Raw genomic sequence first — 56,489 nt, 5'->3', positions numbered from 1 at the left:
GGAGCAACATCTGGCAGGCGGCAGGCAGCCTGTCGTCGCTGCCGCTCACGCTGGGGGCGGTGCAGGCCTCGCTGCCGCCCGTCACGGTCATCGCGGCCAGCGTGTCGGGCCCGGTGCTGGTGAACCTGGTCAACACCGGGTGGACGTACGTCCGGCAGATGCCGGAGATCGGGCCCCGGATCGGTGCCGTCGACCCCCGGCTCGCCCGGGAGCTGCTGCGACTGAGCGGGCTGTTCTTCGTCCTGACCATCGTCTGGTCGCTGGGGATGAACGCGGACAGTCTGGTCGTCGCGCACGCGCTGGGCCTGGAGGCCGTCACCGCGTACGCGGTACCCGCCCGACTGTTCACTCTGCTCGGGTTCCTCGTCATCCTGGTGAACCTTCCGCTCTGGTCCGCCAACGGCGACGCGCTGGCCCAGGGCCATCTGGACTGGGTCAGGCGGATCACCCGGTGGATGACGCTGATCTCCGCGCTCACGTTGCTGCTTCCGGCCGCTGTCCTGCTGATCGCGGGCGACCGTCTGCTGGCGGCCTGGCTGCCGGTTCCGCTGGGCGGGGACCGCTGGCTGCTCGGCGGTCTCGCGCTGTGGATGGTGCTGCTCGCGGCCACCTCGCCGATCGCCATGGTGCAGAACGCCGCCGGTGTCGTCCGTCCGCAGCTGCTGGGCGTGTCGCTGTACCTGGTGCTGTCGGTGCTCGCGAAGTGGTACGGCGCCACGCGGTACGGGATCGCCGCCGTGCCGTACGCGTCGGCGGTCAGTTACGTGCTGACCGTGCTCCCGTTCACCTGGTACGGATACCGGCGGGTGCTGACGACGCATTCGCCGAAAGCGTCCTCGGCCGACCTGGATCCGGAACGCGATTCGCATTCACGGGTACGGGAGGGGCTGCCGGGATAGCGACGGGGGAACGATTCCCGGAATGTTTTCCGGGTTCTCGAAGGTTCCTATCGGACCGAACTGACTGGACTATGGTTGGCGAGCTATGAACAGACACTCAGTGATGGCGCGGCTACGCACGTTGGCGCCGGGAGTCCCGCGTACCCGTGGTGAGGCGCTGGCGTCCCTGCACCTCCTGGCGACCCTGCGGGCCCAGGGATGGCAGCGGTCGATGAGCGGCGGGGCGCCCGTCGATGCGAGCGGTGAGCCGCAGCCGTGGCTGACCTATCCGGCGGTGGACTGGCTCGAGCGGGCGCTGACCCCGAGCGTCCGGGTCTTCGAGTACGGCGCCGGCTCGTCGACCTCCTGGTTCGCCCGGACAGGCCGGGTCAAGGAGATCGTTTCCGTCGAGCACGACCCCGGGTGGTTCGCCCGACTGCCGCAGCCGACGAACGGGAGGATCAGTTACGTTCCGTGCGAGGGCACGTGGTGGGAAACGGACGAGCGGGCGCCGTACGTGCGGGCCGTCGCCGACGGAGCGCCCTGGGACGTGATCGTCATCGACGGTATGGCCCGGAACACGTGTGCCCGGATCGCCGCCAACCACCTCTCCCCGGCCGGCATGGTGGTCCTCGACGACACCGACAACGTCGCGTCGCTACCGGCGCAGGTCGAATTGACCAACCGGGGTCTCGGCCGACTGGACTTCTGGGGATTCAAGCCCGGAATCGGCACCCGGCTCTGCACGTCGGTGTTCGGCCGGGACATCAACGCCTGGCTACCCAGGTGACCCGGCGCGGAGCCTGGGTCGCCCAGGTCGGCCCGTTCCTCTTTCCCTGGGGGCAGCCCGGTTCCCGGCGGGTCTACGGCGTGGCCAGGTCCCTGGCCGCCGCCGGATACGACGTGGTGGTGGCCAGCGGCGAGGACGGGCCGGCGACGCCGACCCGGCTCGACGAGGTCGACGGGCCCGGGTCCGTCCGCTACCTCGGGCTGGGCGAGATTCCGTCGGCCGGGGCCGGTCGGCTCACCCGGTCCGTGCAGTGGTTCCTGCGCTGGGGACAGCGGACGGCCCACTGGCTGGACGCCCAGCCGACGTTGCCGTCACACGTCGTGGTCGCCGGCGGCGACGCGCCGTACATGGTGCACCTGCGGCGGTGGTGCCGCCGCAACCGGATCCCGTTGATCGCCGACGTCGTCGACTGGTACAGCCCGCAGCAGCTCCGGGGCGGTGTCCTCGGCCCCCCGCACCTCAGCGCCCAGGCGGCGTTGCGCTACTACTATCCCCGGTGCGACGGCATCATCGCGGTGAGCTCCTTCCTGGAACGGCACTACCGCAGCCGGGGGAGTCGGGTCCTGCGCGTGCCGCCGACCCTCGACGTCCAGAACCTGACCGTGCACCCCACCGGGGCCGGCACCGGCGGGCCCGATCTCACCCTGGTCTACGCGGGCACGCCGGGCCGGAAGGACCTGATCATCGAGATGATCCGCGCGGTGGACCGGCTGGACCGGGAGGGCGCCAGGATCGAACTGCGGATCTACGGTCCGTCGCCGCAACAGGTACGGGCCCTGCTCGGCGGTGAGCCACCGCCCGGCATCGTGCGGTCGCTGGGGCGGCTGCCGCAGCAGGACATCCCGCGCGCGTTGCAGGAAGCGGACTTCAGCGTGCTGCTGCGCCGGCCGGAGCGGGCCAACCAGGCGGGATTTCCGACGAAGTTCTGTGAGAGCCTCGCCAACGGGACGCCGGTGATCGCCAACCTCACCAGCGACCTGGGTGGCTACCTGGTCGACGGTCGGGAGGGACTCGTCTGCGCCGACCACTCGGTGGCCGGGCTCGGCGAGACGCTCCGGACGGCGTTGCGGCTGACCACCGCGCAGCGGCGGCAGATGCGCGAGGCCGCGCGGCGGCGGGCGCTCGACTCGTTCGACTTCCGGGCGTACGCGGAGCCGCTCGGCACGTTCCTCGACACGGTCCGGCTCTGACCGTTACCGGTGCAGCCGCTCGGATCGTGCCCCGGCGCCCACCGTCGCGTCCCGCAGTGCGTGGTAGAAGGCGTCCCGCCGCCGCGCCAGCGGCTCGTCGCCGAAGTCGGCGGCCCGGCCGAGGTTGCGGGCCGATGCGGCCGCCATCCGGGCCGGATCGGTCAGGAACTGCCGGATCGATCCGGCGAGGCCCGCCGGGTCGTCCGGCGGCACGAGATCGTCCGGCGGCAGCAACTCGGGTATGCCGCCCACCGCCGTGCCGACGGCGGGCAGCCCCCGGGCCATCGCCTCGATGAGCGCCTTCGGCAGGCCCTCCGTCCGAGAGGGCATGACGAACAGGTCCGCCTCGTCGAGCCGGCGCCGTACCTCGGCACCGGCCGGCAGTGCGCCGGTCAGCACCACCCGGTCCGCCACGCCCAGCCGCTCGGCGATCCGTTCGAGCCGGGGGCGGCACCGGCCCTCGCCGACGTGCACGAGCCGTAGCGGAAGTCCGGTCGCCACGAGCCGGGCGAGCGCCTCGACGAGGGTGTCGACGCCCTTGTACATCTGCTCCAGCGTGCCGACCGACACCAGCGTGTGGGCCTGCCGCCCGGGATCGGGCCGGCGCGGTCCCTCCCGGTACGCCTCGGCGGGAAGTTCGATGCTCGAGTAGGCCGCCGTGACCGCCCCGGTCCGGGCCGGGTAGCGGGCCTGGAGGTATCGCTCGGTGACGTAGGCCGCCGCCACCGCGGTGCGGCACTGGTGCCGCAGCCGTTCCGTCTCCCGCCGGCGCAGCAGCGGGCGCAGCGGATGCCGGATCACGCCCGGGGCGAACACGTCGTACGGGTCACCCACGACCTCGACCGCGTAGGGCAGTCCCGCGCGTTCGCGCGAGGCCGCCAGCAGCGAGCCGAGTGGGGACGGCACCCGCAGCACGACGGCGTCACCGTCGTCCGCCGCCCCACGCACCGCCCGGACGACCGCCGCCCGGCGCACCAGATACTGTGCCGGCCCGACGTAACAGGGCACCGGCCACACCTCGACCCCGGGGCCGTCCACCCGCTTCGCGCCGTCGTCGTGGCGGGGGACGTCGGCCACCCGGGCGAGGACCCGGACCCGGTCGAAGGCCGACAGGTATCGGGTGAAGAAATGGTACGCCGGTCCACCCCGGCTCCAGATCGCCCCGTCCGGGGAACGGCTGAACCGTGCCTCGACGGTCACCACCACTCTGGTCCCGGAATATTGAGAAGCGTTCACTTCGCAGAGCCTCCACATCCGTTCCGAGGCGGGCCGGGACGCAATTATCGCCATAGGACTAAATCAGATTAGGGATGGCCTTTGGCCGTAACGGCGGATGTTCCGCCAATTCTGCGTGTCTTTCGTCTTGTCACCTCGTTGACCCCGATGTTGTTGACGAACGGGAGTACGGATGACCTTCCTGCCCGCCGGCCGCCGCGTGCTGATCACCGGAGGCACCGGTTCCTTCGGTCGGACCATGGCACGCCGGCTGCTGCACCAGGACGTGGGCGAGGTCCGGATACTCAGCCGCGACGAGGCCAAACAGGACGCCATGCGTCGCACCATCGGTGACGACCGGGTGCGTTACCACGTAGGCGACGTACGGGACTACGACACGGTGCTGCGGGCGACCCGCGAGGTGGACTTCGTGTTCCACGCCGCGGCGCTCAAGCAGGTGCCGTCCTGCGAGTTCTTCCCGCTCGAGGCGGTCCGGACGAACGTCCTCGGCAGCGCCAACGTGGTCGAGGCGGCCGACCGCAACGGGGTCAGCTCGGTGGTCGTACTCAGCACCGACAAGGCGGTCTATCCGGTCAACGCGATGGGGATGAGCAAGGCGTTGATGGAGAAGGTGGCCCAGGCCCACGCCCGCAACAACCCGCGCAGCCGTACCACGGTGTCGTGCGTGCGGTACGGCAACGTCATGTACTCGCGCGGATCGGTGATCCCGCTCTTCGTGGAGCAGATCAAGGCGGGCCGGGCGCTGACCGTCACCAACCCGGCCATGACCCGGTTCCTGATGTCGCTGACCGACTCGGTGGAACTCGTCGAGCACGCGTTCTCGCACGCCCGGCCGGGGGACGTGTTCATCCGCAAGGCGAGCGCCTGCACCCTCGGCGATCTGGCCGCCGCGCTCTGCCAGTTGTTCGACGCGCCCGCCAAGCTCGACGTGATCGGGGTGCGGCACGGCGAGAAGCTGGACGAGACGCTGGCCAGTCGTGAGGAGTTGGCCCAGGCCGAGGACTTCGGCGAGTTCTTCCGGGTGCCGGTCGACGCCCGCGACCTCAACTACGCCCTCTACGTCTCCGAGGGCGATCCGAGCACGGACACCGTCGACTTCAACTCGGCCAACGCGCCGCGGTTGGACGTACCGGAGATCGTCGCGCTGTTGCGTACCCTGCCCGAGATCCGCGCGGAGTTGGCCCTGCGCGAACCGGTGCTGATCGCATGAATCTCGCCCTCACCGGCGCCGGCGGCTTCCTCGGCTGGCACGTACGCGTGCTGGTCCGGGCGCTGGGCTGGCCCGACCCGACGGTGCTGACCCGGGCCGACCTGGCCGATCCGGCCGTGCTGGCGGCGAAGCTCGACGGCGTCGGCCGGCTGCTCCACCTGGCCGGCGTCAACCGGGGCGACCCGGCCGACGTGGCCGCCGGGAACGTGGAGATGGCCGCGGCGCTCGCCCGGGGCCTGCGCCGGTGCGCCCAGCCGCCGCCGACGGTCGTCTTCGCCAACTCCACCCAGGCCGGAAACGGCACCCCGTACGGCGACTCGAAGGCGGTGGCGGCGGCCACCCTGGCCACCGCGACGGAGCGGGGCGCGCACTTCGTCGACCTCCGGCTGCCCAACCTGTACGGCGAGCACGGGCGGCCGCACTACAACTCCGTCGTCGCGACCTTCTGCCGGGTGCTCGCGCAGGGCGGTGACCCCGAGGTACGGGACGACCGGGAACTGGATCTCGTGCACGCGGGCGACGCCGCGGCGCTGCTGGTCGACGCGCCCGCCGAGGGCGCCTGGGACAGCACGATGCCGGGCCTGCGGATCGGCGTACGGGCCCTCGCGGAGCGGCTCGGCGACTTCGCGGCGACGTACCGCAGGGGTGAGATCCCGGCGCTGGGGGACCGGCACGACGTCCGACTCTTCAACACCTACCGGTCGCACTGCTTCCCGGAACACGCTCCGCTGCCGCTGCCCCGGCACGCCGACCAGCGCGGCGAACTGGTCGAGGTGGTCAAGACGCACGGCGGCGCCGGCCAGACCTTCTGCTCCAGCAGCCGTCCCGGAGTCACCCGGGGCGAGCACTTCCATCTGGCCAAGGTGGAACGCTTCGCGGTGCTGCGCGGCACCGCCGAGATCAGCCTGCGTCGGGTCGGCCACGCCGAGGTGACCCGGTTCGCGGTCAGCGGCGACGAGCCGGTCGTGGTGGACATGCCGACGATGTGGGCACACCACATCACCAACACCGGTCCGGACGAACTCCTCACCCTCTTCTGGGCCAACGAGATCTTCGATCCGGCCCGTCCGGACACCTATCCGGAGCCGGTGGACGGCGGGGCCCGGGTACCGGCGGTGGTGGGATGAGCGGCTCCGCCGCGACCCGGGTGATGACCGTGGTCGGCACCCGACCGGAGATCATCCGGCTGTCCCGGGTGCTCGACCGGCTGGACCGCACCCTGGACCACGTGCTCGTGCACACCGGGCAGAACTGGGACCGGACCCTGTCGGACGTGTTCTTCACCGAACTGCGGCTGCGGAAGCCGGACCGTTTCCTCCGGGTCGACACGTCGTCGCTGGGCCGGGTCCTCGGCGGCGTGCTGATCGGCATGGAGGAGGCGATCAACGAACTGCGGCCGGACGCGCTGCTGGTGCTGGGCGACACGAACAGCTGCATCGCCGCGTTGATGGCCCGGCGGATGCGGATTCCCGTCTACCACATGGAGGCCGGCAACCGGTGCTTCGACCTCAACGTGCCGGAGGAGACGAACCGGCGGCTGGTGGACCACGTCGCCGACTTCAACCTGGTCTACACCGAGCACGCCCGGCGTAACCTGCTCGCCGAGGGGCTGCATCCGAGGCGGATCCTGCACACCGGCTCGCCGATGCGGGAGGTGCTGGAGCACTACCGTACGGACATCGCCGGCTCGTCGATCCTCGAGCAGCTCGAACTGCGGCCGGACCGCTACTTCGTGGTGAGCGCCCACCGCGAGGAGAACGTCGACGACCCGGGCCGGCTCCGGCGCCTGCTGGACTGTCTCCGCGCGGTACGCGACACCTGGCAGCTGCCGGTGCTGGTCTCCACCCACCCGCGTACCCGCAAACGCCTGGAGGCGTCGACCGCCGACGCCACCACCCTGGACGGGGTCGCGTTCCACGAGCCGTTCGGGCTCTTCGACTACGTACACCTCCAGATGGGTGCCCGCTGCACGCTTTCGGACAGCGGCACGATCAGCGAGGAGTCGGCCATCCTCGGCTTTCCGGCGGTGACCCTGCGGGAGTCGATCGAGCGTCCCGAGGCGCTGGACTCCGGCGGAATCATCATGACCGGGCTGGATCCCGCCGGGGTGGTCGAGGCGGTCTCGGTCGCGGTCGACCAGGTCCGCGCCGAGGGCGTGCCGTGTCCGGTGGACTACCGCGTTCCGGACACCTCCCGCCGGGTCGTCGACTTCATCCTCTCCACGGTCCGTCGTCACCACGACTGGGCCGGCATCCGGCGATGAGGCCGGTGGGACGTTCAATGGCGACAGATCGGACGACGACATGCACGTGGTGATAATGGCCGGCGGCAAGGGCACCCGGCTGCGGCCGTACACGACCGCCCTGCCGAAGCCGCTGGTTCCGATCGGTGACAGCCACGCCATCCTGGAGATCGTCCTGCACCAGCTGGCGGCGCAGGGGTTCGCCGACGTCACCCTGGCGATCAACCACATGGGCTCGCTGATCCGCGCCTTCGTCGGTGACGGCTCGCGGTTCGGCCTCCGGGTGGACTACGTCGAGGAGCGCGTCCCGCTCTCGACCATCGGACCGCTGTTCGGTCTCCGGGACCGGCTGCCGGAGCATTTCCTGGTGATGAACGGGGACGTCCTCACCGACCTCAACTACGCGGACCTGCTGCACACCCACGCCGCCTCGGGCGCCCCGCTGACCGTCGCGACCTGCCACCGCACGGTCAACGTCGACTTCGGCGTGCTGTCGGTCGAGGACGGCAGGATCGTCAGCTTCAGCGAGAAACCCAACCTCGACTACCAGGTCAGCATGGGCGTCTACGGGCTCTCCGCGCGCACCATCGCCGCGTACCCGGAGGGGTTGGCGTTCGGGTTCGACCAGCTGATGCTGGAGCTGCTCGGCCGGGGCGAGTTGCCGGCCAGCTACGACTTCACCGGCTACTGGCTGGACATCGGCCGCCCCGAGGACTACGACGAGGCCAACCGCAGGTTCGACGCGCTGAAGCCGATCCTGTTGCCGAGCCCGGTACCGGAGCCGGTATGACCGAGCGGAGTGAGGACGTCGGCCAGCCCAGGGTGCTGCTGTTCGGCGCGTCCGGATTCATCGGCGGCCACGTCCGCCGGACGCTCGGATCGGTGGCCGCGCTGCGCTGCCCGCGACGCGACGAGTTCGACCTGGTCCGGTGCGAGGTCGACGAGCTGGGTGCGCTGCTGCGCGCGGAACGCCCCGACGTGGTGGTCAACTGCACCGGTCGGCTGGCGGGCGGCACTCACGACCTGGTCCGGGCGAACACCGGGGTCACGGCAAAGCTCGTCGACGCGGTGGCGAAGGAGGCCCCCGACGCCCGACTGGTCCGGTTGGGGTCGGCGGCCGAGTACGGTCCCGTGCCACCCGGGCACGCGGTGACCGAGAGCGATCCGGCCGCGCCGATCAGCGGGTACGGCGTGAGCCAACTCGCCGCGACCCGGCTGGTCGAACTCGCCGCCGCGGCCGGTCGGGTCGACGGGGTCGTGCTGCGGGTGTTCAACCCGATCGGTCCCGGCACGCCGGAGGAGACCCTGCTCGGCCGGGCCGCCGCACTGCTGCGTCAGCCACCGGTCCCGGGCGGTGCCGCCGGAGACCTCTCGTTGGGCTCGCTCGCGGCGTACCGGGACTTCGTGGACGTCCGCGACGTGGCGTCCGCGGTCGCCGCCGCGGCCCTGGCCGGGACGCTGGCCGAGCGGGTGTTCAACGTCGCCAGCGGCCGCGCCGTGTCGGCGCGGGAGGCGGTACGGCTGGTCGCCGAGACGGCCGGGTTCGCCGGGAAGATCCGTGAGGATCGGCCGGCACCGGAACGGTCGGCGGACGTCGGGTGGATGTGCGGCGACATCCGTCGCGCCGGTCGGCTGCTCGGCTGGACGCCCTCGTACGACCTGGAGGGGTCGGTCAAGGCGATCTGGTCGGGTGGGCTCGACTAGGTCCACCGGCCACTGCCCTCGGGTCGAACCGCCAGAACCGGCCCGACCGGCGCTCCGTCGACGGGGCACCGGCCGAGGGAGTCTACTTCGCAAGGAGGCAGGAGTTTGTACCGGAAGATAGGCGTCGTCGGGCTCGGCTATGTCGGCCTGACCCTGGCCGCCTCGTTGGCCCGCAAGGGCTACCAGGTGTTCGGGGTCGACGCGCAGCCGCAGGTACTGGAGTCGTTGCGCGAAGGCCGGGTGCACATCTTCGAGCCCGGCATCGCCAAGGTGTTCGCGGAGCACATCGGACGGTCCCTGCGGGTCGGCACGGAGCTGCCCCCGGACGTCGATGTCGCGGTGCTCTGCGTGTCCACGCCCGTGGACGACCAGGCACACCGGCCCAACCTGGGTAACCTGGCGGCCGCCGCCGAGCAGGTGGCGCGGTGGTGCGGACCGGAGACCCTGGTGGTGGTCCGCAGCACGGTGCCGGTCGGAACGAGCCGTGCGGTGGTGCTGCCGCCGCTTCTCGCGGCCTGGGATCGGGCCCGGCTGGTGATGGCGCCGGAGCGGACCATCCAGGGGCAGGCGCTGCGCGAACTGGTCGAGCTGCCCCAGGTGGTCGGTGGGCTGGACGAGCCGAGCCGGGAGGCGGGACTGGCGTTCTTCGGCGGGCTGGCCACCCAGGTGGTACCGGTCTCCAGTTTGGAGGCGGCCGAGCTGGTCAAGCTGGCGAACAACTGCCACACCGACCTGATCTACTCGTTCGGCAACGAGCTGGCGCTGATCGCCGAGCGGCACCGGCTCGACCCGTTGGAGGTCATCGGCGCGGCGAACCTGGACTACCCCCGGCCGGACCTGAGCCGGCCCGGGTACGTCGGTGGCGGCTGCCTCTCCAAGGACCCGTACCTGATGATCGACAGCGCCGGCGGCCCGGGACCGTTCCTCGTCGGCGCGGCCCGGCGGCTCAACGAGTACCTGCCGGTGCACGTCGCCACCCGGGTCGTGGAACTGATCCGGCACGAGCGCGGCACGACCGTCGGTGCCCGGCTGGCCGTACTGGGGTGGGCCTACAAGGGCTGGCCGCCGACCGACGACATGCGGGGCACCCCGATCGCGGCGATGATGACCGTGTTCCGCGAGGCGGGGCTGGTGGTGCTCGGCCACGACCCGATGGTCTCCGACGACGTGGTCCGGGACCACGGCGGCGAGCCGACCAGCCTCGACAAGGCGTTCGCCGAGGCCGACGCCGTACTGGTGATCAACGATCATCCCGACTACCGGGCGATCGAGATCGGGTCCGTGCTCGGCGCCCGGCGGCCGGCGCTGATCTACGACTCGTGGCGGATCCTCGACGAACCGGCGATCAGGGCCGCCGGCATCCGCTACGCCGGCATCGGCTACCTGCCGGAACCGCACGGCGCCGACCGGCCGCAGCGGGACCTCTCGGAGGGCCGGGTCTGATGCGGGCACTCGTCCTCGGCGGCGCCGGCTTCATCGGCAGGCATCTCGCCGACCGACTGGTCGCCGACGGGCACCGGGTGACCGTCGTCGACGACTTCTCCCGGGGCCGGGACGACCGGCAACTGGCCGCGCTGCGCCAGCACCCGGCGGTGGACGTCCGCTCCGCCGACCTGACCAGCCTCGATTCCTGGGCCGCGCTGCCCCGGGGGTGGGACCAGATCTACCTGCTGGCCGCGGTCGTCGGCGTCCGCAACGTCGAGGCCGACCCGGCCCGGGTGGTCCGGGTCAACACCCTCACCGCGCTGCACCTGCTGGACTGGATCGCGCCCGGCGAGCGGGTGTTCTTCAGCTCCACCAGCGAGGTGTACGCCGGCGGGGTGGACGCCGGCATCGTGCCGGTGCCGACCGCCGAGGACGTACCCGTGATGGTCACCGACGTGACCTCGCCCCGGTTCGCGTACGCGATCAGCAAGCTCCTCGGCGAGGCGGCCTTCGTGCACGCCGCACGGGCGAAGGGCTGTCCGGCGGTCATCGGGCGGTTCCACAACGTCTACGGCCCACGGATGGGTACCGACCACGTCGTTCCGGAACTGGCCATGCGCGCGCTGGGCGGCGAGGACCCGTTCCGGGTGTGGGGCTTCGACCAGTACCGGGCGTTCTGCTACGTGGACGACGCGGTCGAGGCGATGCTCCGGCTGATGGACTGTCCCGACGCGGCGGGTCGGATCGTCCACATCGGAAACGACACGGCCCACACGAGCATCGGCGAGTTGGCTGGCCTGGTGCTGCGGATCGCCGGGGTGAGTCCGGTGGTACAGCCGTTGCCGGCGCCCCGGGGCTCGGTGAACCGGCGCTGTCCCGACCTCGGCCTGCTCCGCCGGCTGACCGGGTTCGAGCCGACGGTGTCGCTGGAGGAGGGGGTGCGGCGCACCTTCGACTGGTACCGGGAGTGGCAGGCGTCCACCGACCGCCCGTCCGTCGGCGCCCCGGTCACCGGCACACCTGCCGGAGGCGCTCCGGTGGTCGGCGTCCATCGACGGGATCCCTGAGGCGGTCACGCCACCTCGGCCCCGGAACCCTGCCGCCGTAGTGGCAGCGGGAACCGGGGCCGAACCCGTAGCGGATCCGGGGCCGAGCCGTAGCCGGTCGAGTGCGGGACGTGCCCGGCCCCGAGGGTCAGTGCCGGGGCGGGTCCGGTAGCGGCCAGGCGTCGGGCGCGGCCGTCGGGCGGGTCCGGGCCGCCGTGGCGCTCTCGGTCGTCTGTCCGGGACGGGCCGCCCTGCCGATCGACCGGCCCTGCCGTGCCAGCCACACCACCGCGGCGACCGGGAGGACGTACTTGAGCAGGAACCACGTGTTGTTGTCGAGGTCGGCGGTGGGTAGGAACGCGCACACGAGTGCCATCGGCGCGAGCAGCTTCGCGGTGAGCGACCGCTGCTGTCGCGCCCGCGCGTAGTACCTCCGGCCGAACCGTACGAACATGCCCAGGAAGGCGAAGGAGAGCACCCCGCCGGCCGGGCCGAAGTTCATGATGGCCTCTCCGGCGAGGCCGTAGACCCGGCTCGACCGCAGCCCCGACTCGTACGCCCCAGGGCCGAAGAGCAGGTCGGTGCCGGCCGCGACCTTGTCCGGGGGACGCTCGGGCAGGACCACGCCGGGTACGAGGAACGAGACGTCACCGAGATAGGTGACTCCGTACGCGAGTTCCGTGTTGCCCCGAAGTTGCCGGTCGAGTACCAGGGCCTGGATGTCCGCCCGGGAGAGATCTCCCAACAGCAGCGAGGGCACGTCCCGGCCGGTCTCCGACGATATGTCCCCGACACTGCGGGTACCCCGGGCGGCGTCGAGCACCTCCAGCCCGGCGGACTTGTAGAGGCCGTACGTGTAGATGAAGAGGCCGAGCACCAGGAGGAAGATGAACAGCGCCTTTCTGGAGACCCGGACGACGAGGAGGTGGATGAGGGTCAGGCCGATCAGGATGGGCCAGATCGTGTTGCTCCGACTACCCCGCAGTCCGCCCACGAAGAACTGCATCAGCGCCAGGCCGACCAGCAGGAGGAGGATCGCCGACCGGTGCCCGGCGAGCCAGCTCCGCCACCGCACGACGACGAGCGCGAAGACGATCATCGGGAAGGCCTCGCCGAGGATGAGGAGCCAACCCAGCCCGGTCAGCTCGACCCGGTCCGACTCGCCGGTCATCGTGCTCAGGTATCCGGAGATTCCGCCGAACATCGCGACCTCGCCGCAGAAGGCCAGCACGCTCACGAACACCGCGGCAAGGCCGAACCGGTAGAAGGCCCGCTCGTCGAACCGGGAGGCCCGGCGGGACCGGGGCTGCGGCCGGTCCCGGAAACCCAGCACGACCCGGTAGAGGCAGAGGCCGAGCACGTTCAGCAGGGCCATGGTGCCGAGGGCGGCCCGCCAGTCCGGCGGCCCGACGAGGAAGCGGGGCCAGTGGTCGAGCATGACGTTGAGGACCGGCGCCAGGTAGAAGAAGTGCATGCCCAGCAGCCCGAGGATCGCCTGCGGATCGAAGATGTCACGCCGCCGCCGGACCCACTCGATCGCGTCCACGCCGATCAGCACGCCACACACCGTCACCGGGATCAGGAACCAGTGTCGGAGGCGCGGATCGAGGAGCGCCAGGGCCGTGCTGACCGACGTCACCAGGAGGGCGGACATCGCCCAGCTCGCGGCCTCGGCGCCCAACCCGGGACCGATCATGGCGACCCGTACCGGTGGGGTCTCCGGAGGCGCTCCGCCGTCCGGGACCGGTTCGGCGATCGGATCGGCGGTCGGTTCGGTGGGTGGCGTGGACTCGCCCGCCGAACTGCCCACCGCTGAGTATCCGGTTCGGATCACCGCGCACCTGCCCGCCACAACGTCTTCCACTCCCGTACCGCGTGCTCCAGGACGAACGGCGATGACCGCAGGCTCCGGCTGATCTCCTGGCGCCCGGCGGCATCCGTCCGGGCCCGTACCGTCGCGGCGTCCGCCCAGCGACGCGCTCCGGCCGACAGCGGCAGCAGGGTGAGCCCGTCCAGGTGGGCGGCGAGTTCCCGCAGGCAGGGCAGGTCCGTCGCCACCACCGGGACACCGGCGGCCAGGGCCTCCAGCACCACGCCGGGCAGCCCCTCCCGCCGGGAGGGCAGCACCAGTACGTCGGCGGCGGCCAGCACCGAGGCGATCTCCTCGGTCTCGCCGGGGAGGAGAACGTGCGAGTCGTACCTGACGCCGGGACGTGTGGTGACGATGTCGTCGACGCCTCCCGGACCGACGGCGAGCAGCCTCGCGTCCGGCGACTCCACCCGGACGGCCCGGTGCACGTCGACCAGGAACGGGCGGTTCTTCGCCGAGGCGGCCCGGCCGATGTGCACCAGGACGGGCACGTCGGGCGGGAGGTTCCACCGTCGTCGCGCCGGCTCGCGCTGCCAGCCGTCGACCCGGTCGGTGGAGACGCTGTTGTAGAGCACCCGGTAGCGGGCGTCACCGGCCGGGGGAGCGGCGAGGTCGAGCGCCGCCGCGGTCACCCCGACGACGTCGGTGGCGGTGCGGCGGAGCAGTCGCCGCAGGAGTGTCCGGCGGGTCCGCTGGGTCCACGTGTCGGGTCGGCCGTCACCCTCGCTCCACATCCGCGCCACCCGCACCGGCACCCGGGCCGCCCACGCCACCAGCAGGACGGCCGCGCTGACCAGGCTGACGTGCGAGACGACGATGTCGGGCCGGAGCGCCCGCAGGCTCCGCCACAGGCGCGGCCCGAAGGACCGGGCCGGCCGGAGCGGGCACTGCCGTACCACGGCGCCGGCCGCCCGGAACTCGTCGACGAGTCGTCCCTCCCGGCCGGCGAGGGTGAGGAAGACCTGCTCGACCTCTTCGGACGGCACCGAACGGCAGATGTCCAGGGTCACCGTCTCGGCACCGCCGCGGTCCAGGCTGCCGATGACGTGCGCCACCCGGACGGCCCGGTCCGGGAACTGGCCGGTGCCGTCCCGGGCGACCTTCTCGATGACGTCGGCGACCCGGCCCGCCGAGGCCCGGTTGTCGAAGAGCCGGGCGGCGCGGAGCCGGGCCTGCTCGCCGCGCCCGGCCAGACGCCCGGCCTCGAACTCGCGGTACGCCGAGTCGAGCGCGGTGGCCAGCGCCGTCGCGTCGCCCCGGGGCACGATCCAGCCGGACGACTCGTCGACGGTCTCGGGCAGCCCCCCGGCGTCGCTGACGATGCTGGGTACGCCCATCGCGCTCGCCTCGACGGCGGCACCGTGCCCCTCGGACAGGGACGGGCTGACGCTCAGGTCGGCGGCCCGGTGGCAGGGGCGTACGTCGGCGACCGACTCGAGCCAGGTCACGCTCGGGTCCGTGTCGACGCCGAACCGGTCGACGAGTTCGCGGCGGTGTGCCTCACCGGCAGCGGTCCAGCCGCCACCGACCAGCAGCAGGTGGGCCCGGGGATGCTGGGCCCGGAAGGTCTGCCAGGCCGTGAGGAGGACGTCGTGGCCCTTGATGGCCCGTCCCTTGTGGGCCAGCCGTTTCGGCGGGTAGACGTAGGCGATCATGACAACGAGGAAGGCGTCGGAGTCGACGCCGAGGTCGGCGCGGGCCTTCGCCCGCAGCTCGTCCCGGGTGGGGTCGCCCGGGTCGCCCGACCGGACCCCGTCCGCCGGGTGGGCCACGGCGAAGTGGGCCGGGTCGACGCCGTAGGTCGCCACGGGCCGGCGCTCGGGCGGGCACCCGAGCGCGCCGTAGAGCCGTGACGTGTGTTCGGTGCCGCAGATGGTGGCGTGGTCCAGGCGCCACAGCACGCGCTCGACCGGCCGGATCAGCGGCGATTCGAGGAACAGTGGCCCGGCGACCATGTGCACCCGGCGTACCGGCAGCCCGAGGGTGCCGAACCGGGCCGCGAGCGCCGAGGCGTACAGGTGGTAGTGCAGCACGTCAGGCCGGAGCCGGCGGAGCAGCCGGCGGAGCCGCCACAACCCTCGCAGCGTCGCCACGCCCGGCCGGAACCGGAAGTCGAACGGCGATTCGAGTACGTCGAATCCGCGCCGGGTCAGCTCCGCCGTCAGCCGACCGGGCCCCGGCGGCAGTACGACGACGACCTCGTGGCCACGGCCACGCAGCTCCGCCACCTGGGGGAGGATCCACATCCCACCGCTGTTCGTCTTCAGCAGGACCGCGACGCGAAGTCGTTCCACCACTGCTGGTCCTCTCTCTTGCCCGGGCTCTTCCCGCCCTGGCGTGGACGCGCCCGGTCGGCCGGCGGGTGCCGGCGTGACCGGGTGCGGATGTCACCTCGCCGGCACTCCCTTGACCACCGCACCGGCCGGCACGTCCCGGACGACGCAGGCGCTGGCGCCGACGGTGGCGTCCGCGCCGACCCGGAGGCCCTGGAGCACCACCGCGCCGGCACCGATCAGCACGCCGGCCTGGAGTTGGCACTCCCCGGAGACCGCGGCGAGGGGATTGACCGAGACGTAGTCCGCCAGCACGCAGTCGTGCGCGACGGTCGAGTTCTGGTTCAGGTGCACGTGCCGGCCGAGGGTGACGTTGGTGGTCACCCGCGCACCCGCGAAGACGACCAGGCCATCCCCGGAGACGGTGTCCGGGCCCACCACGGCGGCGGGGTGCACCAGGCTCGCCGCCGGCAGCCCGTACCCGTCGACCCGCCGACCGACCGCGCGGCGGACCCGGGGATCTCCGAGCCCGAGTACGACGTGCGTGCCCGGCTCCGCCTCCCGCAGCCACTCGACCGTGCCGAGGTACGGCACCGCCAGGCGTTGCAGCCGCTTGTGGTTGACCTCCGAGGGGCGGTCGTCGACGAAGCCGAGCATCCGCCACCGTGGGCCGGTGCTCGCCGACGCGTTGATCGCGCGGATGATGTCGAGGGCCTCGCGGCCGTGGCCGCCGCAGCCGACGATGACGACGTCCAGGGTCATCCGGTCCGCCAGCCCGCCGCCGGCCACTGCCCTGCGGCTCCCCGGCTGCCGGTCAGGTCGCCGAGGCTGGCCGTCCGGTCGTCCGGACCGTCCGGCGCGTCGTGGTCGGCGCCGCCCTGGCCCGGTAGTTCGATGCTGCCGAGGAATTCCGGCGCGGTGGGGCTGCCCGGTGCCGTGATGCCGCGCCGGCGCAGTACGGCACCGACGGTGCTGGCGAGGATGTGCAGGTCCAGGCGGAGGCTGCGGTTGTCGACGTACCACACGTCGTGCGCGAAGCGCTCCGGAAAGGGCATCGCGTTGCGACCCCGGACCTGCGCCAGTCCGGTGATGCCGGGTCGCACCTCGTGCCGCCGCGCCTGCGCCGGGGTGTACCGGTTGAGGTAGTCGACGAGCAGCGGGCGGGGCCCCACCAGGCTCATCTCGCCCCGGACCACGTTCCAGAGCGTGGGCAACTCGTCCATGCTGGTGGCCCGGAGCCGACGGCCCAGCCCGGTCAGCCGGTCGCGGTCGGTCACCGCGCCGCGAGCGACGTCGACCGGCCGCATGGTCCGGAACTTGACCAGCTCGAACAGTTCGCCGTGCCGGCCCGGCCGGACCTGCCGGAACAGCACCGGCCGTCCCAGCGTCGCCGCGACCGCGACGGCGACGGCGAGCATGACCGGCGACGCGACGACGAGCAGCAGAATCGCCAGCACGACGTCGAGGAGGCGCTTGGTCGGGTCGTACCACCAGGTCCGGCCGACGGCGCTGATGCCCTCGCTGTGCCCGGTCACCGCCGTGCCTCCAGGAACTCCGCGGTGGCGTCGAGGACCCGCCCGATCTGCGGCTCGGTCAGGGCGGAGCCGCTGGGCAGGGTGAGTCCCTGGTCGAACAGCCGCGCGGCGGCACCGGTCAGGGCGGCCCGGGCCGCGCCGAAGACGGGTTGCAGGTGCATCGGTTTCCAGACCGGTCGGGTCTCGATCTGCCGTTCCGCGAGGTGGGCGGCGAGTTCGTCGGCCCGCCATCCGGCTCGGGCCGGGTCGACGACGACGACGGTCAGCCAGCAGTTCGCCCCGGGATCGCCGTCGCCGAGCAGGCGTACGCCGGGTGTCGCGGCGAACAGCTTGGCGTACCGCTCCCGCAGGTCGCGGCGGCGTGCCATCATCTCGTCCAACCGGCACAGTTGGGCCCGGCCGAGGGCGGCGAGCACGTTGCTGAGCCGGTAGTTGTAGCCGACGTCGGTGTGTTCGTAGTGCGGCACCGGCTGGCGGGCCTGGGTCGACAGGTAGCGGCACCGCTCGATCAGCGCGGCGTCGTCGGAGACCAGCATGCCGCCGCCGGAGGTGGTGATGATCTTGTTGCCGTTGAAGGAGAGGGCGGCGAGCCGGCCGAACGACCCGGCCGGTCGCCCCCGGTACGTCGCGCCGAGCGCCTCCGCCGCGTCCTCGACGACCGGCACCCCGGCGGCCGCGCACAGCGGAAGCAGCGTGTCGTAGTCCACACAGGCGCCGAACATGTCGACCGGGATCACGGCGGCGACCCGTTCACCGGCGGCGGTCAGCCGGCGGAGCAGGTCCGCCAGCAGTCCGACGTCGAGGTTTCCGGTGGCCGGATCGCAGTCCACGAAGACCGGTTCCGCGCCGGTGTACGCCACGGCGTTGGCCGTCGCGACGAAGGTCAGCGTGGGTACCACGACCACCTGACCGGGCCCGGCGCCGAGGGCCAGCAACGCGAGGTGCAGGGCGGCCGTTCCCGAACTCAGCGCCACCGCGTACCGGGTGCCGGCGCGCTCGGCGACCTCCTGCTCGAACGCGGCGAGGTCCGGACCGGCCGGCGCGATCCATCCGGAGCGGATCGCCCGTAGGACGTACGACTCCTCCAGCGCTCCGACGTCGGGGGGCGACAGCAGTATCTGAGCGGTCATCGGGTGGCGGCTCCGAGGATGAAAAGCCATGAAACTGGCTCAAAATGGCCTACAGGTCCTACTACCGCTCTAACGGTGCTGACCGGCGTTTTCCGACGATGTCATGGAGAATTCGGCTACGGCGCACGATGTAAGTGATATCCGCCCAGGGCGCCGGATGATCCAGCTACCCTGACGGGTTGCCCAGGCCGGCGCCGTCCGGCCTCTGCGGGTGCGATCGCGCGGGCGACCGCTCAGACCGGCGTGACCGGCAGGGTGAGGGTGAAGGCGGTGCCCGTCCCGAGTTGGCTGGTGACCTTGATCGATCCGCCGTGGTCGGTCACGATCTGCCGGACGATCGCCAGGCCCAGCCCGCTGCCACCGGTCCGTCGGCCGCGTGCCGAGTCGGCCCGCCAGAACCGGTCGAAGACGTGCGGCAGCGCGTCGGGGGCGATCCCCGAGCCGGTGTCGACGACCCGTACGACGGCGGAGTCGGCCTCGCGTTCCAGCGTGAGCGTCACCTGACCTCCCGGGCGGGTGGCGCAGAGCGCGTTTGTGATCAGGTTCCCCAGCACCTGCCGGAGCCGGTCGGGATCGGCGTACACGGCCACCGGGGTGGCGGTGACGGTCAGCGACACCCCGGCGGCGTCCGCGCTGGCCCCGTGGGCGGTGCGGCAGGTCTCCAGCAGCTCCGCCAGGTCGACGGCGGTCCGGTGGTAGGCCAGGCTCCCCGCCTCGGCCAGTGCGAGTTCCTGGAGGTCGTCGACGATCCGCTGTTGCAGGACCGCCTCCTCGTGCAGCGAGGCGAACAGCTCCGGATCGGGCGCGATCACACCGTCGGAGAGCGCCTCCAGATAACCACGCAGGTTGGCCAGCGGGGTACGCAGTTCGTGCGCGACGTCGGCGACCAGCCGGCGCTGACGCTCCTCGCCGCGTTGCAGGGAGTCGGCCATCCGGTTGAACGAGCGGGCCAGCGTGGCGAGTTCGTCGTTGCCCCGGACCGGTACCCGGCTGCTCAGGTCGCCTCGCCCGAGCCGCTGCGACGCCGTGGTGAGGATGCCGATCGGCCGCAGCACCCGGTGGCTGAGCAGGGCGGTCGCGATGATGGCCACCGCCGCCACCCCGGCCGCCGCGGCCAGCAGCGGACCCACGACGAGCCCCGGCCCGCCCTCCTCGCCGACCCCGACGATGACCCGGGCCGGCTCGGGGGCCACCTCGTCGATCCTGGCGTCGAACGCCTGGGCCAGGCAGTAGTTCATCGACTGGGAGTCCGCCGACGTGCCGCAGGCGGCCAGCTGGCTCTCGTCCGCCCGGGACGCCTGCGGGGACTCGCGCGCCCGCTCCTGACAACTCCGGACGGCCTCGGGGTTCGGGAACCTGTCCCGGGCGACGTCGTAGGTCGGCACGCCGTACGGGCCGGGTGTCTGGACGACCTCGACGCCGCTGCGGGTCAGGCAGGCCGCGTACCGTATCCCGGTCCGGTACGTGTGGAGCTGTTTCGCGGTGATCGCCACCGCGTCGCGGCCCGCACCGGACAGGTCCAGCGTCGGCCGAGGATTGACGAGCCCGACCACCGTGCCGAGGCGTCGGGTCGCCTCGTCCGGATTCGCCTCGTGATCGGTGTCCACCAGGACCCAGCCGGACTCGGAGACCAGGTGGATCCGTTGCCCGGTCTGCTCGCCCAACTGCACGACGACGTGCGCAACGCCCTCCCAGGTGCCGTGCCGGCTGCCGTACTCGGCGAGCTGCCCGGTGATCCGGTCGAGCGTCGCGCCGGGGACGGCGGACTCGTCGATCTGCCGTGAGGCCTGGCGCAGGACCAGCCAGAGGGTGGCGGCGGTCGCGCTGACCGCGACGAGCATGACCAGGGCGAGTACCCGGAACCGGAAGCTCACGCCGGCAGTTCCGCCCCGTCGGCGGTCGGCTCGGCCAGCCGGTAGCCGCGCCCGAACACGGTCTGTACGTAGCGCGGCTCGGCGGGATCGATCTCGATCTTGCGGCGCAGGTTCATCACGTGCGCGTCGACGGTGCGTTCGAGCACGTAGTGGTCGAAGCCGAAGGCCCGGTCGATGATCTGTGCCCGGGTGAACGCCCGTCCCGGCTCGCCGGCCAGCACCTCGAGGATGCCGAACTCCTTGGCGGTGAGCGTGATCAGGCGCCCGTCGATCCGTACCTCGAACCGGCCGGGGTCGACCTCCAGGTTGCCCACCCGCAGCACCGCCTGGTTACCCGCACTCAGTACGCCGGACCGGCGCAGCAGGGCGCGCACCCGGGCGGCCAGTTCCCGCGGACTGTACGGCTTGGTGAGGTAGTCGTCGGCCCCGACGTCCAGACCCAGCAGTACGTCGTCCTCGGTCGTCCGGGCGGTCAGCAGCAGGATCGGCAGGGTGGATTCGGCCCGCAGGATCCGGCAGACGTCGAGCCCGTCCACCACGGGCATCATCACGTCGAGGATCACCAGGTCGGGGCGGCGGGAACGGCACTGCTCCAGCGCCGCCCGGCCGTCGCCGACCACGAGCACGCTGTGCCCTTCCCGTTCGAGATAGACCCGGACCAGGTTGGCCTGCTTCGGGTCGTCCTCGGCGACCAGTATCCGCGCGCTCATGATTCCCCATTCTGCCTGCTCCGGGAAGGTTCGATTAGAGCCGCCGACCGGTGAAAAAGTGATGAAGGCCGGGTCGGAAAACCGTCAGACGGCTATCCGCACCCAGTGGGGACCATTCCTTCACAGCTTCCACATATCCGCGTCCCTACCGTGGTGGCATGGAAGAGCGGAGATCAATCGTGCTCGGCACGGTGGGGCGGTCCGGCGACGGCGCCCAGGCCCGGAGCCGGGCCGCGCGGCGCCGCATCCGGGAGATCCTGGCGGTGCGCCGCGCCGACGCGGCGGCCGGACTGCGGACCGGAACGCCGGACGGGTACGGCCCGGCGGCGGCGTAGCCCCGTCCCGGCGGCGGGCGAACGCAGGGGAACCTGACTAGAGTCTTCGCCGACCAGCCTGCGCCGCGCTGGTCGGGTGGAGGATTGGTGCCCGTGCTGCACCTGAGGATCATCGTGCCGACCGACCGTTCCGCGTCGGTGGTGGACATGCTCTCCGCCGACCCCGCGGTGACGCACGTCATCGTGTTGCCCGGCGCCGCCCGCACGCCTCCGGGGGACGTGGTGCTCTGCGACGTCGTCCGGGAGGGCGCGGACGACGTGCTGGCGGCGCTGCGGACGCTCGGCGTGGACAAGTCCGGCGGGATCGCCGGGGACGGGGTGGACATCACCCTCTCGGCCTCGGCGGACCGGGCCGCGCGGGCCGCCCCCGGCCTGGGTACGGACGCGGTGGTCTGGGACGAGATCGCGCAGAAGACCGGCGAGGAGACCCGGCTCTCCGTCACGTACCTGCTGCTGATCACCCTGGCCACCGTCATCGCCGGCATCGCGGTGCTGCTCGACCAGCCGATCCTGATCATCGGTGCCATGGTGGTCGGCCCGGAGTTCGGTCCGCTCGCCGCGCTGAGCGTCGCGCTGGTCCGCTGGCGGAGCCCGGTCGTCCGGCGGTCCGTCCTGGCCCTGGGGGTCGGATTCCTGACCGCGATCGCGGTGACCGTGCTCAGCACGTGGGCGCTGGACGGCGCCGGGCTGATCGACCGGTCGATGCTGCTCGCCGAGCGGCCGCTGACCGACTTCATCTGGCGGCCGGACGCGCTCTCCTGGGTGGTCGGCTTCCTGGCCGGGGTGGCCGGAATGCTGTCGGTCACCTCGAACCGGTCCGGCTCGCTGGTCGGCGTGCTGATCTCCGTCACCACCGTGCCGGCGGCGGCGAACGTGGCGGTCGCGCTCGCCTACGGCGTCTTTCCCGAGGCGGTCGGCTCCGTCGTCCAGTTGCTGATCAACCTCTGCGCGATCGTGGTCGCGGGGGTGTTGACCCTGCTGGTGCAGCGGCTGTGGTGGGAGCGGATCACCTCGCGCGGGCCGGGCGCGGTCGGCGTCGGGCGGTTCGGACTGGCACCCCGGCGCGCGGTGGTGGACGCGGAGCCGGTCGAGGCCGAGCCGGACCGTACGGCCGGGTAGCCGACCACGCACCGGCAGGTGCCACGAGCGCCGGGCGGTCGTGGCACCTGCGCGGCAGGTACCGCAGGTGCTACCGGCCGGACCCGTCGAGTCCCTTGTCCAGGCCGGCGCGGCGCAGCGCGTCGGCCAGCGCGCCGCCGCCGAAGCCGCCGCCCTGGCCGCCGCCGGAGCGTCCGCCGCCCTGGCCGCCGCCGGAGCGACCGCCCGCACCGCCGGACCGGCCGGCACCCTGGCCACCTCGTCCCTGCCGCGGCTGGCCGTCGCGCTGCTGGCCGTCCCGGGACGTCGTCCGGTCCCGGGGCTGGCGTGGCTCGGCCTCGTCCTCCAGCCGGAGGGTGAGCGAGATCCGTTTGCGCGGTACGTCCACGTCGAGCACCTTGACCCGGACCACGTCGCCGGACTTGACCACGTCACGTGGGTCCTTGACGAAGGTCCGGGACATCGCCGAGACGTGTACCAGACCGTCCTGGTGCACTCCGACGTCCACGAACGCGCCGAAGGCGGCGACGTTGGTGACCACGCCCTCCAGCAACATCCCCGGTTGCAGGTCGCCGATCTTCTCCACCCCCTCGGCGAAGGTCGCGGTCCGGAACGCCGGTCGGGGATCCCGGCCCGGCTTCTCCAGTTCCCGCAGGATGTCGGTGACGGTCGGCAGGCCGAAGGTGTCGTCGACGTACTCGGTGGGCTTGAGCGCCCGGAGCACGGTGGCCTTGCCGATCAGTGCGGAGAGGTCGCCGCCGGTGCTGGCCAGGATCCGCCGGACCACCGGGTACGCCTCGGGGTGCACGCTGGACGCGTCCAGCGGATCGTCCCCGCCCGGGATGCGCAGGAAGCCGGCGCACTGTTCGAAGGCCTTCGGGCCGAGCCGGGCGACCTCCTTGAGCGCCCGGCGGGTCCGGAACGGGCCGTTCGCGTCCCGGTGCAGCACGATGTTCTCCGCCAGGCCGGCGCCGATCCCGGAAACCCGGGTCAGCAGCGGTGCGGAGGCGGTGTTCACGTCCACTCCGACGGCGTTGACGCAGTCCTCGACCACCGCGTCGAGCGAGCGGGAGAGCTTCACCTCGGACAGGTCGTGCTGGTACTGGCCGACGCCGATCGAGCGAGGGTCGATCTTGACCAGTTCGGCGAGCGGATCCTGCAACCGGCGGGCGATCGACACCGCCCCGCGCAGCGAGACGTCCATCCCGGGCAGTTCCTGCGAGGCGTACTCGGAGGCGGAGTAGACGGAGGCGCCGGCCTCGGAAACCACGACCTTGGTCAGGTTGAGGTCGGCGTGCCGCTTGATCAGCTCGGCGGCCAGCTTGTCGGTCTCCCGGGAGGCGGTGCCGTTGCCGATCGCGACCAGGTCGACCTGGTGCGCGCGGGCCAGCCGGGCCAGCGTCTCGATCGAGGCGTCCCACTGCCGGCGCGGCTCGTGCGGATAGATCGTGTCGGTCGCCACCACCTTGCCGGTGCCGTCGACCACCGCCACCTTCACCCCGGTCCGCAGCCCCGGGTCCAGCCCCATCGTCGCCCGGGTACCGGCCGGCGCGGCGAGCAGCAGGTCACGCAGGTTGGTCGCGAAGACCCGGACCGCCTCGTCCTCCGCCGCCTGCCACAGCCGCATCCGCAGGTCGGCGCCGAGATGGATCAGGATCCGGGTACGCCAGGCCCACCGCACCGTGTCGAGCAGCCAGCGGTCGGCCGGCCGCCCCCGGTCGGCGACGTCGAATCGGGCGGCGATCTCCTGCTCGTAGCGGCTCGGGCCGACGGGTGCGTCCTCGGGGGCGGACGCCTCCTCCGGGTCCATGGTCAGGTCGAGCATGCCCTCCTTCTCGCCCCGGAACATCGCCAGGATCCGGTGCGAGGGCAGCCGGGTGTACGGCTCGGCGAAGTCGAAGTAGTCCGCGAACTTGGCGCCGGCCTCCTGCTGGCCGTCCCGTACCCGGGACACCAGCCGGCCCCGCGACCACATCCGCTCCCGGAGCGTGCCGATCAGGTCGGCATCCTCGGCGAACCGCTCGACCAGGATGGCCCGGGCGCCGTCCAGCGCGCCGGTGGCGTCGGCCACCCCGGCGTCCGGGTTGACGAAGCCGGTGGCGACGGTCCGGGGATCCTGCGACGGGTCGCCGAGCAGCGTCTCGGCCAGCGGCTCCAACCCGGCCTCCCGGGCGATCTGGGCCTTGGTCCGGCGCTTCGGCTTGTACGGCAGGTAGATGTCCTCCAGCCGGGCCTTCGAATCGGCCGCCATGATCTGCGCTTCGAGCGCCCCGTCCAGCTTGCCCTGGGTCCGGATCGACTCCAGCACCGCAGCCCGGCGCTCCTCCAGTTCCCGCAGGTAGCGCAGCCGCTCCTCCAGGGTGCGCAGCTGGGAGTCGTCGAGCGACTCGGTGACCTCCTTGCGGTAGCGGGCGATGAACGGCACGGTCGATCCGCCGTCGAGCAGCTCCACCGCGGCCCGCACCTGCCGCTCGTGTACGCCGAGTTCCTCGGCGATCCGCTGGTCCACCGAGCGCGGCTGCGCAGAGGTTGTCACGATCCTGATCCGCCTTCTCCACTGGGTTCCGCCAGCGCACTCCGCCGGAGACCGGGAAGTTCCACTGGGTGCCGGAGTGCATTCTGCCGCACCCGGCCCCGACCGCCACCCGTGCCGCCACCCGGCGGAGCCCGCTGCCGGCCGGTGGGCGTTGGCCCGGTCGCGGCCGACGGACGGTGTGCGCCCGACCGGCTGCCGGTGTGCGCCCGGCCGGCTGCCGGTGCGCGCGCGGCCGGTGGACGGTGTACGCGCGGTGGACTATGGACAACCGAGAGTGATTCGGGTTAGGTCGGCTCCGGATGATCCGCGAATCGACGAGGGACACTATGACTCTTCTGGCCGACGACCGGCCCGCCGGCTCCGGGGCGGGCGCTGCCGACGCACATCCGCTGGCCCGGCTGACCGCCGACGAGATCCGGTCCGCGCGGGCCCTGCTCGACCGGCACGGCCTGCTCAGCCCGACCACCCGGTTCGCCCTGCTGGCATTGGAGGAGCCGGCCAAGGACGTGGTGCTGGCGTACTCCGCCGGGGACGAGATCGACCGTCGGGTGCGGGCGGTACTGCTGGACGTGGCCACCGGAGTGTCCCGGACCGTGGTGGCGTCGCTGACCACTGCCACGATCGGCTCGGTGCGGGAGAACGATCCGGCCCGGGACGGCCAGCCACCGATCATGCTCGAGGAGTTCATCGCGGTCGACGAGATCGTCAAGGCCGATCCGGGATGGCGGGCGGCGATGGCCCGCCGGGGCATCACCGACCTGGACCTGATCCGGCCCTGCCCGCTCTCCGCCGGAGACTTCGACCTGCCGGGGGAGCGGGGCCGGCGGCTGCTCCGGGTGCTGTCCTTCCTGGCCCACCGGCCCGAGGACCACTGCTGGGCGCATCCGATCGACGGCGTGGTCGCGTACGTGGACCTGATCGAGCGCCGGGTCACCGAGCTGATCGACCACGAACTGCTGCCGGTGCCCGAGGAGGAGGGCAACTTCGACGATCCGGCGTACGTCGGTCCGGCGCGTACCAGCCTGAAGCCGATCGAGATCAGCCAACCGGAGGGCCCGAGCTTCTCCGTCGACGGTGACGTGGTGCGCTGGGAGAACTGGACCTTCCGGGTCGGCTTCGATCCCCGCGAGGGTCTGGTGCTGCACCAACTGGGCATCACCGACGGCGGCCGGGACCGCCCCGTGCTCTACCGGGCCTCCGTGGCCGAGATGGTGGTGCCGTACGCCGACCCGGGTCCGGTGCGGTTCTGGCAGAACTACTTCGACGCCGGCGAGTACCTGCTCGGCCACCAGGTGAACTCGCTGGTGCTGGGCTGCGACTGCCTGGGGGAGATCTACTACTTCGACGCGGTACTCGCGGACGGCGCCGGTGAGCCGCGCGAGGTGAGCAACGCGATCTGCCTGCACGAGGAGGACCACGGGGTGCTGTGGAAGCACTCCGACCTGTTCACCGACTCGGCCGAGACCCGTCGGCAGCGCCGGCTGGTGATCTCGTCCTTCGTCACGGTCGGCAACTACGACTACGGCTTCTACTGGTACCTCTACCTGGACGGCACGATCCAGTTGGAGGTCAAGGCGACCGGTGTCCTGTTCACCTCCGCGTACCGCCCCGACAGTCCGTACGCGACCGAGGTCGCTCCCGGGCTCGGTGCGCCGTACCACCAGCATCTGTTCAGTGCCCGGCTCGACATGACGGTCGACGGGGTCCGCAACGCGGTCGACGAACTCGACATCCGGGTCGTACCGGTCGGCCCGGAAAACCCGTACGGTAACGCGTTCACCCGGGTGGCGACCCGGCTGTCGTCCGAATCGGAGGGTGCCCGGAGCACGGACGCCGCGCGCGGGCGGGCGTGGCGGGTGTCGAATCCGGAGCAGGTCAACCGGCTCGGCCAGCCGGTCGGTTACCTGCTGCGGCCGGAGAGCCAGGCGGTGCTGCTGGCCGACGCCGACTCGTCCGTCGCTCGCCGCGCGGCGTTCGCGACCCGGAGCCTCTGGGTCACCCGGTACGACCCGGCGGAGCGCTACCCGGCCGGCGACCTCGTCAACCAGCATCCGGGTGGCGGCGGCCTGCCGGCCCACGTGGCGGCGGACCGGTCGATCGACGGCCAGGACATCGTGCTGTGGCACACCTTCGGCACCACCCACTTCCCCCGCCCGGAGGAGTGGCCGGTGATGCCGGTGGACCGGTGCGGCTTCACCCTGCGTCCGGACGGCTTCTTCGACCGCAATCCCACCCTGGACGTGCCGGCGAGCACCGCCACACACTGCGGGACCGCCGCCGGCGCCGACAGTCCGGGCGACTGCCACTGAGGCGTTCGGAAGGGGCCCTTCCGCCACCAGAGGCGCGGGTCATTCGTCCGGCCGTTGGGTCGGTATCCGATCCTCCGGTTCGGTGGACGCCTGGAGGGCGTCCTCTGCCGGCAGCGTGACGGTGACCGCCAGTCCACCCTCGACGTTCGGCGCCGCCGCTACCGCGCCGCCGTGTGCGTGCACGATCGACCTGACGATGGCGAGGCCCAGACCAGTGGAGGTGGAGCTTGCGGTCCGGTTCGACGCCAGCCGCTGGAACGGCTCGAACAGTCGGTCGACCTCCGTCGGGGGGATGGCGTCGCCGCTGTTGCGCACCGTGACGACCGCTTCCCCGTCGTCGAGACCGGTGACCACGTCGATCCAACCGTCCGGATGGTTGTGCCGGATCGCGTTGTCCACGAGGTTGCGCACCAGCCGGTCCAGCAGGGCCGGGTCGCCGCTGACGGGGGCGGTGCGCAGATCGGTGGTGACGACGAGGCCGATGCGCTCCACTTCGGAGTCCGCCTCGCCCAGCGCGGTGGCCGCCGCGACCCCGAGGTCGTGTGGCTCCCGGGCGGTGACGCCCTCGCTGCGGGCCAGCGCCAGCAGGCCGTCCAGCAGTCGTTCGGCCCGGGCGGTCGCGGTGAGCGCGCGGTGCGCCATGGCCTCCCACTGCGTGGTGGTGCTGTGCCGCTTGGCCAGCAGCACCTCGGCGCCGGTACGCACGATCGCGAGCGGCGTACGCAGCTCGTGCGAGGCGTCGGCGACGAACCTCCGCTGGCTGTTGAAGGAGGCTTCCAGCCTGGCCACCATCTCGTCGAAGGTGTCGGCCAGCTCTTTGAGTTCGTCGTGCGGGCCGGCGAGCGCGATGCGCTCGTGCAGCCGGTCCTGGGAGATCCGCCGGGTGGCGGCGGTGAGGGTTCGCAGCGGCCGGAGCATGCGCCCGGCGACGACCCAGGAGACACCGAGCCCCAACACGGCGGTGATCGCCAGCGCGATCGCCGAGGTTCCGGCCGTGTTCAGCAGCGTCTCGTTGCGCAGCTGGGTCATCGTGGCCAGCCTGAGCTCATGGGCCTTGAGCTTTTCGTCCATCACCGCCCCGGGTGGGTGGAGCTTTTCGGCCGTCGGCGGTTTCACGATCCTGCCTGTGCCGACCTCGGCGTAGAGGCTGCGGTAGAGCAACGCGTAGTTCAGCGCGAGGAGCGCCGCGCAGGTCGCCACGAGCACGACCGCGTAGGTGAGGGTCAGCCGTAGCCGGATCGACGAGCGCCTCCGGTGCGGCCTCACAGCCGGTACCCCGCGCCGACGACGGTCTCGATCAGCGGTGGGTCGCCCAGCTTGCGGCGCAGCCGGGCGATGGTGACCCGCACGGTCGCGGTGAACGGGTCCGCGTGCTCGTCCCAGGCCCGTTCCAGCAGGTCCTCGGCGCTGACCACGGCACCGTCGGCGCCCATCAGGATTTCCAGCACGGCCAGCTCCTTGGTGGTCAGCGGGATGATGCGGCCGTCGCGGGTGACGATCCGGCGCGCGGTGTCGAAGGTGAGGCCGGCGTGCCGCAGCACCCGTGGGGCGTTGTTGGCCCGGCGGGCCAGCGCGCGTATCCGCAGCACCAGCTCGTCGAAGACGAACGGCTTGGGCAGGTAGTCGTCGGCGCCGAGGATCAGTCCGGCGACCCGGTCCGCCGCCTCGCCCGCCGCGGTGAGCATGAGGATCCGGGCATCGGTACCGCTCGTGGCCAACGCGGTGCAGACCTGGTCACCGTGCAGGAGCGGAAGGTCGCGGTCGAGCACGACCACGTCGTACCGGTTCGCGCCGGCCTTGTGCAGGCCGTCGAGGCCGTCGGCCGCCAGGTCGACCGCGATGCCCCGATCCCGCAGCCCATCGGCGACCTGTTCGGCCAGCAGTACCTCGTCCTCGATCAGCAGCACTCGCACGCGCACATCCTCCCTCCGCAGTCTCGGCGATCGGGCATTACACCGGCGTTACAGCCGCCGTGACGGTGGTGTTGCGGGCCTCCTGCTCGACTTGGGCCGACCGAACCGGAGGAGATCGCTGATGAGAAAGAGTTTCCTGGGCGCCTGCCTGCTACCGCTCTTGCTGGTCACGGCGGCGGCCTGCACGAAATCGGACGACGGGAGGGACGTGGCCTCGGTGGGCGGCACCGCCGCGCCGAGCCCGACACCGAGCCTCAGCATGCTGGAGCAGGGGATCAGATACGCGCAGTGCATGCGGGCGCAGGGCGTGGCCTGGCCCGACCCGGAGGTCGACGGCGACAGCGTCCGGATCCTGGGGGCCGACAAGAACGTGGACGCGGACGTTCTGAACAAGGCGGAGGAGGCGTGCAAGCCGTACCAACCCACCCTGAGCGGGCCCGAAAGGGAAAGGAAGGTGGCGGGCGGGCTCGAGTTCTCGCGGTGCATGCGGGAGAACGGAGTGGAGGACTTCCCCGACCCGGACGCCTCCGGCCCGGGCGACGCCGACGATTCGGTCCGTAAGGACCCGCAGTTCGAACAGGCGGAGGTGACCTGCCGTGGGCGGATGCGGCCGTCGTCCGGGCCGAGTTCATGAGCGAGCCGGTCGCGACGAATCGGCGTTCCGCCCGTCGACGGCGGCGTGGTCGGGCCGTCGCGGTGGTCGGCGCGGTCGTGGTCGTGGTCGGTGCGGCGGCCGTGGCGGCGGTCGGCGTCGGCGGGGGCAACCCGGGTACGCCGACCGCGTCCGACCTGCCGCCGGGCACCGCGCAGGTCACTCGGGAGACGATGCTGGACACCGACGACGCGGTCGGCGATCTGGGCTACGGCGCCAAGACCACGCTGGGTGGCTGGATCGCGGGCGTGGTCACCAAGGTGCCGCTGGCCGGCGACGTTCTCAGCCGGGGCCGGCCGATCTACCGGGTGGACAACGCGCCGGTGGTGCTGATGTACGGTGCCGTCGCCGCATACCGGACGCTCGACCGGGATGCCACCGGCGCGGACGTACGGCAGCTCGAAACCAACCTGAAGGCACTCGGCTACGGCGGATTCACGGTGGACAACAGGTACACGGCGTCCACGGCGACCGCGGTGAGGCGATGGCAGAAGGCCCTGGGCCTGACGCAGACCGGCCAGGTCGAGCTGGGTCGGGTGCTGTTCGCCCCGGGCGCGATCCGGGTCGACACCGTGACGGCCGGGGTGAACCAGCCCACCGGCGGCGGGCGGGAGGTGTTGCAGTACACCGGAACCGGGCGTCAGGTAACGGTCCGGGTCGAGGTGTCCAAGCAGCGGCTGGCCCGCAAGGGGGTCGCGGTGCAGGTCCAGATGCCCGACGGTAAGACGGTGGCCGGCCGGGTGGAACGGGTGCACACGGTGATCGAGCAGGCGACCGACCCGGGCAGCGAGGCGGAGACCTTGATCGAGGCGCTCGTCTCGTTGGGTGACCCTACGGCGGCGGCGGGGATCGAGGCGGCTTCGGTCACCGTGGTCTTCACCGCGGCCGAGCGCGAGGACGTGCTGACGGTGCCCGTCGCGGCGCTGGTGGCGCTGGCCGAGGGCGGGTACGGCGTCGAGGTCGTGGAGGGATCCACCACGCGCTATCTCAAGGTGGAGACCGGCCTGTTCGCGAACGGCCGGGTCGAGGTCACCGGCGGCGGGCTGACCGAGGGCATGACCGTGGGGACACCGCAATGATCGAACTGACCGACGTGACGAAGGTGTACCCCGGTGACGTTCGCGCGCTCGCCGGTGTCACCCTGACCATCGGCGCCGGCGAACTGGTCGCGGTGGTCGGCCCGTCCGGCTCGGGCAAGTCCACCATGCTGCACATGCTGGGCACGCTCGACCGGCCCACCACCGGCCGGGTGGCGGTCGACGGCCACGACGTGTCGCGGCTGTCCGACCGGCAGTTGTCGGCCCTGCGGGCGAGCCGGATCGGCTTCGTCTTCCAGCAGTTCCACCTGGCGGCCGGCGTACCGGCGCTGGACAACGTGGCCGACGGCCTGCTCTACGCGGGCGTACCGGTGAAGGAGCGCAAGCGTCGGGCCGAGGCCGCGCTGACGCGGGTCGGGCTCGGACACCGGCTCGACCACGAGCCGCACGAGCTGTCCGGCGGCGAGAGGCAGCGGGTAGCGATCGCCCGAGCGGTGGTCGGCGAACCCGCCGTGCTGCTCGCCGACGAGCCGACCGGCAACCTCGACTCCACCTCGGGCCAGGGCGTCATGGCGGTGCTGCGGGAACTGCATGCCGCCGGTACCACGGTCGTGGTCATCACGCACGACCTGGAGGTCGCCTCGGGGCTCGACCGGCAGGTGCTCATGCGGGACGGCCGAGTGGTCGGCGACGGCGTGACCACGCCGCACGAGGCGGGAGTGGTCGGGTGAGCACCGCGCAGCAGACCCGCGGCGGGCTCACCCCTGCCCGCATGGCACCCCGTGACGTTGCCCGGGTCGGCGCGGCCGGGCTGCGCACCCGCCCGACCCGGGCGCTGCTCTCCGCGCTGGGCATCGCGATCGGCATCGCCGCGATGATCGCGGTGGTGGGCATCTCGTCCTCCTCCCGCGAACAGCTCGACCGTCAGCTCGCCGCGCTCGGCACGAACCTGCTCACCGTGTCCACCGGACAGAACCCCCAGGGCCAGGACTCGAAGCTGCCCGCCGAGGCCGAGGCGATGATCGCGCGGATCGGTCCGGTCACCGCCACCTCCGCGACCGGCCTCGTCGGCAACGCAAGGGTGTACCGCTCGGACCGGATCCCCTCGGTGGAGACCAACGGGCTGATCGGGTTGGCCGCCCGGGTCACCCTGCCGCAGACCGTCGGTGCGACCCTGCGCAACGGCACCTGGCTCAACGGTGTCACCGGCCGGTATCCGGCGGCGGTGCTCGGCGCCGACGCGGCCGAGCGGCTCGGCATCGGTCGGGCCAGCCCGGAGGCGGAGATCCTGGTCGGCGGCGAGCGGTTCGCCGTGATCGGCGTGCTCAACCCGGTCCCGCTCGTTCCCACGCTGGACACGGCCGTCCTGATCGGCTGGGAGATCGCCACGGACCTGTTCCACTTCGACGGGCGGGCGACCACCGTCTACACCAGGTCACGGGACAGCCAGGTCGAGGCGGTACACCGCGTCCTGGCCGCCACCGCCAATCCGCAGGCACCGGGCGAGGTCACCGTCTCCAATCCGTCGGACGCGCTGGCCGCCGGCCAGGCCGCCGACGTCACCCTGAACGGACTGCTGCTCGGGCTCGGCGCGGTCGCGCTGCTCGTCGGCGGCGTCGGGGTGGCCAACACGATGGTGATCTCGGTGCTGGAGCGCCGGGCCGAGATCGGGCTCCGCCGGTCGCTCGGCGCCACCAGGGGACAGATCCGGTTGCAGTTCCTGGCCGAGTCCCTCCTGCTGTCCACGCTCGGTGGCCTGGGCGGGGTGCTGCTCGGCATCGCCGTCACCACCGGCTACGCCGCCTACCAGACCTGGCCGGCCGTCGTACCGGCGTGGGCGACGGCGGGCGCGCTCGCCGCCACCATGTTCATCGGCGGCCTCGCCGGGCTCTACCCGGCGATCCGCGCGGCCCGGATGTCCCCGACCGAAGCCCTGGGGAGTTAGGAAGGGGCCCTTCTTCTACAGAATGCGATAAGAAGGGGCCCTTCCTTACATCTCGTTCAGCGGCGGACGGTGAGGGCGGTGGAGGCGACGGCCGCGTCGACCGCGTTGAGTAGTTCGGCCAGTTCGGCCGGGAGGAGCCGGCGGCCGGCGGCGATCCGGTCTGTCACGATGGTCCGGTTGGTCGGCAGCAGCGCCCGGACGAGGCCGGCGGCGCGGACCAGGCCGGCCAGCGTGGCGGTGCGCGGGTCCAGCGGTTGTTCGGACCGTTCCAGGATGGCGTTCAGGCGTACCCGGGGCCGGGCCACCCGGTTCGGATCCAGCCCCGGCCAGCGCACCGTCGTACGGAGGTTGAGCCCGCGCGCGGTGATCCGGCGTACCGCGCCCGCGCTCACCAGGCGGTCGCCGACGTGGTCGCGAACCCGGGGGGCGAGGAACTCCAACCACGAACGCGCCGGATGCCCGTCACCGCGTCGTACCATCTCGCCCAGCACCCGATCGGTCACCGGCTCGCGCCACGCCCGGTCGTCCGAGACGTAGACGTGGGACCGGGCGAGGGTGATCCGCCCGTCGAACAGAAGTTCCCCGAGTAACGCGCCCGCGAGTGCGGCATCGACCAGGATCGCTGCCGCGAGTGGCTTGCCGCTGTAGTCGTCGTGCGCGATGAGGAACAGCTCGTCGGCTAGCCGCTCGGTGGGGGAGTCCGCGTTATTGGTCATCCGTCATCCTCGGCCGGCCGGCGTGCCGGGTCGGTCAGCGCTCAGTGTCGATGCAGGACGGTACGGCAAGAGCACTGTCCGTTCAACCCGCCCCTGCCCTGCGTATTCAAAACTGTGATGCATCGATCTATTGTCGCGCGGCGTGATCACCCATAACCTCTCCGGTGTCGCTCGAGAGCCCCTTTCTCGCCCCCTTACCGAGAGAGACCGACATATGTCAGCCAGTTCCGCTTCGGATACCGGCCTGCGCCGGGGACGTCTGGGCACGGTGCATCTCGTCTTCTTCACGGTCGCGGCGTCCGCTCCGTTGACCGTGCTGGGCGGTGGCGTAACCACGATGTACGCGGTCAGTGGCAACGTCGGGGCTGCCCTGTCCTATGTGTTGTTGGCGGCGATTCTGGCCGTGTTCGCCGTCGGCTACGCTGCGATGAGCCGATTTGTCAGCAGCGCCGGTGCGTTGCGTTGCAGGCGTACATACGCCTAGACTGATCCACATGAGACCCCTCAAGCTCTTGGGGGCCGCTCGCCTGAGCCGTTACCGGGGTGAGCTGGACCCTACCACCAGTCCAGAGCGTCAGCAGGCCACGTGCCGAGCGTGCGCCGACGAGCGTAGAGACACGATCGTCGCCTGGGCGATGGACCTAGACGTCAGCGCGATCACGAAGTCTCCGTTCGAGCGCCCTGAACTAGGTGTATGGCTGAGGACTCGACACCGCGAGATTGACGGCATTGTATGGTCTCGGCTTGATCGAGCCGTACGCTCGATGCGAGACCTTCATGCCCTCGTCGAGTGGGCAATCGAATACAAAAAGATCCTTATCTTCGCTTCGGGGCCAAACGGTAGCGGAGCAATGGAACTCGACATGCGGCGGGGGCAGCTAGATGCGATCCCCCGGCTAATCGCTACGGTGCTTGCGTTCGCTGCCGAAATGGAAGCGCAAGCGATTGTTGACCGAAACAAGGATACTCGGGCGTACCATAACGCTACCGGCAGATGGAGTGGCGGTATGCACCCGTGGCATCTGATGCCGGTGAAAACAGCCGACGGCTACAAGCTCGTCAAGAATCCCGAGACCTGGGACTTTATGTGGGAGATCGTCGACCGAGTACTCAACAAGAGTCAAAAGCGCCAGTCCATAGGCCATGACTTCATGCGGCGCGAAATACTAACTCCGATGGAGTACAGACTCCAGAAGTCAGGCAAGCTGCCGATAGCTCCGCATGATGGCATCGTAAAATCGATCGCCGATGGCGTCGTTACCATCAGTTCCGAGGGCAAGCCAGACGAGTCCGTTAAGATCTTGCCACCAAAGGCCGTGCTCCGCGTAGAGGTGGGGCAGTCAGTCAGCAAGGGAGAGAGACTGACTCACCGGGGCGTCTGGAGAACGATGACCATCACGCCGATGTTGCAAAACAGGATTCTAACCGGAGATACCGCTCCCGGCGGGGAACTTCTCCTAGATGACGATGGCTACCCAATCAAGCGCGCTGAGGCAATGATGGAGCTTACAGACTGGCTCCGCCTCCAGCGAATTCTTGACGAGGAGGCGGGGAAGCCGGGACAGAAAACGAAGGTCCACCTACTAACCGACGTCGGATTTTGCGGCCTCTGCGGCGAGAAGCTTCACTATAGGAATCAGAAGGTTGACTACGGGTCCGGACGGTGGATCGGCTATAACTGTCGATCCGCCTGGCAATCCTTGAAGCACCAAACTCCCGACGAACGATGCAAGGCGAAGGCGATGCGTGACGACCAAGTACAGCCGGTGATCGAGAAAGCTCTACTTGGTCTGGTGGGAAACCGTGAAGTATTACAGCCAGTTCTCATCCCTGGCATATCTCACTCTGCCGAGCTGGAGGATGCGAAGCGAGACCTGTCGCGCCTAATTGATCTGGCTCTGGATAAGCCTCCATCGGTCAGTAGCGTCTACGAGGAAAAGATCGCTAAGGCTGAACTTCGGATCGCCCGGCTGGCCGAGATGGAAGACACAGAAGACCACTACGCATACCAACCAACCGGAAGAACTTATAGTCAAATATGGGCCGAGGGCACCGACGAAGATCGAAACCTGATGCTGATTCAGGCCGGAATTCGGCTTTCGATGTTCAAGCGCCAGAAGGACGAGCAATGGCAGAGGCTTCCGGGGCTTAATACGGATGTGGAGCATGAGGTAGTTGAAGTTACAGGCGATGACAACGTTGTGCTTGCCCTGGCCATACCGAAGGATCTACTCCGCCGGACCACCGGGCAGGAAGTTGACCTCGGATTCAAAGACGTTCCGCTAGCAGAGCTGTCGCAGGACTTGTCAACTGTCGGGTAGCTGGGTGGTAGAGGTGGACCAGGGCGCCGCTGTGTCTCACAGTGGCGCCAAGTGTCTTTTCACAGTCCACATGGAACGCCGTATCCTCACAGCCCCAACCTAGAAAGCGCTCGTCTTGTCCGCCGGCACGCCAGTAGGCGGCAGGGGTGATGACTAAACAGCCTCCTACGCTCTCCTCCCAGTCGAGCAGGACGCGACAGAGATCCACCGGCATCCCCGAGAGGTATTGGGTCGTCCCTCGCTCGCTGAGGCTGACGAACCGCGTATACGGGAGGTGCAGCCGGTCGTCGGAGGCAGCCTCTATGGCTGCCCTCAGTGGAGCCTCCTCAGGGATGCTGTCGGCATCGCAGATGACGACCACCTCACAGCCGGCGGCCTCCGCCAGGCGGACACCGAGGTTTCGGCTAGCAGCCCGGTTGAAATCGTCGTGGCCGGAGTCAGCTTCGACGTACTCAGCCCCAGGAAGCATCTGCCTCAACCGAGTCTCAGTGACAGCCTTCGCCTTGGCCCTCTCAGGGCCATCGTCCCGCCACGGGACGACAATCCCTACCCTCATGGCTCCCTCAGTCGTTTTACGGTCTCTACGGCTCTCTGGAGGCCACCAGTGGCCACGAATTCGCGGTAGGCCCTGCCGTCCCTGACGTACGACTGATGCCGGTTGACCCTGAGGTGTCCTTCGTCCCACTCAGCCTTGCCGGCTGCGGGGTGGCAGTGTTCGACGACAACCTCAGGCAGATAGCGGAGGCAACCAGCCTCCGAGCCGAGATCCTTCCAGTAGTTATCGCAATAGAGGTGTATCAGGGTCTCAGGGGCGAAAAACCCAACCTCCCGAGGGATATCTACCGTCATCGCTACCTGCGTAGGCAGTGCTTCACCCTGGAGGAGGTCATTTCCGTAGACAACGCCGGTGCGGAGGTCTCTCAGGGCGTCTAAATAGGCTCTGTCCCACCCGACAGAGCGAGGTCTGTGGTCGTCTCCCATAAAACCAACCGCAAATACGTCCTCAGGGAGCGTTTTGTAGCCGAAATTGAGCCCTGTGATGAGGTTGTGCCCCGTCTGGACGGTCCAGGAGACCCCGAGGCGAGTGCATTCGCCCTGGTAGAGGCCCAAATTCGGGTCTTCGTCATCCAAGATCAGTAAAACAGAGGTTTCAGCGACAACTGTCGATCGAAACGCCTGCATCAGGGGCTCTACCTGGTGTGGTCGACCCTTCGTAGGGACCAAAACTACAAGATCAATGACGGCTCTCCGGTGGTGTGAGCTGGGAGTTAGCGAGTGTCAGGGGGTGTCGGTACCATCGCGGGCATGAACGCACTTGGGAAGACTCAGCGAGAGGCAGTGATGGCAGCGTGGCTCGGCGACACCCTGAAACGACACACCGCAAAAGAACTTAGCGACAGCACAGGAATCCCACTGGCGTCCATGCAACAAATCCTGAGGGAAATGGTCGGACAAGAATTGTTGGTCTTCAAAGAGGAACTACACGGGCGATGGTGGCGCAAACGCTACTGGATGCCTCCACAGGGAGAGGCGAGACTTCGAAGGAAGCTACGACTGGAGGGGACTCCGGTCTGACATGTGGACAGCCGTGACCGATAAAATTCTCGGCGCTGTCGTCCTCTGCTTCCTCCTGGTTGCTGCCGGTGGGGCAATGCTCACCGGGGTCCATGAACCGGGGGCGTGGATATTCGCAGTATTGACAACGACGACCTATCAACCAAGGGCGGTTTCGTAATGACATCTCAGGCAGTGATCTACCTGTACCCGGCCAACGAAAATCAACAGTTCCTATGCGTTCGTGCGGCCAAGGAACTAGGTCTTGAAATCCGGGGGATCTGGGAAGACGATGAATCCGTGCACCCCGGGGCCGAACACAGACCTAGTCGAGAGCGAGCCCTAGAAGCCCTGGAGTCGAATGACACCCTCATTGTTCACGACTTGCAACGCCTGTCTCGGAGGCCAGAGTCGACAACCGCAATAGCAAAGCTGCTGCTGGAGAAAGATGCACGAGTGGTGATGGCCTCGGAGCAGTCCGGCCTTCTGGTGTTGCGAGTAATGGGCAAGCAAGGGTTGATGATGGTCGCGCTGATGGAAGACCTCGTTGAGGTGTTCGTTGAGAGCGTTGAGGGTGAGAATGCGTAGGACACTCTACGGACGCAGAGGGTGGGCGATAGTGGAAAGACCTGACGACCAAGACCGTCTCCCGCTCGGTCGAATAGGAATCCTGGCCTTCCTGGTGCCGTTCATGAAGGTCTGGGTCGTGGGCTGTGCCGGGGCGAGGTGCAACCTCTACCACTCATGGCCCTACGAAAGGGCGGCGCGACAGTCGGCAAGCTTTCATTGGGACAACTGCGGGAGTAGTTCCTTCTGCGAGCAGCGAACCGTGTGGAGCCTCCGAGGGCACCTAGGCGGAGATCTGGAGTGGCTAGCAGACCTGGACGACCGACGAGACGACAGACGCGAGGCGAGAAACCTCAGGAGGGTTTGAACTGATGGCAATCGTAGAGCTTCCGGACCACGGGTTAAGTGCCGGCAAGGCTGCTCGCGGTAAACACTGGATCAAGCAATTGGATCGAGTTAACCGCACCGTACAAACCGGCTACGCCTTCGAGGGTACCTTTAAGAAGTGGAACGAAACAGTAGAGGTTCCTGAGGGGACCTGGTTTCTAACCTTCATCGAAGACCTCACCGGCTCTGGCAGGGTCAGAGATCAAACGGTTGCGCTCTGGCGAGTCCAGAACGGTGAGCTAACTGCGGACCTCCGGTGGGAGCTGGACGGCAGTCCGGGGTGGGCACTAAAGGTCCGCGACCCAATTGCAGATCGACTGGAGGGCGACGACCACCCCGAGCTGCCCTCGGTGGCAGATGCCTTCGAGGCATGGGTAAGCGACGAGGCCACCCGGCGGGGGGTGTCTAGCGGCGCCATCTTGGATGACCTAATGAAGGCGATCTTCTCTAGTCATGCAGAGTCAGGACTGTCAGGCACCTGACAGTCCTGACCTCCGGAGGTTTGCTAGTCTGCCTCGGTCAGCGCCCCTCGGGGCGAGGATTTCAACGCACCAGTCCCCACTCTCTCGTGGGGGTGATCCACTCAAGCGCGACGACGCCATAGCAACACCTTCCTCCGTAGGGGGACTCCATTGCGGCGTTGAGTTGGTTGGAAGACTTTCGGGAGACCGGAAGCGTCTCCGGCCCTTCGGGGCCGGACCCCATTGAACCGCCCCGGCACACCAGCCGGGGCGGTTCTGCGTCTGCTACGGTTGAACCCTCCCGCGTGGAGGTCTGGTTGCAGGTTGCACAGTTAGGGCGTCTCCGCCTTGCCAGCGGGGGCGCCCTTTCGCTTCCCTTGCTTGACCCACCAACCGGCGGGGTTGTGAGAGATCGGGGTAAGAGCCTCGATCTCGGTGTCCCGCTTCCACAGATCATTCGAGGCAAGTTCCTGTTCGATGGCCACCATCGGTCCGCCTTCGGCGGGGATGCGGAAGCCACCACGGCTCTTGAGCCTGGGATCGGTGGCGAGGTCGAAGATTGCGTCCTCAACGAGCAGATAGCACCCCGGAGACACCAGAGGCCCGTAGAGAGCTATCTCCTGGGCGACGTGAGGGGCAGCGTGCTCAGAGTCCAGGATGACCATCGTCCGTCTCCGCCTGACGAGCTGGCGCACCTCGGCGACAGTCTCAGGGGCCACAGAGTCGCCCTGGACGTACGTCACACGGTCTGAGAGGCCGCGTGCGGCCTCAGAGACTTCAGGGCTGTCGCTGTCAACGGTGATGACGTCTACGCCCCTGTCAGCGAGCCACACAGCGGTCCCGCCCCACCTCGTACCCGTCTCGACGACCACAGTGGGTTTGGTGGCGTCCAGGATGGCCGCCAGGCGGTCTAGGTCGTCCTGGTGCTTCCACAGGGTCAACCCTCGGTGTTCGCAGGCGTAGGAGCCATCTGAGAAGGTCTGTAGGGACGCCTGGACGTCAATCGGGGTAGGAAGACTCACGCCGCCATCCGGCGGGAAGAGTCGTCGTTGACAGCCTTCGCGAGGGCAGTCAGGAAGGTCTCATTGACCGCAAGAGCTGCGGCTACCTCACCGGCGTCTACAGAAACCTCTATTTCCCTGGTGCCGAGCTGGTCAACCTTCGCCTCGATGGTCTGAAGCCTCTCAGGCAGGTCCAGGACGTTATCAAGGGCGTAACCGATGGTCTTCCCGGTACGGCCGATGCCCTGGTTGTGGACTGCCCGTGCGACCAGCACGGCGTCATCGTCAGTTAGTGGCAAATCGTCTCCTAGAATCCAAGGTGTGTTGTTGTCCTCCCGGGACTCGTCTGAATTCCAGTGGACATGCTTATCATGGGGGTTGGCGCCTCGATAAGGGCGCCGATCCCAGCCGGTATTACGGTGAGCAATTCGACGGTTGTGAATCCAATAGCGCGCAGCGGGGTGCTTTTCGAAGACGTCCTTCAGCATTTCGATAGCGGCGGAGTCGCCTCCTGACCGGAGGTCGACATCCATATCCCAGGCGTCTACACTGCCATCAGGATCGGGGTTATGATCACTATCCGTCAGTTGGTGAGCTGCGTTTCCAATCCAGCCGTCTGAGGTTTTGTCACGACGGGGATACGCTGCGTTGACTGCGGTGCGGTAGTTGGTCAAAGACCGGTTGAGGTATGCCAAATACTGAGACTCCATCGATAGGCGTCGAGATTCCACGGGATTTTTGAGCGCAGTTTGTGGAGCGGTTGAAGTCGTTGAGTACTCAACCGAGTGATGGACGTCTATAGCGAGCTGTGTAGATATCCAGCTCAATCAATACGATTGCCATCAATATAGAGGGATGTGAGTACCTCTATTTGTCCTGAATCCTGGGAAACGGACAAAGTATCCAAACAGTACATCGCGGCAGACAGGTCGAGAGACCGTGCGCGCCTGAAGATCGTTTAGGGGTATCCCCCCGCCCGTATAAAAATACACACCCATCCACGGAATACGCATAGACGCAGTTGTCAAGGCTGTTATCAAACTGTGTTGTGTGTTAAGTCATAAAGAACGAATAAGCCTTTGACCTGCATAAACATCACTCTGATCTAGCTCTAAGACCTATCTCATAGATATAGCTACTATGAGTGAGTGGTATGTATATACACCATGCATAGTGATCTTGTGCATGGTTATGCATAAAGACACCTGTCTATGGGTTGTCTAAAGTGGATCTGAGAGCATCAGCAAAGGGTTATATAGAGACCCCTTGATATAAACCCTCCACTAGGGACAGACAGCGCCGAGCCGACGTAGCGACAGAGGTCTATTAAACGGGTTGGTTGAATAGACGAACATCATCTATGACTCTTGAGTTATAAAGACGACTATCACTGCGTGGCGATCATGCTCATAGACGATTGTCGTCTTCCCGGATCATGGTAACGGTTTGGTCAAGACTAGCGATCATGCTGCGAAAAACCCGTTTTTTCGCACGGAAGCGACTAAGCTTGGGGCAAGCCCCACGGCGGGGCGGGAGGGACCGGGACGGCTGGCAGCGCAGGCGCCTCAAGCGCCGTAATCGTCGACTGCTGCGCACATGGCGTCACTTAATAGACACCCGTCTATGAACGGGTCATAGCTGCCTGTCTTCATTCTCGGATGAGGAATGCGTGTTGTTCCTTCCCTCTGGCTTAGCCTTTGGGCAGTGCGACATTGCAAAAGACTATGTTGCCTTGGATCGTTTGAGGGCAGGCAGAGTAAGACCTAGTCGTTTAACTAAGGTGTACGCGCTTTCGGAATGGAGAAAGCGCTATGGAAAGCATCGAACGTGTCACCATCGCTACCCCTGACGCGATTCAAATCGTGGCGGTTAGCTTCTCTGGAAGCGTCGCGGAAGGGCGCGATAACGCATTGATCGTTGAATTCCCCAATATCGATCACGCATGGGGATTCGCGAAGGTCGTGAAGGAATGGGAATGGGATTTCAAGCTCCACCAGCCCGTTGCAAGCTTCACTGAGCCCGTGCTCGTTTGGGTGGGTCTGGCATGAGGTACGCAGAGGTCACCACTCATCAGGACTCCGAAAGCTGGAGAGCCTTTGAAGCTGTCGCCTACCCGAAACGGGAAGGCTTGTCTCTCGGGTGGCCAGACAAAGACGCCGCGTTGGAACACATGATGCAATGGGAATGCGGCGAGGCGTGTTCGTCAGAGGTCTTTCACGACTACCAGACCGAACACCCCGGCAACAGGGAATCGGATTACGTCGAGACTGAGACGCATGTCGTGACCTGGCACACGGGGCTTTGTCATGTCGCGCTCTATCGGAAGGTGCCCACTGGCACGGTCTATCTGGTCGAGGTCGAGAGCGGCACGGGCAAAGCCCGGACTCACTCTGTGCTCACACAGCCAGAGGGAATGAAACTATTCCGCCGTATGTGCGAGCTACACGAATTCGGGCCGGAAGAGGTCTCTCTTTGGGAGATCACGGTTTACCCGGACGAGCACGAAGATCTAGAGCTTTTGGAACTGGCGTAACAAACCCCTGAGAGTGCGCGTACGCCTTAGTTAAGCGACTAGGAAGCCCTACCCTAGCGACAACCTCTGTTTGGCCGTCTACGTGGCTCTGAGAGGCTTTAAATGATGCCTCTGAGTCCTTCTGGCGTAGGCGTGAGCTGAATCGGATGCGGCACTGCTATCGGCAGTGGGGGGTGCGACTCCCCTGTAGGGCGCATGAGCAAACAAACGAGTGATCTCATCAGGGGAATTCTGGGGATTCTCTACGTCGCTGGTGCGCTGGTCGCACTGCTCATAACGACGGAGGTTATCGAGACTGAGTGGACGAAGGCTAGAAACGCGTCTGTGGCAACGGCGCCTACGGTGTCGACGTCGCCCAGGGCGACAGAGGCGCCTACGGAGCCATCGGCACCTTGGATCAGTTGCGAAGACGTCGAGCGAGAGACCGAATATCCCGTGTGCTTTTTGTGGGCAGACGGACTAGAGATCTGTGCATCCGAAGACTCCGCACCGACCGGAGAGAATCCGGGTTGCTACTGGCCTAAGGGTGATTGCGGTTATGCCTTCGTGAGACTGCCTGAGCCATGGGGCGACGCGGTACCGCTCACCTTCACTCCTGAGTCGGATGCAGAGATCTGCAAAGAGATCAAAACGGAACTGTGGAAGTAGCAACGTCCTAGGCGAGCAACAGAGCCTAGGGCGCCCGGCTCACCACAGACTCACCTGAGACGAATTGGCACGGGGTCGCAGCCTGTGAACTGCGACCCCCTCTGTTCGCTTAGCTGAGACGAGGGGAACAGGCATGGGAGCAATCGCACGGTCCCGACGAGACCTCATCATCGGGAACAGCCCTTACTTCGCGTACACGTGGGACATCATCGAAATGGTCGGCGATGAACTGGAGTACTCCGAGGAATGGGTAAGGGCAGGGGTGGCATTCCGTAGCCCACCCGACAAGGACGGAAACGTTACCTACTGGTCCGTGCTTTTCGAGGTCTCGCGAACGTTGGTGGCGGCAGAAAACCGGGTGGCAGAGGATCACCCCTTCGCCGACACAACCGTTGTCCGGCTCTACCAGTCCTGAGCACTTCAGTCGAGCACTCATCACGGGGGATGAGTGCTCTATGAGTTGCTTAGGGAGGGGAGAGAATGGCCAAGGGAAAGCGTCCGTCATACGGGTTCACGATCCGAACCAGTGACGATCATGGAACGGTGTCGTTTCTCGCAGAAATTTGTGTCGTCAACCCTGACGGCACGTTCTATCGGCCCAACTCGGATGGCCTTGGGGACAGCGTCCACCACGGGTACGCCGACTTATGCATCTCGGCGTACGCCGAGATGAACACAACCAGTGTCTATATGCCTCGCATCTACTTCCAGCCCTTCCGGCTGGAAAAGATCGACGTTGCTAGGGCAATGGCGAACACGCTGAGTCGAGCGGATCGGGGACTCAAGAAGGTCCAACAGGATCACGGATACCTGGAAGACCACGACTTTCCGGGATGGCTGATGCGCTACGGAGACATCCTCGGAATTCGGAAGTACTTCGTGCGAAACACTCGGCAGGCTAGGGGGATGTCCGGCCAGCAATACGGCCAGACGAATGGACCGGGATTGCAGTTTTGGTTCGGCGAGCGACGTCGCGAGATCTCAGAGGGATACGTACTCGACTGATATCGCCATTCGCTAGACGGCACTCGGGAGCGCTCGACGTTATGAACCGTGGGAAGCGTCGAGCGTTGCCAGAGTTGCCTAGGGAATGGAGTAGGGAATGGCAGTAGGTCCCTTACGGGTGGTCATCTACTACGGGTGGTATGGGTGCATCAACCCACAATGCCCAGGTGGATGGCACGGCAAGTGCCACACGCAAATAGTCACCTGTACGTCACTTGAGGGTGCCCGACTCGTTATGAGCGACATCAACCGGCGGACCGCGTTGGGGGAGACATACCCGCTAAGCGTCCGAGACTCCTCGATCGGTGTTGCGGCATTCACTGTCGATCGACAGCTACCGCGACCGATGTTCGTGGAGTGTCCGGCGCTGGGAATCAACCGGCTAGAACACAAGGTCACTGTGAGGGTTTAGTACTGGCACACGCGCTACCAGGTAGCGCGTGTGCCTCACTAAGCCTTTATGGGGAGGTGAGTAAATGGGGAAGGAGACGCTACCGGAACCGGTACATGTCTTCATTGCATGCGAGGGAACCGAGCGATTCGCAGAGGGGGTATATCACTACCGCACCGTTGAGCCTGACAGTTTCTTCGACGAAGAAAGGGTGTGGGTCGATCCTAAAGGCGACCGGTGGTATTGGACTTACACCCCGTGTGCTTATGACGATGCGTACCTGATCATTCGAGACCAGCGGCCTAAGGCTCCTGGTGCCAGAGTGGAAATCCAATCCGGTACCATCAACCGACCAGTCCGGCGACGTCGGCGACGTCCGACGCTGACAAGCGAGATCATCAGATGGGTGGACGAATGGCTCAGGAAGTAGGGTCCAGTCCGGCAACTGTGGGCCTCACGCGCGAACAAGCCCTAGTTGCTTGGGATGCTCTGGCGGAGGTCTTCCCGACGTCCGGGAAGTGGGAAGGCATGGCCTGCCATGTCGAATCTCTCCGCACCCGACGGGGGGTGCTGGAGGTATTGCTAGAGCATCACGAAGACCACGAGTGGGTTGACGTCGCCCAGGTCGAGGCCGGGAACAACCTTCGTGAGCTGATGTCGTCTACGAAGCGACACGACATGTATAACGGACAGGGGCCGATGGCTCCACTGGTCAAGCGGGAACTTAACCGCGCCCAGGTCGCGGAAGAGTCTTGGAAGGCTCGCAACCGTCCGGCGCAAAACCGCCCGTGGTTTTCGGGCTTCAAGACCCCCTGAAATCCATTCTGAGCCACTATCGAGCGTGCGAGGTACTCGGTATCACGTACGTTCGCTTCGTCGCTTAGAGAGGAACTGAGAGTGGCAGAGGACGTCGCAGAGAAACTGCCGGAGGTTAGTCCGGAAGACTGGAAGATCTTACGGGAAGCGCTCTACAAGCTCCGTGAGGCCAAGGGAGAGACCTGGGCTAGCGCACAGGTGGTGGTGAGCAGCATCGAAGCGGGAGAGCCGGTACCGGCTCCACTGCCGACCGGTCGGGCTGGCCTCGACGCTGCTAGGACGTTCGCAGCGGACATCGGCGCACAGATGGTCAGGATTGACGACCTAATCCAAAGGGTCGACGACGGGCTCTATCCGGCGGAGAATGACGATTAGTCCGCTGAAATCCACTGTGAGGCGCTATCGAGCGGATAGGGGTACGGGGGTACCCTGTCCGTTCTGTTAACCCCTTAGAGAGGAGATGGGTGGACTATAAACAGGAGGCTGCGGCTACGGCGCTAGGACAACAATTCAGGGTTGGTCCGTTGAGGCTTGCTGCTCGACACGTCGGCGTGCGCTATGCCGGAGAGATGAGAAAGGCAGAGCTTGCACGCGAGCTTGCTCGTAACGACTGGGACGTTCCGCGAGTGCGAGAGTTTCTGGCGAGCCAGCAGAGAGGAAACAGAGTGGTGAAGGTTCCGGAGTCCGTAACCGGTGCACTCCGGTGGAAATACAGCGGGTTATTCGACCCGTTTCCGCCGGAGAAACAAGACAGAATTAGCCAGTGGCGGAATCACGCCGAGTGGTTTGCTAGCGGCTACCTAGCCGGCAAGGGCTTCCCGTTCGAACGGGAAGCCCGCGAGGAGGAGGCGACCCTTTTTGGCTACGCCTACGGAATCCACGTCATCGTCCGGCAGGAAACGCCCTTCCACATCGAAGACTGCTGGCGGATGTGGACCGAAGGTGACGCGATGTGGATTGGTATAGCGTTCTAGCCCGATGGCTCAGGCCGAACAGCCGGACGGAGTCCGGCTGTTCCCTTGAACTATTGGCACTAGGGAAGGATGAGGGATGGCGGAGATGCCCACGAAGGCGGATCTCAAAGACGTCTTTGAGACTCTGAGGACTGTTGCCCGGTCCATCGGGTTTGATGTCTCGCAGTGGGAGATGATCAGCCGTAACGGTGCGTGGCTGATTCAAAAGCGGGATGACGGCCGGTACGTCGACACGGAGCTACCTAAGCACATCGCGGAAGTCAGCGATCCGGAGACGACCTATAACCGGCTCGCCGATTACATCGCGGCCTTCACTGCCGTTCGCAACCTCCGGGCGGGAGGCTGAGGGATGTCCTATCAGCTATCCCTAGCTATCGTGCGAGATGACAACGGGCAGTTGCGGGCGGTATGCCAGCACATGGCAGGGCATCCGGACCACTGCGGCGATTGGTACCCGCTCGACGGCGTTGACGCCGGAGAGAATCACTGGATGCTAAAAGCGGCGGTTGCGCACGCCGACCTTGCGCACCCCCAGATAGCCAGCCCGGAGGCGTCCGACAGTGCTACCGGCTGACGCTTGACAGGGTCTAGAGCCTGCCTCACCTCCAGGAGGTGAGGCAGGCTGTGATGTCCTGTTAATCGACGCTAGGGGAGGACATGAGCAAGTACGCGTTACAGGTTGTCCACGGGAAAGACTGGGGCTACGTCATTCCGGCCGATACGGCGGAAGAGATGTTCAATGCCGAGGTAGCGCGCTTCAAAGAGCCTGGCGCAACCTGGGATTTCCGCACTGTGATGCGGCTGGACGACGGAGCCGAAATCTCGGTGTCGATGCGCCGGGGGTGTGATGCCGACGGCCCGTACTACTGGGCTTGCTGTGCCGTAAACTACTGTGTCCAGGATGCCCACACGGGAAATCAGCACGTAGACGCTACGGGGTTTAGCTGGACGGAAGGGGAATAGAAGATGGCGCAGGAAACCCAGGGAGAGGCTTTCCGCAGACAGGGGGATGAACTGCGAGAATTGACCGATGGCGAGCACTACTTCACTGGTACGGCCAATCGTGGCGGTAGCAAGGTCTACCTGTTTTCCTTCGGTGACTTCACCGATGCGGAGGTTGCGCAGCTTGAGTTGAGTGAGCGCCTACGGGTCGCACGCGAGGCGCAGACCGAATTCAACGAGCGCTTACGGATCGCGCGTGAGGCGCCGCCACAGTCCTGATAGGTGAGCCTGGCAGACGTCGCACGGGGGCGACGTCTGCCGTACTGATCTATCAGCCATAGCAATACCCCTGAGACACAGCCGGTCGGCTGTGTCTCTTTGTTGTGTCCAGTGGGAGGAGTGACAAAACCAGCATCGATGACGCTGATAGAGCAGCCCCGAGAGCACAGCGCGTACGGCGCTGTGCTCTCCCCTGTTTTATCAGCACAGCGCCACACACGGGAGAGCAGAAACGATGACACGTGAGACTGAGCTGCGCGCAATGCGGGCTAGCAAACTGCGAGCGACGATAGCGGGGCGACGCGGGACCAGTCCTGAGCCGATGAGTAATGACCTCAGGAGGCGACATTACAACTGGACCAACCTTATGAATCGCGGGACGAAATACGCCGCAGGTCGTGACGTCGATGGAGAGTTTGGGAAGCTCACGGCTCGACAGGCACGGCGTATCCAGAAAAAGGAAAACCGCGCTAAGGGGCGACCGTGATCGCCCTGGACGTCGCCACCGGCTACTACGGTCCGGCGGACCGGCTACCGCCGGAGTTAAGCGAACAGACTCGGGAGAGCTTCGTACGGGTAATCGCTGAGTCCGGACTGTGCCGATGCGAAGTCGGCTGGTATTCCGGCGATACAGGGGTCGTCCGGCCGTTTAGCACCCATGCATCAGAGGCGTTGATGGTGCCTTAGCGGATGTGTGGTGAGTATGGGGGATCGGTAGGTTACACCTAGGGTTTCATTCTGAGTGCAGGTGATATCCTATGGAGCCGATCCCCCGTCCTGTCCACATAGACCACTACAGGAAAGCGAGTAATTGATGCGCGGTAAGTGGAATCATTTAGAACCACGCGACACCCAGCCGATTCCGGCTGACAACACCAGTGAGTACGTCCGCAAGCAAGTAGCGTTGCACCGGCAAACGGGAAAACTGATTCATCCCGAGGTAGCAATGGAAATCGCCGCCTGGCATCACTCGCCGCAGTCTCCGGGGATTACCGCGTTTGCGTCGAGCGGAACCATCCTGGTTAGTCTCGTCCCCGAAATCGAGCGCGAGCGCGCGGCCAACCCTGATACCAGTTATGCGGTAGAGGCACTTATCGCGTACGTCAAGGCATCCCCCGGACCGGTGGCCTTCGAGACCTTCGACAGCTACGCCGCAGAGGCGCTGGCTCAGAAGATCCTGAAGCGGGGGACGGACTACGTACACACCTTCACTCCCCATGTTTTGGTCGGTGTTGTGCACGCACTACAGGACGTGGTCGACGGACAAGAGTTGGACGATGCCACTCTCGACACGGCGGAAGAGTTTCTTCTGTACGTCGGTGAGCAGTACGGAATCAAAATCGAGGGGAAGTAACCCGCGCGGTAGCCATTGAGTCCGTCCGGCCCGGCAATGCGAACGTGCATTGCCGGGCCGAATCATTCAGTGACTACCTATCGGAGGTAAAGAAGTGGGAGCTATGAAAAACCGGCTGATCGAGCTGGCCGGAACGGTGGAGCAGCAGGCAACGGTGCTTTCCGAGACCGGGGTGAGGATGCTCTATATGGACGGCACCCCGGAAAAGAATATCCGAGAGCTGGAATTTGCTCGGGACCAGGTCGATCGGGTCTTAGAGGAATACCGGCGGCTATGCAGTCTGTAGCCGAGCGTCTACCGCTACTCCGGGGCGACCGGCTGACCGGTCGGGCGAGGCAAGACGCTTTGAAGATGTTGGGGAAGATGCAGCGACCAAATCCGGAGTCATGGCTGCACAGGTATTACTTCTACGCCGTCAGCGAAAAACGGTTGTCTCCGTATCACGGGCATCCGGAAGTCGTCGAATATCGATTCAAGGGAGAGTGAAGATGGTCAAGGGTTGGGACACCCTACGCACGGAGAGCAGCGGCTTTATCCGGACGGAGAAGAGTACGTACCGCGACGGTGCGTACATCTCTGCGCAGCTACCCATCACTACAGAGTCGGACTTCCGGGCGGATGTATCGGTACATCTGTCGCGAGAGGAGACGGAGACTCTGATCAGCAACCTACAAAAAGCTCTTGCCTAGAGAACCAATAGGCCACACAGCCTCGCGGCTGTGTGGCCGGTTGGCTAGCTAGGAAGGAGAGGGCGAAGTGCCGATTGTCGGGCGAGACATCCGGCAGACCGTGGCAGAGATCAGGGCGGATTATCCGTGGCTGCACTGTCAGTGGGTAGACCTCGGGGCAAACCGGTGGATGGTCTACAACGGGAAGGCAAGTATTGACCCAACGCAGCCGATCATGGTAGGAAATTGGCGCTGGTGGGTTAAGATCATCAGCGGTGACGTTCCCCTGGGCAGTGCCATCTCAAAGGATGCTGTCCTAGAGGAATACACCGAACGCGGCTATCCGACAGAGGGTGCCGTACGTCCAGTGCTAGAAGCACTCGAAAAGAAGTGGGGAAAGTAGTGGCCAGCAAGACGAAGACTGACCGTCAGGACATCGACGGAATGAGCAAGGACTCCCTACGCGAATACGCTAAGGGAATCGGGGTGAAATTCCCGCCTCGGCTGGGTGAGGACAAGATGCGAGAGCAGATCCGCGAGCACTGGCGGGTACGGGATGCGCAGAAGGACGTCACCCCGGGGTCGGTGGGAGCGGCTGCAACCATCAAGACCTCCGCCACCGACGTCAAGGTGACCAAGCCCGTCAGCGCACCGCCGGCCGCGACCTTCAGCGACGCCCAGGAGCCGGCGGAGCCGGCGACGTCGACGAAGGCCCCGAGGCAGCGCAGGGCGACAAAGGCGGCTGTGCCGCCGGTTGTGCCGGTGGCTGCGGCGGCCAGCTCCACCGCCAGGCCCACGAAGACCGTCGAAGTACCGAGCGTCAAGGGTGGGCGCTCGTGCATGGGCCGGTGGGATGATGGGACCGGGGTCGCTACGCATCGGATGCAGAAGAATGACGGACCGCCCATCCTCTGTGTGGGGTGCGTCACGGAGTCGACGGCCGTCAACGGTCACATCACGTGGGTACCGGTTGGAGGGTAGAGAGTGAGCACTGAGTACGCCGAGACTGCCGGGAGGCTCTTGGCTGTCTTCGAAGAGTTGGAGCACCTGGTTACGTCGAAGCGAAACCTAGCCCTGGACATCGCCCCGTTGGGGGCGGCATCTCCGGCTACCGCTGTCGAGGCCGTAATACGGAACCTACCGGAGTTGGTAGCCCAGGGGGCACAAAGGTTCCGCACGAGCGCGGCTGGCGATCTCGACAGCTACAGCGTCCGAATGATGGAGTTGCTCACCGAGTTGGATCAGCACACTCCGGCGGACGGTACCGACTTCGCTAACGCATTTGCTGCCGGTCATGCACGCGAGATGACGGCACTACAGAACAACTGAATACCGCACAGCCGGAAAGGCCACTCCCTGTAGGGGGTGGCCTTTCCCCATTTCTGGGGAAAGATAATGGAAGCTTGCTGTTGTTTTGTCGTAGTCTTCTGCGGCGCGGTGGTGTGGCTGGGAGTCGGGAGGCTCCGCTACCTCCGCCAGAGGGATCATCCGGGGTGATCATGCACTAGCACAGAGTGACCCCCCGGTCAACTGGCCGGGGGGTCCGTGTGCGCCATACGGATAGATCTTGGCGCCAACCGGCAACCCGAGGAGGTCTCACGACCGGGACTGTTACCTTAGCTGGACATTAAGCGCCCTTTGAGCCAGGGAGGTCCTAGTGTCCGGTTTCGCTACCCTAAGTCACAGTCGCCTTGGGGGTCCGGTCCGAGCTGGCGTGGGTCCGGTGGCTGTCGACAACAGTCCGGTCCTCACGCGGTCTGGTCCGGTCCGAACACCAAAAGACCGGACAGCCCGCCCGCCTCAAGCCGCTGTCCGGTCTGGCCACGCGCTGCCTTTACTCTTCGACTTCGGCCACCGGGCTAGCGGTCAGGGCTCGCTCAACCTGGCCCAGAGCTTCGGCTAGCGCCGAATCTTCTTCGGCGTGCGCTACTAGCTCTTTTACTAGCGCCTTCAAGAGCCATGGCCCGCGAGACAGCGGGAGCGCACTTTCGACGATGCGCTTGTGGTGCTCGCTGCCGGGACGCTGTAGTTCCGAGTAGATGTGGATTTGTTGTCCAACGACTCTCGGTGCTCGCCTCAATAGATTCGCCGACCATGGATCTTGCATTCCCGCTTGTCTAGGCACACGAACCCCCTGTAGCCGAAGTCTGCTTTCCATACTGCGAATTCTCTAAATTTTCGCAGCAACATGGTAGCAGCACCTATGGTTCAAGTCACTCGGTGCCCTCGTTGACGACCTTTGCAGGATGTGATACGTGCACACTTCGCCGCGTTGTCGCGGACCTCCCTCGCCCGTTGGCCACAGCCACGACGCGAGCGGACGTGTTTTTCCTCCCCTGGACCCTGGGCCACAGCCCGGACCCACTCCTCTCAGAGTTAGGCAGCGTAGTGAGTACCCCTACCAATTCCCCCCGCCCGGTTCGGTCCGAAACGACCGATGGCGCCCTGGTAGCCGGGGATTACATATATGACGGCTCGTACGAGTCCCTAGGACATTGTCCTCGGATGAGTCTGAGAACGGCGCTTGCGTTTGAAAGGTTCATCTTGCGAGAGCGGAGGCTAAACCCTGATGACGCATGGTTTTCGGTGCAGATTTCGGCGGAAATCGCAGAAGGGAGAGTGAGACTGCCATGACAGATGTTGTCCCCGGACGGCACCTACGGATCGTGGAGACAACCACGACGACGCAACGGGTGGTAGAGGTGCCCGAGGCGAGGGTGATCCAAGAAAACAGGAGGTTGAGACAGGAGCTTGGCGACGCACTGTGGAAACTGGAAATGGCGCTGGCGGAGCTGGAGCTAGCTCGGCTAGACACGGAAGAACTTCTGAGCGGACCGCATGTCATGAACCCCTCTTACGTTGTCCCAGCCCTCTATCCCGACGAAGACGAAGTTCGAAAGCTTGCCAGCACCCGATGGGAAACCCGTGCCCGATGAATTTGCCCACCTGCACGTCCACGGAGAAAAGTCCATTACTGACGGAGCGGGGAAGTTTAGGGAATATGCGGACCGTGCCGCCAGACTAGGAATGCCCGCGTTGGCTGGAACGGACCACGGCAACGCCAACGACGGTCGGACGTTGTGGGAAGAGTGCAACCGCGTCGGGGTGAAACCCATCATCGGCAGCGAGATCTACCTAACTCCTGGCACCGACCGCAGGGACCGGACTCGGGTCCGGTGGGCCGATGGGGGAGAGGCTGACGTCTCCGGTGGAGGCGCGTACACGCACCTCACTGTCCTCGCTGGAGGTCCCGATGGCCTACGAGACCTCTTCGAGCTACAGCACCTCAGCTACACCGAAGGCTTCTACTCGAAACCTCGGGTTGATCGAGATTTGCTGAGGATGTACGGACAGGATCTCATCATCCTCTCCGGGTGTGTCGGCGGGGAGCTGGGGACACGGCTGCGCCTCGGCCAGCTCGACGAGGCGGATGAGACGGCGGCCTGGTTCGCCGAGACCTTCCGAGGTCGGTACTGGATAGAGGTGATGTCCCACGGCAACCCGTGGGAGACAGACCTCAACGAACAACTCATCGCACTCGCGAAGCGTCATGGACTAGGAACGGTGTTGACGAATGACGTCCATTATCTCGATACTCTCTCGGCTCCCACTCATCGCGCTATGCTCTGCGTTCAAACTCAGTCGACGCTTGCCAGGCCGGCGATGTCGTTTGGCGACGGCAATTATTCTCTGCGCCCTGCTCGCGAAATGGACAGCCTTGGGCTGCCCAAGGAATCCAGTCGTAATACGCTTGTTGTCGCTGAACAAATCGGGAGCTACGACGAGGTCTTCGAGGAGGGACTTCAATTCCCAGTCGCCCGACTTCCCGATGAATTCGAATTCGCCGAAGATTATCTACATGCTAGGGCAAATGCCGGACTCATCCAGCGTCGCCAGGGCTTTCCGACAGAGCAGGACAGACGACAGCTCCAGTACGAGCTAGAGACGATCTGCAACATCCCCGGCGCGGCCGATTATCTCCTCGTCGAAGCCGACATCATCGAGGCGGTAAAGGCGGAGGGGATTCTTGTCGGACCTGGCAGAGGTTCCGCCGGTGGCAGTTTGGTCGTCTATGCCCTCGGGATTACAGACCTCGATCCGGTTGCTCACGGCGGCATCTTCGAACGGTTCATGAACCCCAACCGGCTCGGGATGCCAGATATTGACATCGACGTCCAGGACGACAAGCGCGACCGGGTTATCGAGATCATTCGAGAGCTGTACGGAGACAATAATGTCGTCCAGTTTGGGACCTACCTGACCTTCGGAGCCAAAGGCGCGCTAGGTGCTGCGGCGCGCGTCCATGGCAAGACCTTCGAGCAGGGCCAGGCGTACGCCAGGCAGCTCCCCGAGCCGAAGGCCGGCAGGCCGGTAGACCTCGCCGACTACACAGGTCTGAGGGATGAGGTCTACGACACCGCTGAGGGGCTGTTCGGGCGCATACGCGGCCAGGGCGTACACCCTGCCGCCGTAGGTATTGCTCCGCCAGGGTACCGAGTGGAGAGGTCGATCCCTCTTCGTCGACCTGGCGGCGTCGGACCTCTGGTGACCGGCTACGTCGATCACGTCATGGAGGAGTACCTAGTGAAGTATGACTTCCTAGGGCTGCGAAATTTGACCATCGTCGCCAACACTCTGAAATTCTTGAAGCAACGCGGGGTCGCGCTGACGCTCCCGCTACTCCCAGGAGAATGCAATGACCGAAAGACGTACGAACAGCTCTCCGAGGGGTACAGCCTCGGATGCTTTCAGCTTGACGGCACTCAAATGCGGAGATTGCTTCGACGTCTCAAACCCTCTGAATTCGGTGATATTCTCGCCTTGCTCGCACTATTCCGTCCCGGTCCTATGGGTGCCGACGCTGACGATTACTACGCCGATCGAAAAAACACGAACGGTGGTGTCTGGTCAGATGACTGGGCAATTCATCCTGAGTTGGGAGAGGCGCTTCGTCCGGCCCTAGAAGAGACCTACGGACTGATTGTCTTCCAGGAGCAGGTATTGCAGGTTCTTAACATCATCTGCGGGTGGAGCTATGCCGAGGCTGCCCTACTATTCGACGCGATGAGGAAAAAGAACATTGAGAAGATGGACGCTACGCGACCTAACTACGAGGCTGCTGGCTTGCGTCGCGGCTACTCCGCTGAATCGCTTACGGCGCTCTGGGAAGTGCTGGTGCCTTTTGCGGATTATTCGTTCAACAAGGCGCACAGTGCCGGATACGGGCTGGTTGCATATTGGACGGCGTATCTCAAGGCGAATCACCCGGTGGAGTATATGGCCGCGACGCTTACTAGCGTCTCTGATGACCAAGACCGGCTACCGGAATACCTCGCCGAGTGTGCTCGTATGGGACTGCGAATACTGCCGCCAAGCATCAACGGTGGCTTCGGATTCTCCCCCGGAGACGGGGGGATCCACTACGGACTTGGGGCGATTAAGGGGGTGGGAGCATCTGTATACGCAGGAATCGAGGAAACCCGGGGGACCAGGCCGTTTTCGTCTCTGCGGGACTTTTTCTCACGTGTCGACCAGAGAGCCCTATCGCTGGGGACGCTGAAAGCCCTGGTGGCGTCCGGGGCGCTGGACACCCTGTGTCCGCGTCGAGAAGAGTTGTACGTCCAACAGACGGAGCTAGCAGCGAGGGCGATTCGGTGGAGAGCGGAGAGTGCCTTCGGTCAGCGGAGTCTGTTGGAGCCGACTTTCCCGGTTTGGCCCCGGGGGATGTACTCCACGACGACCCGCCGCGAGTGGGAGCAGCAATACCTAGGGGTAGCGCTGACGACTCAGCCGATCGAGCTGGGGACGACACGTCGGGTGACTCAGGAGGAACTTGAGTGGCTGAGAAATGTCCTCTCCCGGAACCCCGGAGATAGTCCAGTGTGGTTGTTGATCGGAGGTCGTAAGATGTCGCTGCCGTCGGCCAACTGGCCGGCGATTGAGGCCGCGATCGAGAGTGTAGGGATTTTTGATGTATCCGCCCCATAGGCCACAAAGGTCCAGTCTCGCGATTTGGAGCCTTGCGCTCGGGATTGTCTCGGTGCCGTGGTGCGCCGGGACGTTGGTCATCCCCGTTGCTGCGATCATCACCGGGCATCTCGCCCGGCGAGAGATTCAGGCAGCGCCGGACCTCAGGGGTAGAGTTATGGCCGGCTGGGGCTTGGGGCTCGGATACGTGTCGCTAGCCTTCGCCATCTTCGTTTACGCAGGGGTCGGTATCAACATCAGCCAGCAGTAGGAGGAGAGATGGGTACTGAAGTACTTGAGACTTTCAAGGCTGCCGTGTTGGACGAGGCCGTAAAACAGCAGATGGCGCGACTGCATGCAGTCGCGGAAACTCTGAAGTCCAATCCAGACATCACGAAAGAACGGGCGATAGACATCCTACTTGCGGAAGCGCAAGAGAGTTTCGGTGTCGACTGACCCGCCCTGACTCACAGAGCCCGTCTCCCCTTCGGGGGAGGCGGGCTCTTTTTTTGTGCCCTCAGGATGCCTCTCAGCTTCTCCTCTTCGGTCTTCCGGTCGTGGCACCTGGCACAGGCCCACCCGAGGTTGCTCGGGTCGTCAGTGCCGCCCTCAGCGCGATTGATGACATGGTCCACCTGTCCACCAGGATCACGGAGGCCGCAAAAAACACAGATTTTTGTCGCGAAATTTCGCGCCTGCTTTTTGAGAGTCGACCAGTTTCCCGGTAACTGCCGGGTGCCAGAGGATTCCTTCCAGACCTTGTGTCTTTTGCAGGGGGCGACCTCTTTACAGCCTGGCTTTGCGCACCTCTTCTTGGCTCGGGGGATGAGGTCTCCTGTCGTCGAGCGCGTCGACCAGCTCGGCACACAACTCCCGGCGTAGCCGGCGACGAACCTGCCGGGGCTCGCGACGCGGGTAGGGCAGTCAGGGCCAGGGCGACCGTGCTGGGGACACCACGGCGGCGACA

57 protein-coding genes (1 of these 57 running past the window's edge) are annotated in these 56,489 nt (G+C 66.8%); 40 read left to right on the top strand and 17 right to left on the bottom strand.

The window, feature by feature from the left end:
- The 3 genes from ACFP2T_RS43570 to ACFP2T_RS43560 form a co-directional block, all read left to right on the top strand.
- A protein-coding gene (locus ACFP2T_RS43570) for an oligosaccharide flippase family protein (RefSeq protein WP_377432953.1) crosses the window boundary here: on the top strand, positions 1–899 show its 3' portion. It extends 490 nt beyond the left edge of the window; 899 of the gene's 1,389 nt are visible here — the last part of the coding sequence; the start codon falls outside the window, past its left edge; it ends in the stop codon at positions 897–899.
- An 85-nt stretch (positions 900–984) separates the two neighbouring features.
- Positions 985–1,668, top strand: coding sequence for a class I SAM-dependent methyltransferase (locus ACFP2T_RS43565; RefSeq protein WP_377432952.1), 684 nt, complete (start codon positions 985–987; stop codon positions 1,666–1,668).
- Positions 1,665–2,858 carry a glycosyltransferase family protein gene (locus ACFP2T_RS43560; RefSeq protein ID WP_377432951.1) on the top strand — a complete coding sequence of 398 codons (1,194 nt, stop codon included), beginning with the start codon at positions 1,665–1,667 and terminating at the stop codon, positions 2,856–2,858. Before ACFP2T_RS43565 ends, ACFP2T_RS43560 begins: the two co-directional genes overlap by 4 nt.
- A 3-nt stretch (positions 2,859–2,861) precedes the next feature.
- Here the strand turns inward: ACFP2T_RS43560 and ACFP2T_RS43555 are convergent, their stop codons facing one another.
- A complete protein-coding gene (locus ACFP2T_RS43555) occupies positions 2,862–4,094 on the bottom strand; it encodes a glycosyltransferase (protein ID WP_377432950.1) in 1,233 nt (410 codons plus the stop codon).
- A 172-nt stretch (positions 4,095–4,266) separates the two neighbouring features.
- Between ACFP2T_RS43555 and ACFP2T_RS43550 the strand changes: the two genes are divergently transcribed.
- The 7 genes from ACFP2T_RS43550 to ACFP2T_RS43520 all read left to right on the top strand — a co-directional run bounded on the left by ACFP2T_RS43550 (position 4,267) and on the right by ACFP2T_RS43520 (position 11,742).
- Positions 4,267–5,304, top strand: coding sequence for a polysaccharide biosynthesis protein (locus ACFP2T_RS43550; protein ID WP_377432949.1), 1,038 nt, complete (start codon positions 4,267–4,269; stop codon positions 5,302–5,304).
- On the top strand, positions 5,301–6,431 hold the full coding sequence (locus ACFP2T_RS43545) for a polysaccharide biosynthesis C-terminal domain-containing protein (protein WP_377432948.1): 1,131 nt from the start codon (positions 5,301–5,303) through the stop codon (positions 6,429–6,431). The genes ACFP2T_RS43550 and ACFP2T_RS43545 overlap by 4 nt, the downstream gene beginning before the upstream one ends.
- Complete coding sequence (gene wecB / locus ACFP2T_RS43540; protein ID WP_377432946.1) at positions 6,428–7,567, top strand: non-hydrolyzing UDP-N-acetylglucosamine 2-epimerase; 1,140 nt, start codon at positions 6,428–6,430, stop codon at positions 7,565–7,567. The genes ACFP2T_RS43545 and wecB overlap by 4 nt, the downstream gene beginning before the upstream one ends.
- Before the next feature lie 40 nt (positions 7,568–7,607).
- Positions 7,608–8,336: a sugar phosphate nucleotidyltransferase gene (locus ACFP2T_RS43535; RefSeq protein ID WP_377432944.1), complete on the top strand. Its 729-nt coding sequence runs from the start codon at positions 7,608–7,610 to the stop codon at positions 8,334–8,336.
- Positions 8,333–9,250: an NAD-dependent epimerase/dehydratase family protein gene (locus tag ACFP2T_RS43530; RefSeq protein WP_377432942.1), complete on the top strand. Its 918-nt coding sequence runs from the start codon at positions 8,333–8,335 to the stop codon at positions 9,248–9,250. Before ACFP2T_RS43535 ends, ACFP2T_RS43530 begins: the two co-directional genes overlap by 4 nt.
- A 105-nt stretch (positions 9,251–9,355) precedes the next feature.
- Positions 9,356–10,693, top strand: a complete 1,338-nt coding sequence (locus ACFP2T_RS43525; protein ID WP_377432940.1) for a nucleotide sugar dehydrogenase — start codon at positions 9,356–9,358, stop codon at positions 10,691–10,693.
- Entirely contained in the window at positions 10,693–11,742 is a 1,050-nt protein-coding gene (locus tag ACFP2T_RS43520) for an NAD-dependent epimerase/dehydratase family protein (protein ID WP_377432938.1), read from the top strand. Before ACFP2T_RS43525 ends, ACFP2T_RS43520 begins: the two co-directional genes overlap by 1 nt.
- Before the next feature lie 127 nt (positions 11,743–11,869).
- Here the strand turns inward: ACFP2T_RS43520 and ACFP2T_RS43515 are convergent, their stop codons facing one another.
- The 7 genes from ACFP2T_RS43515 to ACFP2T_RS43485 form a co-directional block, all read right to left on the bottom strand.
- Positions 11,870–13,531, bottom strand: coding sequence for an O-antigen polymerase (locus ACFP2T_RS43515; protein ID WP_377432937.1), 1,662 nt, complete (start codon positions 13,529–13,531; stop codon positions 11,870–11,872).
- 20 nt (positions 13,532–13,551) lie between these two features.
- Positions 13,552–15,885, bottom strand: coding sequence for a glycosyltransferase (locus tag ACFP2T_RS43510; RefSeq protein WP_377432935.1), 2,334 nt, complete (start codon positions 15,883–15,885; stop codon positions 13,552–13,554).
- 93 nt (positions 15,886–15,978) lie between these two features.
- A complete protein-coding gene (locus tag ACFP2T_RS43505; RefSeq protein WP_377432933.1) occupies positions 15,979–16,626 on the bottom strand; it encodes an acetyltransferase in 648 nt (215 codons plus the stop codon).
- Positions 16,623–17,399, bottom strand: coding sequence for a sugar transferase (locus tag ACFP2T_RS43500; protein ID WP_377432931.1), 777 nt, complete (start codon positions 17,397–17,399; stop codon positions 16,623–16,625). The genes ACFP2T_RS43505 and ACFP2T_RS43500 overlap by 4 nt, the downstream gene beginning before the upstream one ends.
- Positions 17,396–18,529: a DegT/DnrJ/EryC1/StrS family aminotransferase gene (locus tag ACFP2T_RS43495; RefSeq protein WP_377432930.1), complete on the bottom strand. Its 1,134-nt coding sequence runs from the start codon at positions 18,527–18,529 to the stop codon at positions 17,396–17,398. The genes ACFP2T_RS43500 and ACFP2T_RS43495 overlap by 4 nt, the downstream gene beginning before the upstream one ends.
- A 233-nt stretch (positions 18,530–18,762) precedes the next feature.
- Positions 18,763–20,403, bottom strand: coding sequence for a sensor histidine kinase (locus tag ACFP2T_RS43490; RefSeq protein ID WP_377432929.1), 1,641 nt, complete (start codon positions 20,401–20,403; stop codon positions 18,763–18,765).
- Positions 20,400–21,113, bottom strand: coding sequence for a response regulator transcription factor (locus ACFP2T_RS43485; RefSeq protein WP_377432928.1), 714 nt, complete (start codon positions 21,111–21,113; stop codon positions 20,400–20,402). The genes ACFP2T_RS43490 and ACFP2T_RS43485 overlap by 4 nt, the downstream gene beginning before the upstream one ends.
- Positions 21,114–21,271: 158 nt before the next feature.
- Between ACFP2T_RS43485 and ACFP2T_RS43480 the strand changes: the two genes are divergently transcribed.
- A complete protein-coding gene (locus ACFP2T_RS43480) occupies positions 21,272–21,448 on the top strand; it encodes a hypothetical protein (RefSeq protein ID WP_377432927.1) in 177 nt (58 codons plus the stop codon).
- A gap of 93 nt (positions 21,449–21,541) precedes the next feature.
- On the top strand, positions 21,542–22,567 hold the full coding sequence (locus ACFP2T_RS43475) for a DUF389 domain-containing protein (protein ID WP_377432926.1): 1,026 nt from the start codon (positions 21,542–21,544) through the stop codon (positions 22,565–22,567).
- A gap of 70 nt (positions 22,568–22,637) precedes the next feature.
- Here the strand turns inward: ACFP2T_RS43475 and ACFP2T_RS43470 are convergent, their stop codons facing one another.
- Positions 22,638–25,082 (bottom strand): Tex family protein, encoded by a 2,445-nt coding sequence (locus tag ACFP2T_RS43470; RefSeq protein WP_377432925.1) that lies wholly within the window; start codon positions 25,080–25,082, stop codon positions 22,638–22,640.
- A gap of 326 nt (positions 25,083–25,408) precedes the next feature.
- Here ACFP2T_RS43470 and ACFP2T_RS43465 point away from each other — a divergent pair, with 326 nt between their 5' ends.
- A complete protein-coding gene (locus ACFP2T_RS43465; protein WP_377432924.1) occupies positions 25,409–27,391 on the top strand; it encodes a primary-amine oxidase in 1,983 nt (660 codons plus the stop codon).
- 39 nt (positions 27,392–27,430) lie between these two features.
- Here the strand turns inward: ACFP2T_RS43465 and ACFP2T_RS43460 are convergent, their stop codons facing one another.
- Together ACFP2T_RS43460 and ACFP2T_RS43455 are read right to left on the bottom strand one after the other, a co-directional pair.
- On the bottom strand, positions 27,431–28,657 hold the full coding sequence (locus tag ACFP2T_RS43460) for a sensor histidine kinase (protein ID WP_377432923.1): 1,227 nt from the start codon (positions 28,655–28,657) through the stop codon (positions 27,431–27,433).
- Positions 28,654–29,304 (bottom strand): response regulator transcription factor, encoded by a 651-nt coding sequence (locus ACFP2T_RS43455; RefSeq protein ID WP_377432922.1) that lies wholly within the window; start codon positions 29,302–29,304, stop codon positions 28,654–28,656. Before ACFP2T_RS43455 ends, ACFP2T_RS43460 begins: the two co-directional genes overlap by 4 nt.
- A gap of 121 nt (positions 29,305–29,425) precedes the next feature.
- On the opposite strand from ACFP2T_RS43455, the gene ACFP2T_RS43450 reads away from it, so the two are divergent.
- Genes ACFP2T_RS43450 through ACFP2T_RS43435 form a run of 4 tightly spaced genes read left to right on the top strand, consistent with a single transcriptional unit; the run spans position 29,426 to position 32,938 of the window.
- Complete coding sequence (locus ACFP2T_RS43450) at positions 29,426–29,938, top strand: hypothetical protein (protein ID WP_377432921.1); 513 nt, start codon at positions 29,426–29,428, stop codon at positions 29,936–29,938.
- Complete coding sequence (locus ACFP2T_RS43445; RefSeq protein ID WP_377432919.1) at positions 29,935–31,035, top strand: peptidoglycan-binding protein; 1,101 nt, start codon at positions 29,935–29,937, stop codon at positions 31,033–31,035. Before ACFP2T_RS43450 ends, ACFP2T_RS43445 begins: the two co-directional genes overlap by 4 nt.
- The gene (locus tag ACFP2T_RS43440) at positions 31,032–31,724 is read left to right on the top strand and encodes an ABC transporter ATP-binding protein (RefSeq protein WP_377432917.1); all 693 of its coding nucleotides are present in this window, start codon (positions 31,032–31,034) and stop codon (positions 31,722–31,724) included. The genes ACFP2T_RS43445 and ACFP2T_RS43440 overlap by 4 nt, the downstream gene beginning before the upstream one ends.
- Positions 31,725–31,765: 41 nt before the next feature.
- Complete coding sequence (locus ACFP2T_RS43435; RefSeq protein WP_377433008.1) at positions 31,766–32,938, top strand: ABC transporter permease; 1,173 nt, start codon at positions 31,766–31,768, stop codon at positions 32,936–32,938.
- Positions 32,939–32,994: 56 nt separating this feature from the next.
- On the opposite strand, the gene ACFP2T_RS43430 is transcribed toward ACFP2T_RS43435, so the two are convergent.
- Positions 32,995–33,654: a GOLPH3/VPS74 family protein gene (locus ACFP2T_RS43430; RefSeq protein WP_377432915.1), complete on the bottom strand. Its 660-nt coding sequence runs from the start codon at positions 33,652–33,654 to the stop codon at positions 32,995–32,997.
- A 214-nt stretch (positions 33,655–33,868) separates the two neighbouring features.
- Here ACFP2T_RS43430 and ACFP2T_RS43425 point away from each other — a divergent pair, with 214 nt between their 5' ends.
- On the top strand, positions 33,869–34,138 hold the full coding sequence (locus ACFP2T_RS43425; protein ID WP_377432914.1) for a hypothetical protein: 270 nt from the start codon (positions 33,869–33,871) through the stop codon (positions 34,136–34,138).
- Positions 34,139–34,148: 10 nt separating this feature from the next.
- A complete protein-coding gene (locus tag ACFP2T_RS43420) occupies positions 34,149–35,975 on the top strand; it encodes a recombinase family protein (protein ID WP_377432913.1) in 1,827 nt (608 codons plus the stop codon).
- On the opposite strand, the gene ACFP2T_RS43415 is transcribed toward ACFP2T_RS43420, so the two are convergent.
- Together ACFP2T_RS43415 and ACFP2T_RS43410 are read right to left on the bottom strand one after the other, a co-directional pair.
- Complete coding sequence (locus tag ACFP2T_RS43415) at positions 35,923–36,531, bottom strand: galactosyltransferase-related protein (RefSeq protein ID WP_377432912.1); 609 nt, start codon at positions 36,529–36,531, stop codon at positions 35,923–35,925. The two genes, ACFP2T_RS43420 and ACFP2T_RS43415, sit on opposite strands and share 53 nt — an antisense overlap.
- Positions 36,528–37,157 carry a hypothetical protein gene (locus ACFP2T_RS43410; protein WP_377432910.1) on the bottom strand — a complete coding sequence of 210 codons (630 nt, stop codon included), beginning with the start codon at positions 37,155–37,157 and terminating at the stop codon, positions 36,528–36,530. Before ACFP2T_RS43410 ends, ACFP2T_RS43415 begins: the two co-directional genes overlap by 4 nt.
- A gap of 498 nt (positions 37,158–37,655) precedes the next feature.
- On the opposite strand from ACFP2T_RS43410, the gene ACFP2T_RS43405 reads away from it, so the two are divergent.
- Entirely contained in the window at positions 37,656–38,117 is a 462-nt protein-coding gene (locus tag ACFP2T_RS43405; RefSeq protein WP_377432908.1) for a recombinase family protein, read from the top strand.
- Positions 38,118–38,467: 350 nt separating this feature from the next.
- Positions 38,468–38,965: a hypothetical protein gene (locus tag ACFP2T_RS43400; RefSeq protein ID WP_377432906.1), complete on the top strand. Its 498-nt coding sequence runs from the start codon at positions 38,468–38,470 to the stop codon at positions 38,963–38,965.
- Between the two features lie 311 nt (positions 38,966–39,276).
- On the opposite strand, the gene ACFP2T_RS43395 is transcribed toward ACFP2T_RS43400, so the two are convergent.
- Complete coding sequence (locus ACFP2T_RS43395) at positions 39,277–39,966, bottom strand: CmcI family methyltransferase (RefSeq protein WP_377432905.1); 690 nt, start codon at positions 39,964–39,966, stop codon at positions 39,277–39,279.
- Positions 39,963–40,640: a hypothetical protein gene (locus tag ACFP2T_RS43390; protein ID WP_377432904.1), complete on the bottom strand. Its 678-nt coding sequence runs from the start codon at positions 40,638–40,640 to the stop codon at positions 39,963–39,965. The genes ACFP2T_RS43395 and ACFP2T_RS43390 overlap by 4 nt, the downstream gene beginning before the upstream one ends.
- A gap of 1,116 nt (positions 40,641–41,756) precedes the next feature.
- On the opposite strand from ACFP2T_RS43390, the gene ACFP2T_RS43385 reads away from it, so the two are divergent.
- From ACFP2T_RS43385 to ACFP2T_RS43295, 19 genes are all read left to right on the top strand, one after another.
- Positions 41,757–41,993: a hypothetical protein gene (locus ACFP2T_RS43385; protein WP_377432902.1), complete on the top strand. Its 237-nt coding sequence runs from the start codon at positions 41,757–41,759 to the stop codon at positions 41,991–41,993.
- Positions 41,990–42,478, top strand: a complete 489-nt coding sequence (locus ACFP2T_RS43380; protein WP_377432900.1) for a hypothetical protein — start codon at positions 41,990–41,992, stop codon at positions 42,476–42,478. Before ACFP2T_RS43385 ends, ACFP2T_RS43380 begins: the two co-directional genes overlap by 4 nt.
- 781 nt (positions 42,479–43,259) lie before the next feature.
- On the top strand, positions 43,260–43,541 hold the full coding sequence (locus ACFP2T_RS43375; RefSeq protein WP_377432898.1) for a hypothetical protein: 282 nt from the start codon (positions 43,260–43,262) through the stop codon (positions 43,539–43,541).
- A 65-nt stretch (positions 43,542–43,606) separates the two neighbouring features.
- Complete coding sequence (locus ACFP2T_RS43370; RefSeq protein WP_377432897.1) at positions 43,607–44,131, top strand: hypothetical protein; 525 nt, start codon at positions 43,607–43,609, stop codon at positions 44,129–44,131.
- 805 nt (positions 44,132–44,936) lie between these two features.
- The gene (locus ACFP2T_RS43365) at positions 44,937–45,338 is read left to right on the top strand and encodes a hypothetical protein (protein ID WP_377432895.1); all 402 of its coding nucleotides are present in this window, start codon (positions 44,937–44,939) and stop codon (positions 45,336–45,338) included.
- A gap of 81 nt (positions 45,339–45,419) precedes the next feature.
- Positions 45,420–45,713, top strand: coding sequence for a hypothetical protein (locus ACFP2T_RS43360; RefSeq protein ID WP_377432893.1), 294 nt, complete (start codon positions 45,420–45,422; stop codon positions 45,711–45,713).
- 89 nt (positions 45,714–45,802) lie between these two features.
- Positions 45,803–46,312 carry a hypothetical protein gene (locus tag ACFP2T_RS43355; protein ID WP_377432891.1) on the top strand — a complete coding sequence of 170 codons (510 nt, stop codon included), beginning with the start codon at positions 45,803–45,805 and terminating at the stop codon, positions 46,310–46,312.
- A 76-nt stretch (positions 46,313–46,388) separates the two neighbouring features.
- The gene (locus ACFP2T_RS43350) at positions 46,389–46,658 is read left to right on the top strand and encodes a hypothetical protein (protein ID WP_377432889.1); all 270 of its coding nucleotides are present in this window, start codon (positions 46,389–46,391) and stop codon (positions 46,656–46,658) included.
- A gap of 311 nt (positions 46,659–46,969) precedes the next feature.
- Positions 46,970–47,275 carry a hypothetical protein gene (locus ACFP2T_RS43345; RefSeq protein ID WP_377432887.1) on the top strand — a complete coding sequence of 102 codons (306 nt, stop codon included), beginning with the start codon at positions 46,970–46,972 and terminating at the stop codon, positions 47,273–47,275.
- A gap of 3 nt (positions 47,276–47,278) precedes the next feature.
- Positions 47,279–47,533 carry a hypothetical protein gene (locus ACFP2T_RS43340; protein ID WP_377432885.1) on the top strand — a complete coding sequence of 85 codons (255 nt, stop codon included), beginning with the start codon at positions 47,279–47,281 and terminating at the stop codon, positions 47,531–47,533.
- An 814-nt stretch (positions 47,534–48,347) separates the two neighbouring features.
- Positions 48,348–48,887 (top strand): hypothetical protein, encoded by a 540-nt coding sequence (locus ACFP2T_RS43335; RefSeq protein WP_377432883.1) that lies wholly within the window; start codon positions 48,348–48,350, stop codon positions 48,885–48,887.
- 103 nt (positions 48,888–48,990) lie between these two features.
- Positions 48,991–49,173, top strand: a complete 183-nt coding sequence (locus tag ACFP2T_RS43330) for a hypothetical protein (RefSeq protein ID WP_377432881.1) — start codon at positions 48,991–48,993, stop codon at positions 49,171–49,173.
- 470 nt (positions 49,174–49,643) lie between these two features.
- The gene (locus ACFP2T_RS43325; RefSeq protein WP_377432880.1) at positions 49,644–49,958 is read left to right on the top strand and encodes a hypothetical protein; all 315 of its coding nucleotides are present in this window, start codon (positions 49,644–49,646) and stop codon (positions 49,956–49,958) included.
- On the top strand, positions 49,958–50,536 hold the full coding sequence (locus tag ACFP2T_RS43320; RefSeq protein ID WP_377432878.1) for a hypothetical protein: 579 nt from the start codon (positions 49,958–49,960) through the stop codon (positions 50,534–50,536). The genes ACFP2T_RS43325 and ACFP2T_RS43320 overlap by 1 nt, the downstream gene beginning before the upstream one ends.
- A 3-nt stretch (positions 50,537–50,539) precedes the next feature.
- Positions 50,540–50,884 (top strand): hypothetical protein, encoded by a 345-nt coding sequence (locus ACFP2T_RS43315; RefSeq protein WP_377432877.1) that lies wholly within the window; start codon positions 50,540–50,542, stop codon positions 50,882–50,884.
- A gap of 1,301 nt (positions 50,885–52,185) precedes the next feature.
- Complete coding sequence (locus ACFP2T_RS43310) at positions 52,186–52,491, top strand: hypothetical protein (protein WP_377432876.1); 306 nt, start codon at positions 52,186–52,188, stop codon at positions 52,489–52,491.
- Positions 52,481–55,543: a DNA polymerase III subunit alpha gene (gene dnaE / locus ACFP2T_RS43305; RefSeq protein ID WP_377432874.1), complete on the top strand. Its 3,063-nt coding sequence runs from the start codon at positions 52,481–52,483 to the stop codon at positions 55,541–55,543. The genes ACFP2T_RS43310 and dnaE overlap by 11 nt, the downstream gene beginning before the upstream one ends.
- Entirely contained in the window at positions 55,527–55,793 is a 267-nt protein-coding gene (locus tag ACFP2T_RS43300) for a DUF4190 domain-containing protein (protein WP_377432873.1), read from the top strand. Before dnaE ends, ACFP2T_RS43300 begins: the two co-directional genes overlap by 17 nt.
- 8 nt (positions 55,794–55,801) lie before the next feature.
- Positions 55,802–55,978, top strand: a complete 177-nt coding sequence (locus tag ACFP2T_RS43295; RefSeq protein WP_377432871.1) for a hypothetical protein — start codon at positions 55,802–55,804, stop codon at positions 55,976–55,978.
- Positions 55,979–55,989: 11 nt separating this feature from the next.
- Here the strand turns inward: ACFP2T_RS43295 and ACFP2T_RS43290 are convergent, their stop codons facing one another.
- Positions 55,990–56,388, bottom strand: coding sequence for an HNH endonuclease (locus ACFP2T_RS43290; RefSeq protein ID WP_377433006.1), 399 nt, complete (start codon positions 56,386–56,388; stop codon positions 55,990–55,992).
- Positions 56,389–56,489: the final 101 nt, after the last annotated feature.

Origin of the sequence: Plantactinospora solaniradicis, assembly GCF_042658085.1 — a bacterium.
GTDB lineage: Bacteria > Actinomycetota > Actinomycetes > Mycobacteriales > Micromonosporaceae > Plantactinospora > Plantactinospora solaniradicis.
The sequence above is the reverse complement of the archived record's forward strand: the minus strand, read 5'-3'. Positions and strand labels throughout refer to the sequence as shown.

What these genes read in the sequence shown, in the direction of transcription:
- ACFP2T_RS43385 (WP_377432902.1), top strand. Translation starts at nt 41,757, where the DNA reads ATGGAAAGCATCGAACGTGTCACCATCGCTACCCCTGACGCGATTCAA.
- ACFP2T_RS43430 (WP_377432915.1), bottom strand. Translation starts at nt 33,654, where the DNA reads ATGACCAATAACGCGGACTCCCCCACCGAGCGGCTAGCCGACGAGCTG.
- ACFP2T_RS43410 (WP_377432910.1), bottom strand. Translation starts at nt 37,157, where the DNA reads ATGCAGGCGTTTCGATCGACAGTTGTCGCTGAAACCTCTGTTTTACTG.
- ACFP2T_RS43295 (WP_377432871.1), top strand. Translation starts at nt 55,802, where the DNA reads ATGGGTACTGAAGTACTTGAGACTTTCAAGGCTGCCGTGTTGGACGAG.
- ACFP2T_RS43335 (WP_377432883.1), top strand. Translation starts at nt 48,348, where the DNA reads ATGCGCGGTAAGTGGAATCATTTAGAACCACGCGACACCCAGCCGATT.
- ACFP2T_RS43495 (WP_377432930.1), bottom strand. Translation starts at nt 18,529, where the DNA reads ATGACCGCTCAGATACTGCTGTCGCCCCCCGACGTCGGAGCGCTGGAG.
- ACFP2T_RS43415 (WP_377432912.1), bottom strand. Translation starts at nt 36,531, where the DNA reads ATGAGGGTAGGGATTGTCGTCCCGTGGCGGGACGATGGCCCTGAGAGG.
- ACFP2T_RS43545 (WP_377432948.1), top strand. Translation starts at nt 5,301, where the DNA reads ATGAATCTCGCCCTCACCGGCGCCGGCGGCTTCCTCGGCTGGCACGTA.
- ACFP2T_RS43435 (WP_377433008.1), top strand. Translation starts at nt 31,766, where the DNA reads ATGGCACCCCGTGACGTTGCCCGGGTCGGCGCGGCCGGGCTGCGCACC.
- ACFP2T_RS43375 (WP_377432898.1), top strand. Translation starts at nt 43,260, where the DNA reads ATGGGAGCAATCGCACGGTCCCGACGAGACCTCATCATCGGGAACAGC.
- ACFP2T_RS43450 (WP_377432921.1), top strand. Translation starts at nt 29,426, where the DNA reads ATGAGAAAGAGTTTCCTGGGCGCCTGCCTGCTACCGCTCTTGCTGGTC.
- ACFP2T_RS43340 (WP_377432885.1), top strand. Translation starts at nt 47,279, where the DNA reads ATGGCGCAGGAAACCCAGGGAGAGGCTTTCCGCAGACAGGGGGATGAA.
- ACFP2T_RS43485 (WP_377432928.1), bottom strand. Translation starts at nt 21,113, where the DNA reads ATGAGCGCGCGGATACTGGTCGCCGAGGACGACCCGAAGCAGGCCAAC.
- ACFP2T_RS43330 (WP_377432881.1), top strand. Translation starts at nt 48,991, where the DNA reads ATGAAAAACCGGCTGATCGAGCTGGCCGGAACGGTGGAGCAGCAGGCA.
- ACFP2T_RS43370 (WP_377432897.1), top strand. Translation starts at nt 43,607, where the DNA reads ATGGCCAAGGGAAAGCGTCCGTCATACGGGTTCACGATCCGAACCAGT.
- ACFP2T_RS43520 (WP_377432938.1), top strand. Translation starts at nt 10,693, where the DNA reads ATGCGGGCACTCGTCCTCGGCGGCGCCGGCTTCATCGGCAGGCATCTC.
- wecB (WP_377432946.1), top strand. Translation starts at nt 6,428, where the DNA reads ATGAGCGGCTCCGCCGCGACCCGGGTGATGACCGTGGTCGGCACCCGA.
- ACFP2T_RS43530 (WP_377432942.1), top strand. Translation starts at nt 8,333, where the DNA reads ATGACCGAGCGGAGTGAGGACGTCGGCCAGCCCAGGGTGCTGCTGTTC.
- ACFP2T_RS43400 (WP_377432906.1), top strand. Translation starts at nt 38,468, where the DNA reads ATGGCAATCGTAGAGCTTCCGGACCACGGGTTAAGTGCCGGCAAGGCT.
- ACFP2T_RS43380 (WP_377432900.1), top strand. Translation starts at nt 41,990, where the DNA reads ATGAGGTACGCAGAGGTCACCACTCATCAGGACTCCGAAAGCTGGAGA.
- ACFP2T_RS43365 (WP_377432895.1), top strand. Translation starts at nt 44,937, where the DNA reads ATGGCTCAGGAAGTAGGGTCCAGTCCGGCAACTGTGGGCCTCACGCGC.
- ACFP2T_RS43565 (WP_377432952.1), top strand. Translation starts at nt 985, where the DNA reads ATGAACAGACACTCAGTGATGGCGCGGCTACGCACGTTGGCGCCGGGA.
- ACFP2T_RS43300 (WP_377432873.1), top strand. Translation starts at nt 55,527, where the DNA reads ATGTATCCGCCCCATAGGCCACAAAGGTCCAGTCTCGCGATTTGGAGC.
- ACFP2T_RS43535 (WP_377432944.1), top strand. Translation starts at nt 7,608, where the DNA reads ATGCACGTGGTGATAATGGCCGGCGGCAAGGGCACCCGGCTGCGGCCG.
- ACFP2T_RS43440 (WP_377432917.1), top strand. Translation starts at nt 31,032, where the DNA reads ATGATCGAACTGACCGACGTGACGAAGGTGTACCCCGGTGACGTTCGC.
- ACFP2T_RS43420 (WP_377432913.1), top strand. Translation starts at nt 34,149, where the DNA reads ATGAGACCCCTCAAGCTCTTGGGGGCCGCTCGCCTGAGCCGTTACCGG.
- ACFP2T_RS43505 (WP_377432933.1), bottom strand. Translation starts at nt 16,626, where the DNA reads ATGACCCTGGACGTCGTCATCGTCGGCTGCGGCGGCCACGGCCGCGAG.
- ACFP2T_RS43445 (WP_377432919.1), top strand. Translation starts at nt 29,935, where the DNA reads ATGAGCGAGCCGGTCGCGACGAATCGGCGTTCCGCCCGTCGACGGCGG.
- ACFP2T_RS43425 (WP_377432914.1), top strand. Translation starts at nt 33,869, where the DNA reads ATGTCAGCCAGTTCCGCTTCGGATACCGGCCTGCGCCGGGGACGTCTG.
- ACFP2T_RS43310 (WP_377432876.1), top strand. Translation starts at nt 52,186, where the DNA reads ATGACAGATGTTGTCCCCGGACGGCACCTACGGATCGTGGAGACAACC.
- ACFP2T_RS43480 (WP_377432927.1), top strand. Translation starts at nt 21,272, where the DNA reads ATGGAAGAGCGGAGATCAATCGTGCTCGGCACGGTGGGGCGGTCCGGC.
- ACFP2T_RS43345 (WP_377432887.1), top strand. Translation starts at nt 46,970, where the DNA reads ATGAGCAAGTACGCGTTACAGGTTGTCCACGGGAAAGACTGGGGCTAC.
- ACFP2T_RS43350 (WP_377432889.1), top strand. Translation starts at nt 46,389, where the DNA reads ATGGCGGAGATGCCCACGAAGGCGGATCTCAAAGACGTCTTTGAGACT.
- ACFP2T_RS43465 (WP_377432924.1), top strand. Translation starts at nt 25,409, where the DNA reads ATGACTCTTCTGGCCGACGACCGGCCCGCCGGCTCCGGGGCGGGCGCT.
- ACFP2T_RS43550 (WP_377432949.1), top strand. Translation starts at nt 4,267, where the DNA reads ATGACCTTCCTGCCCGCCGGCCGCCGCGTGCTGATCACCGGAGGCACC.